The sequence below is a fragment of the Neisseria sp. HMSC068C04 genome, from assembly GCF_001810105.1.
Taxonomy (GTDB): Bacteria; Pseudomonadota; Gammaproteobacteria; order Burkholderiales; family Neisseriaceae; genus Neisseria; species Neisseria flavescens_B.
The window spans coordinates 41,372-99,042 of record NZ_KV799936.1; the positions used below are offsets into that span (position 1 = coordinate 41,372).

Here is a 57,671-nt window from a genome sequence, read left to right on the forward strand (position 1 = left end):
AAAACAGGGTTTAAATGTTTTTCAGACGGCCTTTTGAGTGTTGATGCGTTTATTTGGCAGGGACGGCGGGCAGGGAACCGTTCAAGAGATAATGAATGGTTTCTTGAACCGTACGGATGGCATTGCCAAACGGCAACGGGTCTTTACCGCGGAAAAACAGGCCTTTATCGACTTCACCGCGGAATGCGGCTGAAAGTTGGATGTCGATACAGAATTGACCGGCTTTGGCTAAACCGTCACGCAAACCGCAGCTGGTCAGGCAGTTCAGTCCTTGGGTGCAGCGGCGCGGATCGTTTTTGGCATTGGCTTGCAATTTGGCCTCGCGTTTGATGTAGTTGTCGAGGAATTTGGTGCGCACGCCGCGAGCAGGCAAGCCGGCAACAGACATGAATTCAACCACTTTTTCGGTTTCCGCACCGGCCAGCGTTTTCTTGAAGTTGATGTGGGCATCGCCTTCTTCGGTCACGGCAAACGCGGTACCGATTTGAACGGCGGACGCGCCCCAGTTTTTCAAGGCTGTTTTGACTTTTTCAAAGTTTGCCATGCCGCCGGCGAGTACCAACGGGATTTTTTCGCTTTCCAAGCCCAAGTTTTTGAATACTTCAAACGTTTCTTCAATAACGCGTTTGAACTCGAATTTGGCATCGTTCACGCCGTCAACGGTTGCAGCGCCCAAGTGGCCGGCTGCGTGGGCTGGGTGTTCGATAACGATGGCATCGGGCAAGATGCCTTTTTTCATCCAACGTTTCAAAACGATGTTGATACCGCGTGATTCGGACAAAATAGGGAAAAGGGCGACATCTTTGTGGTAGCCCTCTGCCATTTCCGGCAGATCCAAAGGCAAACCTGCACCCATCACAATCGCGTCTGCACCAGATTCGCAGGCCTGACGAACGTAGGCGGCATGGTCTTTGACGGCTTTCATGACGTTGACGGCAATCATGCCTTTGCCTTCTGAATCGGCTTTGGCTTTTTTGATTTCACGGTCAAGCGCGATGCAGTTGAGGCGGGTGTATTTTTCTTCGCTGGAATCGATTTTTGATTCGGCCAGCAAATCTTCGTGCAAGTGGCGCAAATCGACGCTGGCGATGGTACCTACGCCGTTTTCGCGTGCAACCGCGCTGGAGAGTTTTGATGCGGAAACGCCTACACCCATACCGCCTTGTACGACGGGAATCAGTGATTTGCCACGGATAATCAATGGGTCAAAGTTGTTTTGCATGAATGCTCCTTCATAGATTCTGGATGGCGCCGTCTGAAATCCTATGAAATGGATTGGATAACGGACTGATGTGTATATAAATAAGTGTGTTTTTCGCCACCGTTTTTCAGACGGCATGAGGCGTGTTTTTAAAATTTTAGGAATTATACTCTAAGTTAGTGTAAAAATTAGAGTATTAATACAGTTTTTTTGAAGGAAAAATTGAAAAGTCTTGTTAATAAAGGAATAAATTTTATGATGGATTGAATTGAGGAGGAGAAATTGCAAACAAAATCTACAAAGAAAAAGGCCGTCTGAAATTTCAGACGGCCTTAAGTATGGGAATCAGACAGATGTCGGATTACATTTGTTTTTTAGCGGCGTCAATGGCGCGTTGGTCAGGGTTGATCAAGATTTCAACGCGGCGGTTTTGTGCGCGGCCTTCAACAGTAGCGTTGGAGGCGATGGGTTGACGGGAGCCGTAACCGAAAGTGCTCAAACGGGTGCTGCTTACGCCACGGGATTGCAGGAAGGTGGCAACGGATTCGGCGCGGTTGCGAGACAATGGCTCGTTGATGGCGTCGTTACCGGTGTTGTCGGTGTGGCCGTTGATGGTCAAAGTCGTGTCAGGATATTGAACCAAAGTTTGCGCAGCGGCAGACAAGACACTTTGAGCATGGCCGCTCAGGGCAGCGCTGCCGGTAGCGAAGGTTACGTTTTCAGGCATAACCAGTTTGATTTGGTTGCCTTGACGTTCAACTTCGATGTTGGTGTTGGCCAGGCTTTGACGCAGTTTTTTCTCTTGGTAGTCCATGTAACCGCCGATACCGGCACCTACTGCACCACAAGCCAATGCGGAGTTGCGCGCGCCTTTACCGCCGTGGGTCAGCGCACCAACGATGCCGCAAACAGCTGCACCGCCCAAGCCGTACATAGCGGTTTTGCTGGCGGATTGTTGACCGGTAGCAGGATCGGTCACACAGCCGGTAAGTGCCAAAGGAATGGCAGTAGCAATAACGGTCAGGGGTTTCAAGAATTTCATGTCGTATCCTCTTTTTAGATGACGGCTCAGGCCGTCTGAAAAAAATGAATAAAAACCGCGTGGGTCATTACGAATTAATGATACCGAATATCCGAAACGCAAAAGAATGGGTTTAACCCGATATTACGCAAATATTTGTCAGTTAACATAATACTGAAACATTTCTGCATTTTTCTGACCGTTTGGCCGTTTTGTAGTCAGATGAAAAGTAAGTTTCTTTACGATTTCTTCCGTTTTTCCTTTTTACGGCGATACCAGCTGACAAATGCCCATTTCAATCTGACTTTGACATCGTATCCCACCGAGCCTGCGCCTAGTATGAACAAAACGGCGGAAACGGGCAGGGCGAAATGATGGCCGACCAAATGATAACCCCATACGCCAACGATGCCGCCCAGTAAAAACGACAGCATCAAGCCGCTTAAAAGCCACATTTTCGGTTTGTTGACGCGGACGTGCGGCAGGCGCGGATGATGTTGCTTGGAATAATAAAGTGCGCGTGAAATTTCAATGCCCAAATCGGTTGCCGTGCCGGTCATGTGGGTAGAGCGGATGGCGGAGCCGGACAAAAGCGTAATGACGGTATTGTGCATGCCCATGATAAAGCACAATAAAAACAATGCTAAAGACGGCATGATGAAATCCGATCCGCCAAAATCCCATTCCATCGCGGCAATGCCGAATAAGCCGAAGATCAACAGATAAACCGCTTCCAGCCACATGGAAAAACCAAAGCTGCCACGGAAACGCATTTGCTGTGTCCACAAAATCACCCAGCCCGAATGCGCGGCTCCGGCAACAAAACACAACACGCTGATTGTGGCAATAATGGCCACACTCCACTCTTGAAGATACAAAACATCTGCCAACAGCGACATTGAGCCGGTAACGTGGGAGGTATAACGTGAGAATGCGAAGTAACCGCCGGCATTAATCGCACCGGCAAGAAAGGCCATGATGTAGCCCAGCCGTCTGAAACGGGCATCGGAAATATTGTGTTCGTGCAGGTACGGACGGTCCGCCTGCCAAAACGGCGGCGTGTGTTGCCTATGGTGGCGCTGTCGGTAAGAGTGGGGCCGTTTGTCGTCGTTCATTGATTTGAGGATAGGGGCGAGTGTTTATACTGGGTGTATTTTATATGCAACTGCCTGTTGCCAAGAACAAATAATATAAAGTGTCCCCAAGTTGCCACACTTGCCCATTGCAAGATGAAGGCGTACATTAATAGCCATACATGAGTATAAGGAAACATCCGATGAATCCTCTCCGTCTGACCTTATTGTTTGGCGCCGTTGCATTGCTGGCCGCCTGCGCCACCACGCCCGAGCAAAAAGCCGCACGCGCCCAAGCGCAGAAACGCTATGAGCAGGATCTTCAAGTACATCTTGCCGGCCAATGCGATCAGGAAACTGCCGCGCTGATCCGCCGCAAATTTGACGAAGAAGGCAAACCCGGTGCTGTAACTGCGGAGCAAAAAGCCTTCCGACTCAAATATATCGACAAAGTTTCCGATCCGATGTTCCAAGCCTGCTACAAAATGGCATGGCAAAACTATATTTCCCAAGAACAGCTGCGCGAAGCCCGCTACTATCGCTATTACGATGATTGGGGCTATCCGTTTGGCCGTTATCCTTGGTGGTGGTAAGGTATTAACAAACTTTAGGGCCGTCTGAAAGCATATATTTATTGGTTTCAGACGGCCTAAGGTTTATTGAAACGGCAATAACGTTTACAATAGCCGCCTATTCAAACACAATACCCACCACCCATGAACATCTGGCTTGGACAGCGACACGCGCCCAAATTTCCGCAAGGAGCCGCTGTAACCATCGGCAACTTCGACGGCGTACACCTCGGGCACAAACACATTCTACAAAAACTCAAACGAGAGGCAGACCAGCGCGGTCTGCCTGTTGTCGTTGTTGTTTTTGAGCCTCAGCCCAAAGAATTTTTTGCGCGCAAAGCCGGGAAAAAGCTGCCTTACCGCATCAGCCCGCTGCGTACCAAATTGCGTCTTTTGCGTGAAACCGGCTGTGTGGATGCCGTTTGGGTCTTGCGTTTTAACCAAGCTTTCTCCGATATGAGCGCACAAGCGTTTATCGACCGGCTTTTGCGCCAAACGCTCAATACGCGGTATCTGCTGATTGGCGACGATTTCCGTTTCGGTGCCGGCCGTGAAGGTTGTTTTGAACTCTTGGCACAACAGCCTGATATGCAAACCGAGCGCACGCCGTCCGTTATTGTTGAAGACATCCGCACCAGTAGTACTGCCGTCCGCCAAGCCCTTTCAGACGGCAAGTTGGAATATGCCAAAAAACTGTTGGGCCATGATTACGTGTTAAGTGGCAAGGTCAAACACGGGCAAAAACTCGGCCGCACCATCAACGCGCCTACCGCCAATGTCCAGCTTCCTCCGTATCATTATGCGCTAAGCGGCGTATTTGTCGTTGAGGCAGACGGCACATTCGGCACGTGCCGAGGCGTTGCCAGCTTTGGTTTTAACCCCACTGTCAGCAACAACCGCTCGCAAAAGCTGGAAGTCCATCTGTTCGATTTCAACGGCGATTTGTACGGCCAACGCATCTTCGTCCGCTTTCTGCACAAACTGCGTGACGAGAAAAAATTTGAGAGTATCGAAGCATTGAAAACCCAAATTTTGCAAGATATAGAAGATGCGAAGGTTTGGGAAGCATAGAAACGCTTCTAGAAGCTTATAAAATCAAGACAATTGGGCTACAATAAGTCCTTTGAATTTTTTCAGACGGCCTGTTCTTTTCAAAATGAGTAATCAGGCCGTCTGAAACCGAAATACCGCAACAATAGAGATCAAAAAATGACCGATTACAGTAAAACCGTAAACCTGCTCGAGAGCCCGTTTCCAATGCGCGGCAATCTTGCCAAGCGTGAGCCTGCATGGCTGAAAAGCTGGTACGAGCAAAAACGCTACCAAAAACTGCGCGAAATCGCCAAAGGCCGTCCGAAATTCATTCTGCATGACGGTCCTCCGTATGCCAACGGCGACATCCACATCGGTCATGCCGTCAATAAAATTCTCAAAGACATCATTATCCGCAGCAAAACCCAAGCCGGTTTTGACGCGCCTTATGTACCGGGTTGGGACTGCCACGGTTTGCCTATCGAAGTGATGGTAGAAAAGCTGCACGGCAAAGACATGCCTAAAGCCCGTTTCCGCGAATTGTGCCGAGAATATGCCGCCGAACAGATTGCCCGCCAGAAAAAAGACTTTATCCGTTTGGGCGTGTTGGGCGACTGGGACAATCCTTATCTGACCATGGATTTCAAAACCGAAGCCGATACCGTGCGTATGCTCGGCGAAATCTACAAATCCGGCTATCTCTACCGCGGCGCGAAACCGGTTCAATTCTGCTTGGACTGTGGCTCTTCATTGGCCGAAGCCGAAGTGGAATACAAAGACAAAGTATCGCCTGCGATTGACGTTGCCTATCCATTTAAAGACAATGCCGCGCTTGCCGCCGCATTCGGTTTGGCAAGTATCGAAGGCAAAGCGTTTGCCGTTATCTGGACAACTACGCCTTGGACTTTGCCTGCGAGCCAAGCCGTTTCAGCTGGCGCAGACGTGGTGTATCAACTGATTGATACGCCTAAAGGCAAATTGGTGTTGGCCAAAGATTTGGCAGAAGACGCGCTCAAACGTTACGGTTTTTCAGACGGCATTGCTATTCTTGCTGAAACCACCGGTGACAAGCTGGAAAACCTGCACATGAATCATCCGTTCCTCGAACGCGATATTCCCATGCTCAACGGCGACCACGTTACCACCGATGCCGGTACCGGCTTGGTGCATACTGCGCCTGCGCACGGTCTGGAAGACTACTCCGTCTGCAACAAATACGGCATCGAGCTTTACAACCCTGTCAACGCCGAAGGCAAATACATCAGCGAAACGCCGCGCGTCGCAGGCATGAGCGTTTGGGAAGCGAATCCCGTTATCCTGCAATGGCTGGAAGAAACCGGTAATCTTTTGGCAAGCAGCAAAATCGAACATAGCTACGCACACTGCTGGCGTCATAAAACGCCGTTGATTTACCGTGCGACCGGCCAATGGTTTGTCGGTATGGATAAAGCCGGAAAAGACGGTAAAACCCTGCGCGATAAAGCCATCAAAGCCGTTGATGACACCGAATTCTTCCCATCATGGGGTCGTGCGCGTTTGGAAGCCATGATTGAAGGCCGTCCTGACTGGGTGGTTTCACGCCAACGCTATTGGGGTACGCCGATGACTTTCTTTGTTCACAAAGAAACCGGTGAGTTGCATCTGAACTCTGCCGAGTTGTTGGAAAAAGTTGCCCAAAAAATCGAAGGAAAAGGCATCGAAGCATGGTTCTCTCTTGATAAGAGCGAACTCTTGAGCGCGGAAGATTGCGAAAATTACGACAAACTTTCCGACACGATGGACGTGTGGTTCGACTCAGGCTCGACACATTATTCCGTTTTGAAACAACGCGAAGAATTGGAGTGGCCGGCTGACTTGTACCTCGAAGGCAGCGACCAACATCGCGGCTGGTTCCAATCCTCCATGTTGACCGGCTGCGCCTCATCAATGGGACGCGCGCCATACAAACAGCTGCTGACCCACGGTTTCGTGGTTGACCAAAACGGCCGCAAAATGTCGAAATCCATCGGCAACGTTGTTGCACCGCAAGAAGTTTACAATGAATTCGGCGCAGACATCCTGCGTCTGTGGGCGGCATCCACCGATTACAGCGGCGAATTGGCGATTTCCAAAGAAATCCTCAAGCGCGTAACCGAAAGCTACCGCCGCATCCGCAACACCTTGAGCTTCCTGTTTGCCAACCTCAGCGACTTCAATCCTATTGAAGATGCCGTGCAACAGGCAGACATGGTGGAAATCGACCGCTACGCCGTGGTATTGGCACGTCAGCTGCAAGAGCGTCTGGCAGGTGATTACTATCCGCGCTATGCTTTCCATTTTGCCGTAAAAGACATTGTTTCTTTCTGCTCGGAAGACTTGGGTGCGTTCTACCTCGATATCCTGAAAGACCGCCTCTACACCACCAAAGCAGACAGTCATGCACGCCGCAGCGCGCAAACTGCCCTGTATCACATCACACGCAGTTTGGTTCTGCTGATTGCTCCGATTTTGTGCTTCACCGGCGAGGAAGCATGGGACATTATCGGTGGCGGCGAAGAAGACAGCGTCCTTTTCCATACATGGCATGAGTTCCCATCTATCAATGAAAAAGCCGAAGCCGAATTGGTGAAAAAATGGACGGCAATCCGCGAAGCACGCGAAGCAGTAACTGCCGCCATCGAACCTCTGCGTACGGATAAAACCGTCGGTTCTTCATTGCAAGCCGAAGCCGAAATTACGGCTCCGGAAGAAATTGCCGATTATCTGAACACTTTGGGCGAAGAATTGCGTTTTGCTTTGCTGGTGTCTAAAGCAGAAGTGAAAGTAGGTGATGAACTTGCTGTAACCGCTAAAGCCAGCGATGGTGAAAAATGCGAACGCTGCTGGCACTACACCCACGATGTGGGCGCAGTTGCAGGCCATGAAACCATCTGTAAACGTTGTGCCGACAACGTTGACGGTAAAGGCGAAGACAGACATTACGTTTAATTGTTTGGTCTAAGATAAAGGCCGTCTGAAAACTTTGAAAATAGGTTTTCAGACGGCTTTTGTTTATTGAATCTGTTTCGTATAGCGAATAGATTTTGAAGGGTAATTGGGATTTGTAGTTTTGATCAATAGAGATAGTCAGTATGGGCATAGTGGATTTGACGTATATTGAAAAAATATTCTCGTAGAAAGCACTTTTCAAAGGGCCTTACTTATCCGTGGAGTATGGACGTATTTTGAACCTTCAAATAGCCTCATATTTGCATTTTATCCTTAAACGAACTTTCGTTTTATCCAATATAAAAGGCCGTCTGAAACAAGTTTTCAGACGGCCTTCAGCTATTCTATTGCTAAGTAGAAATTAGCGTGCAGAGCAAGAAGTTTCTACTTTGTTGCCGTATGGGTCAGTGAAGCCGAAGAATGCTTCGCTGCCTTTTTGATGCCATTCAGCACCTTTGCCGAACAGACCTTGGTTGGCAACATAGCGTTCGCCTGAACCTGCAACGGCAGAAGACAGAGTGGCAACTTTGTCGTCAAGGCGTAATTCAACTTGATCGGTGCTCAGGTTGCGGATTTGTACAGACAGGCCGTTTTCGCAGCTGAATGATTGAACACGGGCATCATGATCGTGTGCACGGCCGTGGTCATGATTGTGTTCATGACGTTGACCATGGTCATGGCGATGGGCTTCAGGTGCGGCGCAGGCAGCGAGGCTCATGGCGGCGGCAATTGCAAGCAGGGCTTTTACTTTCATTTTTGACTCCTATGGTCAGTGTTGAAGGAAGAATGTAAAGGCATGTTATAAATATCTTTATGGCTTCACAATAGGGATAACCATTATTTACTTTTTCTTCCTGTTTCCGGGAGTATGGCAGGATTCTTTGTAGTTTTGATATGAATGATTAATGCCGTTTGAAAAAAAGCCGCACTTGCGCTAGAGGTAAACGAAAGTGCGGAAAATTCAGAGAGTTACATTGAAAGAAGGATAGGACAGCTTAACGCTGGCGTGCTTTAAAACGTGGATTGCTCTTGCAAATGACGTACACTTTGCCTTTTCGGCGGACAATTTGGCAGTCGCGGTGTCGTTTTTTTGCAGTTTTCAGAGATGAGAGGACTTGCATCATTTATCCTTTCTGAAGGAAGACATCATGGATTGGTAACGTTGGTTGAACTTACTGGCGCGGCCTTCGATATTGACATTGCGTTGTTTGCCTGTGTACACCGGGTGGGACGCGGAAGAAGTATCAAGCGAAAAGAGGGGATACTCTACTCCGTCCTTCCAAACCATGGTTTTTCCGTGGGTATTGGCGCATGAACGGATGAGCCATCCTTGGTCTGCGCCGCTGTCGTAAAACAGGACGGTGCGATAGTTGTCTGGGTGGATATCGGGTTTCATTTCTTTCTCCAGTGAATGTTATGGTATAACATTATACTCCTAGAAAAAGAGCAGGCAAGTGTTTTTTGTTTTTCTTTATCACGGGATTGCGGCATTTTGATAAAATATGCAGTTTCAGACGGCCTTTTTTATGAGGTCGTCTGAAACATTTTGTTTTCTGATGATAGGAATATGATGTATCTGCATAAGGGTTTCAGATTGGGCGGTGCGGTAAGCAAGGTGATGCCGATTGTCCATGTATTGTCCAAGCTGGGGCTATTGTTTTCACTGCTGTTGGCCGTGCCGGCACTGATGTCGTATTTTTATCACGACAGCGCGTTTCTCGTGTTTGCCTATACGGCTTTGACGGTATTGCTGGTGTCATGCGTTACTTGGGTGCTGACTTTGCGTTTCAACCGTGAATTGCGGCCGCGTGACGGATTTACCCTGGTATTGATGCTGTGGCTGGCCTTTGCCATCGTGGCGGCGATGCCGATTTATTTCTATATGCCGTCCATGAGTTTTACCGATGCGTTTTTTGAAGCGATGTCGGGGCTGACGACAACGGGGGCAACAGTGATTTCCGGCTTGGATACGCTGGATCCGTCGGTAAATTTTTGGCGGCACATGCTCAACTGGCTTGGCGGTATGGGTATTATCGTGCTGGCTGTAGCGATTTTGCCGATGTTGGGCGTGGGGGGGACGCAGCTTTTCAAAGCGGAAATTCCGGGTATGGATAAGGAAAGCAAGATGGCTCCCCGTATTTCCCAAGTGGCTAAACGGCTGTGGTTTGCTTATGCGCTGACAACTGCTGCCGCCTTTGTATCCTTACATATTGCCGGTATGGGCTGGTTTGATGCCTTGTGCCATGCGATGTCGGCAGTGGCCTTGGGTGGTTTTTCGACACATGATGACAGCGTTGCCTATTTTGATTCTGTGGCAGTTGAATGGACGTTGATGTTTTTTACCGTCTGGGGCGGTATCAATTTTGCCAGCCACTTTACTGCGCTGGGCAACCGCTCTTTGCAGGTGTATTGGAAAGATGAAGAATGCCGTTCCATGTTGCTGGTTTTGTCGGGCAGTATTTTGATTTCGGCATTGTATTTATGGCAGCAGGACGTTTATCAAAGCCTTGGCGAAGCTTTGCGCTTTGTCAGCTTCAACTTTGTATCCATCGGATTGGCCAGCGGTTTCTCCAATGCAGACTTTGCCCAATGGCCGCTGATTGTGTCATTGTGGATGTTTTTCCTGTCGAACGTATTGGCAAGTTCAGGCTCTATGGGTGGCGGTATTAAAAACGTGCGGGCGTTGGTGTTGTTCAAATTCAGCTTGCGCGAAATGCTGATTTTGCTGCACCCACGTGCGGTTCGTACGGTAAAGGTCAACAACCGCTCCATTCCGGATCGCATGGCGCTGACCGTCATGTCGTTCATCTTTATTTACTTTATGACGGTCATTGTATTCAGCTTTTTACTGATGGCGGCAGGTTTGGATTTTTTATCCGCCTTTACGGCAGTCATTGCCTGTATTACCAATGCAGGGCCGGGTTTAGGGGCAGTTGGTCCGTCGCATAATTACGCCGCGCTGAGCGATGTACAGAAGTGGCTGTGTACGGCGGTGATGTTGTTGGGACGTTTGGAGATTTTTACCGTTTTGATTTTGCTTACTCCGGCATATTGGAAGAAATAAGTATGAGAAAAAGGCCGTCTGAAATTTCAGACGGCCTTTTTATAATGGCAGGGCTTAAGCATATTGCTTGAGCATTTCTTTGAATTGTTCGCCAGTTTCAGGGTGTTTCAAACCGTAAGCCACGGTTGCTTCAAGGTAACCCAATTTGCTACCGCAATCGTAGCGTTTGCCATCAAATGCATGAGCCAACACAAACTCATGGTCGAGCAGGCGGGCGATACCGTCTGTCAGTTGAATTTCGTTACCGGCGCCGCGAGGCAGGTTGGTCAACAAGTCAAAAATACGCGGAGTCAGGATGTAGCGGCCGACAACTGCAAGGTTGGAAGGCGCCTCTTCCGGTTTGGGTTTTTCAACAATATTGACTACACGTTGATAGTTTTTTAGTTTTTCAACTTCAACGATACCGTAAGAGCCTGTTTGGGAAGGATCAACGGTTTCAACGCCTAAAACGCTGTTACCGCTTTGGTTGTACACATCAACCATCTGTTTCAATGCACCTTTAGGCGCATCAATCAAATCGTCTGCCAAAATAACGGCAAAAGGTTCATTACCCACTGCAGCCTGAGCGCACAATACGGCATGACCTAAACCCAATGCTTCAGTTTGACGGATGTACATACAGGTAATATTGGAAGGCAGGATATCGCGAACGTGCGCCAACAATTTGTCTTTTTGACGCAATTCCAATTCGGTTTCCAACTCGTATGCTTTGTCGAAGTGGTCTTCGATACTGCGTTTGTTACGGCCGGTGATAAACACCATTTCAGTACAGCCGGCTTCAACCGCTTCTTCAACTGCATATTGAATCAGAGGTTTGTCCACGATAGGCAGCATTTCTTTGGGGCTGGCTTTGGTCGCAGGCAAGAAACGGGTGCCCATACCGGCAACGGGGAAGACGCATTTTTTAATGGGTTTCATATTATTATCCTATTTTAACTGTGGGTTTATACCCAAAAAAGTGTAAAGATGTAGTCGTATGTAGCGATGATACCACATGATAAAGTATCAGACGGTCTGAAAAGGAGGATTGGCCATAGATACTGTCTTATCCCAGCAACATCAGCAATTCTTCTTCAGTTAATACAGCCACGCCCAAAGTTTGGGCTTTTTCCAATTTACTGCCTGCGGCTTCTCCGGCGACAACGTAGTCGGTTTTTTTAGATACGCTGCCGGAAACTTTGCCGCCAGCAGCCTCAATCATGGTTTGGGCTTGGTCGCGTTTGAGCGTGGGTAAAGTCCCTGTCAATACAAAGGTTTTACCTGCTACGGCTTCATTAATGCCGTCTGAAATAGTTTCATTTTGAAGCTCAGGCAGCTTTTGATCAAAGAAAGTTTTCATATTTTCAAGCAGGGCTGCGTTTTGCGGTTCACTGCGCCATGTTTGCCAATCGGCAGGCAACGCTTTGTCGCTTTGCAAGCCTTCTATGCTTTGTCCGGCAAGCTCCCACAAGGCCAGTGCTTTGGTTTCGCTGATTTTAAAATCGGGCAGGCGGGCAATCCAGCGTTGCGGCTCGGCATGGCGCAGAGGAGGGATAGTGACAGCTTGGCTTTGCGGGGCAACACCTACAGCCAGCAGCTCGTCTATCATCGCCTGTTGCGCTTCTTGGGCAAAAAAGTGAGCGATGGAGCGGGCAACCACCGTGCCGATATCGGGCAGGCAGGCGAGGATGGGTTCGGGTGCATGGCGGACGTTTTCCAGTGTGCCGAATGCCTGTGCCAGCGTTTTGGCGGTGCGTTCGCCGACGTGACGGATGCCGAGGGCAAAAAGGAAGCGGGCAAGTTCGGGCGTTTTGCTGGCTTCTATGCCTGCAAGGATGTTTTCCGCCCATTTGGTCGGCTGTTTTTTAATGTTTTTGGCAAGCAGGGCATTACCGGTCTCGCTTTCAAAGTCTTCAACCTCACTGTTTGATGGTTCTTCCTCATTGGCCGATGCTTTATCCGCCGTTTCTTTCATTTTCTGTAAGGTTGGAATATCGAGACGGTAGAGGTCGGCGAAATGACGAACCAAATCTTGCGCTACCAGCTGCTCGATTTGTTTTTGTCCAAGTCCGTCGATGTCCATGGCTTTGCGAGAGGCGAAGTGGATTAAACCTTGCGCGCGTTGTGCTTGGCAAAGCATACCGCCGCTACACCGGGCAACTGCTTCGCCTTCTTCGCGTTCGATTTCGCTGCGGCAGATAGGGCAATGGGTAGGCAGGCGGTAAGGTTTGTGAAGCGGCTCGACTTGCGTTTTAGAAGGTGTTTCGGCAAACAAATCGTCTTGCAGGCCGTCTGAAACGGAAATATTGGTCTCCTGCATTGGGCGGCGTTCAAAAATGACGCGCACCACCTCGGGAATCACGTCTCCGGCGCGGCGCACGACAACTGTATCGCCAACGCGCACGTCTTTGCGCGATACTTCGTCCTGATTGTGCAGGGTAGCGTTGGTAACGGTAACGCCGCCGACGAATACAGGTTGCAGGCGTGCGACGGGGGTTACTGCGCCGGTGCGCCCGATTTGTACATCAATGGCTTCGACAATGGTCAATGCTTCTTCGGCAGGAAATTTGTGGGCAATGGCCCAACGTGGTGCGCGTGAGATGAAGCCCAGTTTTTCTTGTTGTGCCAGACTGTTGACCTTGACCACCATGCCGTCGATTTCGTAGGGCAGAGTAGGGCGTTTTTGCTGCATTTGCTCGTAAAACGCCAATACTTCTTCGATATTTTGGAAACAGCCGAAATTACCATCAGGCAGGCTGAAGCCAAGCTCTTTACAGTAGCCCAGCTCTTGCAGGTGTTCTTCTGCGATAAAACCGCCTTGTTGTCGGGCAATGGAATAGGGGAAGAAATGCAGTTTGCGCTGTGCCGTAATGCGCGAATCGAGTTGGCGCAGACTACCGGCGGCGGCATTGCGCGGATTGGCGAAAGGTTTTTGTCCATTTTCAGCCTGTCGTTCGTTTAAGGCGGCAAAATCGGCTTTGAGCATCAGTACTTCGCCGCGTATTTCGATAAGCTCGGGAATATTTTCTCCATGCAGGCGCAGGGGGATGTTGGATACGGTTTTGACGTTTTGGGTAACGTCTTCGCCTGTTGTACCATCGCCACGGGTTGCCGCTTGAGTCAATACGCCGTCGCGGTACAGCAGGCTGATGGCCAGACCGTCAAATTTAGGCTCGATAACGTATTCCAGTTTTTCTCCGTTTAATCCGCCACGAACGCGTTCATCAAAAGCGTACATTTCGGCATGGTCAAACACGCCGTTTTCGTCTTGTGGCGAAAAGGCGTTGGTCAGTGACAACATAGGCACTTCATGACGCACTTCATCAAAGCCTGCCAAAGGCTCGCCGCCGACGCGCTGGGTTGGGCTGTCGGGCAGTTTCAACTCAGGGTGATTCAACTCCAATGCCTCGAGTTCGCGGAACAATTTGTCGTATTCGGCATCGGGTACGCTGGGCGCGTCTAGGGTGTAGTATTCGTAGGCGTAGCGGTTGAGGAGGTCGGTCAGGTATTTGATACGTTGTGCGGTCGGATTCATGAGCAATCGAAATAGAGTTTTCAGACGGCCTGATGATAGAGAGGCCGTCTGAAAATCGATGAATATTGAAGATGAAGGGATTTTACCTGAAAAAAAGCGGATATGCCGTCATTGCATATCCGCTTTTTGATTGGGGAAGTTTAAGAGAACAGGCGCAGGGCTTGTTTGCTGCCGGGTTTGATGCCGACTTTAAGCATTTCTTCCTGACGGGCCAAAACGTAGTTACGTACGTCTTTGAGCCATTGGGTGGAAACTTCTTCCATTTGGTCGTTAACCAAATCTAAGCTGAGTTGGCCGGAAAGTTTGACAGCCAAGTCCATAAATTTGTCGAAAGTTTTTTCACCGGCAGGAACATGCGGAATATCCAACAGCATGCTGAAACCGCGGTAGGCTTGGTTGTCCAACAGAGGATTGGTAAACGGTTTGTTGTCCAAAGTATGGATGGAGAACAATTGAGGGTTGTTGTTGTCACCGAAGTGGAACGCACCGTCTTCTCCCAGTTTGAAGCCTGTATCTTCCACGGCGGCACGCAACTCTACGCCGCTGATATTGGAGTGGGAAACCAAGTGAATGGCGATGGTTTGGTCAACACGCGCACAGAATTGGTCGAGGGCTTGCGCGACTTCGGTGAACGCGTCTAAGTCGGTATGCAAAACTTTGCCGTCCATCAGCTGGGCAAAAGCATCAACCTGTTGGTCGAAGTGTTGCAGCTCTTCACGCGCGGCCAAACCATTGCGGCTGACAGCCTGAAGGCCCATGACGAAGCCTTGGTAGTAAACGCCCGGAATCGGCTCGGCAATGCGGAAATGGTCGTCCATGGTACAACCGATGATTTGGAAGCGGTGAGTGCCGGAAAGGCGCGGCAGGGCGTGCAATTCTTGGGCTTGTTTCAGGGAGACGTAGGCCATGTAGTCGAAGCGCGGGTCAAACCAAGGCAACTCGACTTGGGACAATTCGTCCAAGCTGATCAATGGTACTTGTGCCACAGGTTCGGCTGCGGTTTCAACCGGAGCAGAAGCGGCTTCGGCAGGGCTGACGGTAATTTCATTGTTCAAACCGATAACGGTGTGTTGAACTTTTTCTTCTGCGGAAAAGTCGTCTTCCACAGTCAACTCGACATCGGTTTTATGTTGGGCAGGGTGGGCCAGTTTGGCTTTTGCCGCGTAGATTTCATCTTGCTCTTGCAGGTTGCGCAATGCCTCTTCGTTTTTTTTGTTTTTCTTGATAAACAAACCTTGGCCGCCGGTTTCTTTGCTGTCGCGGACGTGTTTGGTTTTGCTGGTCAAAAGTGCATCTTTATCGGAATGGCCGAATTGTTCGCGCACTTGTTTGCGGTATTGGTTTTCCTGGTACATGTTGTAACCGATGACCGCCAAAAGGGCGGCGAGGGCTAAGACGATGAAAATCATGGAGTAATCACTTTTTAAAAAGGCAGCATTCCGTCTTTTTCAGGGTGCGGAATCTTGCTGCATGGGAAGTTCGTTGGAGCCGGACTTTATGCGTCCGAATGAATAGCTGAATTATAACGAAAATAAACGGTTGTGACAGCATTATGTCTGCCAATCATTTCAGGCCGTCTGAAAGTTATCCGCGCCGGATGGGGAAACCTGCTTTTTGAAGGCGTGGCCAATCGAAGAAATGTCCGGGATCGGTTTTCCTGTCCGGCGCGATGTCCTGATGACCGGTAACGGCTTGAATCGGGTAATGTTCGGAAATGGCGGTCAGCAAGGCTTGCAGGCTGGTGTATTGTGCTTCGGTAAAAGGCTCGAAATCGCAGCCTTCCAATTCGATACCGATGGAAAAGACATTGCATTTTTCTCTGCCTTGAAACGACGATATTCCGGCATGATAGGCCATGTCGTCGCAGGAAACGAATTGGACGGTTTCGCCTTTACGGCTGATGAAAAAATGGCTGGAGACGCGCAAGGTGTGGATGATGCTGAAAAAAGGATGCTCGTCAGGGTTGATTTGGTTGGTAAACAACTTTTCCACTGCACCTGTGTTGTAATCAAAAGGAGGGAGGGAAATATTGTGGAGGACAACCAATGAGATGTCTGTATCCGGTTCGCGCGGGCTGAAATTGGGCGAATGAGTTTGGCGTGCATTCAGCCAACGGCCGTTTTGCCAAATGTTTTTTGAAGGGGAATTCATGATTTCAGACGGCCTTTCGGGATAGGAAAATATACGTTGGGGAAGGTGGCAGGCGTGGTGGACTTGTTTTCGGTTATACTGTCGCCCGACACGTTCACAAACCAAGAATCCTACCATGCTGAAAAAATTGTTGAAATGGCTGGCCGTATTTTTGACGGCATTTGCCGCCGTGGTTGCCGCATTGTTGTTTGTTCCGAAAGACAACGGCAAACCATACCGTATTACCGTTACCAAAAACCAAGGAATCTCTTCCGTCAGCCGCAAACTGGCTCAGGATGGCATCGTTTATAACCGTTATGTGCTGGTAGCCGCCGCATATGTGATGGGCGTACACAACCAACTCAATGCCGGCTCTTACCGCCTGTCTTCTAAAGTATCGGCTTGGGATATTTTAAAACGCATTAAAAAAGGCCGCCCTGATTCGGTCAGCGTGCAAATTTTGGAAGGCGCGCGTTTTGCCCAAATGCGCCGTATTATCGACAATACTGCCGACATTGCCCACGACACGCGCGGTTGGAGCGATGAAAAACTGATGGCCGAAGTGGCGCCCGATGCCTTGAGCAGCAATCCTGAAGGACAGTTTTTCCCGGATAGTTACGAAATTGATGCCGGTGGCAGCGATCTTCAAATTTACAAAATCGCCTACCGTAAAATGCGGGAAAACCTGCAAGAAGCATGGGACGACCGTCAAAGCGGCCTGCCTTATAAAAATCCGTACGAAATGCTGATTATGGCGAGTCTGATTGAAAAAGAAACTGCGCACGAAGACGACCGTGCCCATGTGGCCGCCGTATTCGTCAACCGCCTTAATATCGGCATGCGCCTGCAAACCGACCCGACCGTCATCTATGGCATGGGCGATGCGTATAAAGGCAGAATCCGCAAAGCCGACCTGCAACGCGATACGCCTTACAATACCTATACGCGCAGCGGTTTGACACCGACGCCGATTGCGCTTCCCGGCAAGGCCGCGCTTGAAGCGGCGGGTCATCCGTCTGATGAAAAATATCTGTATTTCGTCTCAAAAATGGATGGTACGGGCTTGAGCGAATTCAGCCACAACCTTTCTGAACACAACGCTGCCGTGCGCAAATATATTTTGAAGAAATAAACCGAATAGGCCGTCTGAAACATTTATAATCCCTGTTTCAGACGGCCTTTAAATTGACGATATTCATATGAAACCCAGATTTATTACCCTTGACGGCATAGACGGCGCAGGCAAGTCCACCAACCTCGCTGTAATGAAAGCATGGTTTGAGAAACACCAACTGTCCGTATTGTTTACGCGCGAACCGGGAGGCACTCCGGCCGGAGAAGCATTGCGTGAAATCCTGCTCAACCCAGCCACCCAAGTCAGTCTGCGTACCGAAACCCTGCTGATGTTTGCAGCCAGACAGCAACACTTGGAAACGGTCATTCTGCCTGCCCTGAAAAACGGCACGCATGTCGTTTCCGACCGCTTTACCGATGCAACGTTTGCCTATCAAGGCGGCGGACGAGGCGTTCCCTTGCAAGATATTGCCACGCTTGAGCATTGGGTGCAGGGAGATTTCCGTCCAGATTTAACCTTGCTGTTGGATGTGCCTTTGGAAGTGTCAATGGCACGCATCAACCAAACGCGTGAGAAAGACCGCTTTGAACAAGAAGAAGCCGAGTTTTTCAATCGGGTGCGCGAAGTGTATCTGCAACGTGCTAACAAACAGCCGGAACGCTATGCCGTTATTGACAGCAGCCAAAGTCTGGACGCGGTAAAAAATCAGATTGAAACCGCGCTAGACAGTCATTTTGGATTGAATGTTTAAGTTTAAATAAAATGCCGTCTGAAAGAAGAGTAATGTGGTGAAGAAATATTATTACAGAAGTTTTTAGGCATAAAACCAAATAAAACGAAATATCAAAACAAATGTAATAAATATCGGTATGCGCCACCAAAAGAACATGATAAAATTACGGCCTCTTACAAAGCCGGTCTGTTAACAACCCGACTTTAGAAAATTTAAACGTCTGAAGCAGCCTGTTTCAGACTTGTTCGCTGTAAAATCTCTCTCGCAAACAGGATCGATAAATGGAAAATTCATTAAAAGAAGCCGCCCTGCAGTTCCACGAATTCCCCGTGCCGGGCAAAATCTCCGTTACCCCAACCAAATCTCTTGCCACTTCTAAAGACTTGGCGTTGGCGTACTCTCCGGGCGTAGCCGCTCCTTGTATGGAAATCCATGCCGATCCTCAAACTGCCTACAAATACACTGCCAAAGGCAATTTGGTTGCCGTGATTTCCAACGGTACAGCAGTGTTGGGTTTGGGCAACATCGGCGCATTGGCCGGTAAACCTGTAATGGAAGGCAAAGGCGTATTGTTCAAAAAATTCGCCGGCGTTGACGTATTCGATATCGAAATCGATGAAAAAGACCCGCAAAAATTGGTAGACATCATCGCTTCTTTGGAACCGACTTTCGGCGGCATCAACCTCGAAGACATCAAAGCGCCTGAGTGCTTCTACATCGAACGCGAATTGCGCAAACGTTGCAAAATCCCTGTATTCCACGACGACCAACACGGTACCGCCATCATTACCGCTGCCGCAGTATTGAACGCTTTGCGTTATACCGGCCGCAAAATTGAAGAAGCAACTTTGGTGTGCTCTGGTGCAGGTGCCGCAGCGATTGCCTGCTTGAACCAATTGCTGGATTTGGGTCTGAAACGTGAAAACGTAACCGTCTGCGACTCTAAAGGCGTGATTTATAAAACCCGCGAAGACAAAGACCGTATGGACGAGTCCAAACAGTTCTACGCCATCGAAGACAAGGGCCAACGCGTATTGGCCGATGCCGTTAAAGGTAAAGACATCTTCTTGGGTCTGTCCGGTGCAAACCTGCTGACTCCTGAAATGCTGAATACCATGAACGAAAAACCAATCGTATTCGCTATGGCAAACCCAAATCCGGAAATTCTGCCTCCATTGGCAAAAGAAACCCGTCCGGATGTGGTAATCGGTACCGGCCGCTCAGACTTCCCGAACCAAGTAAATAACGTATTGTGCTTCCCATTCATCTTCCGTGGCGCATTGGATGTCGGCGCGACCACCATCAACGAAGAAATGAAACGCGCTTGCGTATACGCTTTGGCTGACTTGGCAATGGAAGAAGTAACTGAAGAAGTGGTTGCCGCTTACGGTAAGAAATTTGAATTCGGCGCGGAATACCTGATTCCTACTCCATTCGACTCCCGCCTGTTGCCTCGCGTTGCTTCTGCTACCGCTAAAGCAGCTATGGAAAGCGGCGTGGCTACCCGTCCAATCGCTGACTTGGATGCGTACGCTGCTAAATTGGCTGCATGGGAACTGTAATTCAGTAAATAGTGCTTGATTGAAAAGGCCGTCTGAAAGTTGTATTTCAGACGGCCCTTTTGTTTATTGGGTATTTTAGAAATGGCTTAATGCAGTAATTGTAATAAAGAATACGATAATCTGCTGGTTCAAAATCGACGTGGGAATATGGATTGTTTTCTAAGATAGGTTTCTTATTTTTGAAGTATTTTGGCTTTGCATGGTTTGTACGGGATTGAATACAACATTTTGCCAGCTTTTTTAAACAATATCGGGCCGTCTGAAAACGGATTTCAGACGGCCTGAGTTAATGAAACGGTTTATTTTTGCCAATAGGTTTTGACGTTGACGAATTCGTACAGCCCGAATTCTGATAGTTCGCGTCCATAACCTGAAGCTTTGACGCCACCAAAAGGTAGGCGCAGATCGCTGCTGGTGTGGCGGTTGATAAAGACAGAGCCTGCTTGGATTTTTTCGGCGTATTGCCATGCGCTTGCCGTGTCCGCTGTGTAGATACAGGCACCGAGGCCGAAAGGTGTGTCGTTGGCAAGTGCGACGGCATGATCCGGATTGTCGGCGCGTAAAATCATGGCAACCGGGCCGAAGACTTCTTCGTGCCAAACGCGGCAGTTTGGGTTGACTTGATCCAATACCGTGGCAGGGTAAAACCAGCTTTCTCCCTCAGGGATATAGCCGCCGCTCAAGCATTGCGCGCCATGTGCAACCGCATCTCGAACCTGTTCATGTACGGTTTGACGTAAATCTTGGCGGTGAAGCGGGGCAAGGGTGGTGTTCGGGTCTTTGGGATTGCCGGTTTGCAGTTTGGCGCACTCGGCAAGGAAGCGCGGGATAAACTGTTCGGCAATATCCTGGGTAACAATGATGCGTTTGGCGGCATTGCAGGATTGTCCGGCATCGCGAAAGCGCGAATAGCAGGCATCGATGGCTGCGCGTTGCAGATCGGCGTCGGGCAGAATGATAAACGGATTGCTGCCGCCCAGTTCAAGGACGGTTTTTTTCAGATGTTTGCCTGCATGGGCGGCCAGCAGGCGGCCGGTATGGGTCGAACCGGTAAATGCCATGGCATCGGTATCTTCAATGGCTTTAAGCGTGTCTTCATGGCTCAACCATGCGCCGATAAGCGGCAAACCTTTTGGGACAAGGCCGAATAGGGTTTCGCTGACGCGGGCGACACTGGGCGCAGGTTTGACTGTGCAGGCATTGCCGGCACAGAGGGCAGGGATGGCAAATCGTAAAATCTGCCAAACAGGATAGTTCCACGGCATGACCGCTAAAACAACGCCCAAAGGCTCGAAGCGGACCTGGCTGAGGCTGGCTTGGGTGGCGATGGTTTTATGGGCAAGCAGTTCGGGGGCAAGACGGACGTAGTAGCGGATAAGCTCGATGGATTTGCTGATTTCGGCACGGCATTCGTGCAGGCAGCGTCCGACTTCTTCGCAAACCATTTCCGCAAGGCGTTCTTGGTTTTGGGTGAGGCTGTCGGCAAATTGCTGTAAGAGGGCGGTGCGCTCGGTAATGCTTGATTGGGCAAAGGTTTGCTGAAGGGTTTGGAGGCAGTTTAATTCGTCGGTGAACTCGGCATAGCTTTGAGCCGGTCTGCGGTAAATGGTTTCTCCGGTGAAGACATGGGTGCTGTGAAACATGATTGGCTCCTTTGTTTTTATGTTTTTATGAGGCCGTCTGAAAATGTTTCAGACGGCCCTTTTATTGTGATGATTGTACTTCAAGCGACCAGTTGGGGGAAAATGGATTTTAAGCCGGCAACAATAATCTCTACGGAAATGGCGGCAAGCATCATGCCCATGATGCGGTTGAGGATGGTCAGGCCGGTAGTGCCCAAGCGTTTGCTGATGCGTCCGGCCACGACCAAAATGAAATAGCAAATCAAGCTGACCAAAAAGCCGGAGATGATAATCAGGGCAATATCGCTGTAATTTTTGGCGGCAGAGGAATAAATGATGACGGTGGAGATACCGCCGGGGCCGATGGTAATCGGAATGGCAATGGGTACGACGGCAATGGCTTTTTCATTGCGGTGGACTTGTTGCGCACTTTGATGCTCTTCTGAATGGGGATCAATTTTGGGTTTTGCAGGATTGTCGTTGCCGTTCATTAATGAGATGGCAATCAGCAAAACCAGAATACCGCCGCCGACTTGGAAAGAACCGACGCTGATACCGAGTACTTTCAATAAGATACCGCCACTCAGTGCAAAGACGACAATCACGATGAAAACAGCCAATGCGGCAGTACGCGCGATTCTGCGCTTTTCTTTGGTGCTGTGGTTTTGTGTCAGATCAAGATAAATTGAGAGCGCGCTGAAAGGATTAATCAGCACGAGGAATGCCACAAGCAGCTTGCCGATTTCTACACCCAGTTCCATATTATTCCTTGCTTTCAGTTAGGTCATCGTTATCCGCATTACGGCGGCGGAGATTTTTGTGTTCATTGGCAATACCCATCAACAGGGCGAGCACCACCATGATGGAAAGTGTAGCTGTGCCGCCGTAGCTGACCAAGGGGAGGGGGACGCCGACGACGGGCAAAATACCGCTGACCATGCCCATGTTTACAAAAGCATAGCAGAAAAAGGTCATGGTCAATGCGCCTGCCAAAGTACGGCTGTAAAGGGATTGTGCTTGCGCAGCAATCCACAATCCGCGTGCCAGAATGATAAGGTAAACCAGCAGTAAAAGGATATTGCCAATCAGGCCGAATTCTTCGCCGAATACTGCGAAAATAAAGTCAGTCGTTGATTCGGGAATATAGTCCAAATGGGTTTGCGTACCGTTAAGCCAGCCTTTACCCCATACGCCGCCCGAGCCGATGGCAATCATGGATTGGATGATGTGGTAGCCTGCGCCTAACGGGTCTTTGGTTGGGTCGAGCAGAGTGAGGACGCGGGTTTTCTGGTAGTCGTGCATGCCGTAATTCCACAAGAGCGGCAAAGCGGCCACAAAGGCAATAATAGCAGTAAAAATAGCCTTCCAAGGCAATCCGGCAAAGAAGATGACAAAAATACCCGAAGCCATAATCAGCGCGGCTGTACCGAGGTCGGGCTGCTTCAAAATCAGGGCGACAGGAACAAGAATCAGCACGAGGGCGACAATATAATGTATCCATTTCAGACGGCCTTCATAGCGTTGGAAATACCACGCGACAGTCATGGGAATACCGATTTTCATGATTTCGGAAGGTTGGATACGGGTAAAGCCGAGACTCAGCCAACGGGTTGAGCCGTTGACGGTAACGCCGGCGACTTCGACACCAATCAATAGTAATACGCCGACAATGTAAATAGGCAGGGCGACTTTGGCAGCTGTTTGCGGCTTGAATACGGCGATAATCCATAAAAGGGCAAAGCCCAAAACGGTATGAATGGTTTTGTTTTCCAATTGGCCGAACTCTTGCCTGTCTGCAGAATAGAGCAGGAACAGGCTCATGATGTAGATGGCGAGCATGGCAAAAAACAGCCAAGGGTCAATCGGGGCTGTAATGGTGGATTTGAAATTTTTCCACGCTGATGTGTTATTCATGATGAACCTCCGGCTGTGAGGCAGGGCTTGTCGGAGTCAGTCCGTAGGCAGATTGGAAAATGCTGGTAATAGGCTGATGCTTGTTCGTTGTTTCAGTTTTGGCCGAATCTGACTCAATGCCGTCTGAAAACTGTTGCGGCTTGACGTGAAGCATATAAAAATCAGTCATTTCACGAGCCAATGGCGCGGCATACGCACCCCAACCGCCGTTTTCCAAAATAACAGCAATGGCAATTTCAGGTTTTTCCAATGGCGCAAACGAGATAAACCATGCGTGGTCGCGGTGTTGTTCGCGCAGGGCTGCGGCGTTGTAACGGCCGCCCTGTTTGATTTGTACGACCTGGGCCGTACCGGTTTTACCGCCCATCGTATAAGTAAGTCCGCCACCGATACGGTGTGCCGTACCGCCCGGTTTCAATACCTTTTCCATTGCGCGTTTGACGTATTCGAAGTTGTCGGTTTTGAACGGAATTTGACGCTCGGGATTGGGGTTGATTCGGGTAATTTTGCGTGCGCCAAAATCTAATACTTCTTTGACCAAATGCGGCTGATAAACGACACCGTTATTGGCCAGAGATGCTGTCGCATGAGCCATTTGCAAAGGTGTGTAGGCGTTGTAGCCTTGTCCGATACTGACAGAAACCATTTCACCTGCGCGCCATTCTTTGGCGGTCGGGTCGGAAGATTTGGCAAAACGTTTGGCTTTCCATTCGCGGCTAGGCAAAACGCCTGTATATTCGCTGGGCAGGTCAATGCCGGTTTTTTGGCCGAAACCGAATTGCGCCAGATACGGAGAGGCTTTATCGATACCCATTTCGTAACCCAAGCGGTAGAAGAAGGTATCTGAGGATACTTGGATGGCTTTGCTCAAGTTGGCCGAGCCGTGGCCGCTGCGGACTGAGTCGCGGAAAATATGGCGGCTGCCGGGTATGCTCCATGCGCCGGGAGCGGGGATAATGGTGTTTTGAGTGATTTTGCCGCTTTCCAATAAGGCCATGCCCATAAAGGGTTTGAATGTAGAACCAGGCGGATAAAGGCCTTGGGTAACGCGGTTGATCAAAGGCTTTTTCCAGTCGTCATTCAGCATTTTCCAAGTATCGCTGTCGATGCCGTCAATAAAGAGGTTGGGATCGAAAGAAGGCTTGGAAACAAAAGCCAAGACAGTACCGTCTTGCGGATTGATGGCCACCAATGCGCCACGGCGGTCGCCCAAAATGCGGTCGGCTTCCTGTTGCATACGGATATCCATGCCCAGGCGCAAGGTTTGCCCCATTTTGGACGGGACATTTTTCAATACGCGGACGATGTTGCCGTAAGCGTCTTTTTCGACTTCCTGATAGCCTGGAATGCCATGAAGCTGGTGTTCGTAATATTTTTCCAAGCCGGATTTGCCGATATGCGTACTGCCACGGTAGAGGGCGGTCAGACCTTCTTCTTCCAGCATTTCTTTGTCTTTGTCGCTAATACGGCCGATATAGCCTAAGAAATGGGAAGTCAGTTTGCCGTAAGGATATTCGCGGAATGTGCGTGAATTGACCTCTACGCCTTTGAATTCGCGCAGATGTACGGACAAACGGGCGGCCTCTTCATCGGTCAGCTTGAGCTTGAGCGGGATATTTTCAAATTTTCGATAGCTTTCGCGGTATTTTTTGAAGCGTTTTAAATCTGTCGGCGTAATATCAACATATTTTTCCAATGCTTCAATGACATCTTCCATCTTGCCTTCAATGCGGCTGGGAATAACTTCGAGCGAAAAGACTGGATAGTTTTTGGCCAAAGGAACGCCGTTGATATCGACGATTTCGCCGCGTACGGGTGGTGTTGGAATCAGGGTGATGCGGTTGCTCGATGCCTGACCGGAAAACTCGTTGTGTTGAGTCACTTGCAGGTAGAAGAACCGCGCCAGCAGGATGGAAAAGAAGATGACGATCAGGATAAAAGCAACGAGCAGGCGCAATAGGGCGTCGGCTTGTGCAGCCTGAGCGGAAGGTTTTTGGGTATGTTGACCACCGGAAAGACGGCGTGGAAGAATCGGTTTCATCTTTTCAGTGGGAGCGGTAAATACGGGTCACAATCAGCATCAGCTGGCTGAGTATCGGCCAAAGCAATGCGCCGACAAACGGGGCAACAAAGCCTTGCAAAGTGATGACCTGATGATTGAGGAACAAACGGGCAACAGTTAAGACGGCCTGATTGAGAAGCAGTGCAGCCAATACAGCGGCTAATTGCATAATGTGGCCGTAAAGCATGATTTGGCGGCGGCGGTTTAAGATGAAATAAGTCATCACGACGTAGGACAGGGCGTGTAACCCTAAAGTCGCGGCGGTTGCGGCATCGACAATCAGACCGATGGCAAAAGCCAGTCCCATGCCTGCGCGTTGCGGTTGGTGCAATGTCCAATACAGCAGCATCAGTGCCGTCATTTCAGGCAGCCAAAAGAATCCGTCAAAGGAAAACGGCATAAAGTCCAGTATCATCATCACAATGAGACTGGCCGCCATGATGTGCAGCGGTACTGTACGGTAAGAATCGTCAAAATCGTTCATGAAATCAGCGTGGGGAAGAAGGGGCGGAAGAAAGTACCAAGACAAAACGGCTGCTGCGTAAAGCGGCCAAAGGCGTCAGTTGCGTATCGTAATAAGGCGTTCCCGATGCGCGGACAACCTTGCTGACGGTTGCAACGGGAATCCCCGCAGGATAAGTACCGTCCAAACCGGAAGTCAGCAGAATATCGCCGGGTTTCAAGTCGGAGCCGGTTGGAAAATAGCGCAAATCCAAACCGTTGCCATTGCCGTATGCTAAGTTGCGTTCGCCGGTGCGGCTGACGGCTATGGGGACAATGCTTTGTCCGCCCGAAATCAGCCCAATTTCCGCACTTTGTGTGTGAACTTGTGTCAACAGGCCAATCAAACCGCTTTGATCGATGACCGCATCACCAACTTTCAAGCCATCTTGACTGCCCTTGCCGATAATCAGTCTTTCGGAAAGCGGATCTTTACCATTGGAAATGACTTCCGCACCGATAACGTTGTGAATGCCTTTTTGTTGCAAACCGTACAGTTTTTTTAATTCGCGCAATTCATCGGTATTGACTTTATCCCGCTGTAAATCGATTTTCAGACGGCCATTTTCTTCCAGAAGCTGGCGGTTTTGTTCCAAGAGCTCGGATTTGGACTGGGAGAGGTCGGTAAAATATTGATAAAGTTGAACAGGTTGATTCGCCAGCCATTGAACAGGGTAGAGCATGGGCATGACTGCCGCACGTACAGGCTGCATTAATGAAAAGCGGTAATCGGCCACCATCAGACCGGCAGCCAGAGTGATATAAACGACAAAACGAGGCAACAGCTTAGGGCCTTTTGCCTCGTCAAAGCGTAAAGAAGAGCGTTCCATAACCATCTACCTTATGGGTTTTCCGTAAACACGGTATCCCATTTGCCGATATAGTCCAAAGCCTTACCGGCACCATAGGCAACGCAGTTCAGAGGCTGGTCGGCAATACCGACGGGTAGGCCGGTTGCATCGGCCAAGACGGTATCGATACCGTGCAGAAGGGCGCCGCCGCCGGTCAGCATAATACCGCGGTCGGCGATGTCGCCGGCCAATTCGGGCGGAGTCTGTTCCAAAGCCAGACGGACGGCTCGGATGATTTGATTTACTGTTTCACTCAATGCTTCACGGATTTCATCTGAAGTAACCGCCAAGGATTTAGGCGTACCTTCGGCCAGATCGCGGCCTTTAATACGCATGGCTGTTTCGGTTTCAAAGCCCGAAGCAGAGCCGATTTGTTTCTTCAATTCTTCTGCCGTAGCTTCGCCAATCAAGACACCGCGATGGCGGCGTAGGTAATGAATGATGCTTTTATCGAATTCATCGCCGGCTGCGCGGACAGAAGCAGAATAGGCCATACCGCCCAGTGAAAGAATACCGATTTCGGTCGTACCGCCGCCAATGTCGACAATCATCGAGCCTGCCGCATCTTCAATCGGCAAGCCTGCGCCCAAAGCGGCGGCCATCGGTTCTTCAATCAAATGCACGCTTGCCGCGCCGGCAGCAAACGCAGAATCCAAAATTGCTTTACGTTCCACTTGGGTAGAGCCGCCCGGAACACAGATAACCACACGAGGCGGAACCAAAGACCGTCCTTCGGTGGCTTTTTTAATCAACATACCCAGCATGCGCTCGGTAATCACAAAATCAGCAATCACACCGTCCCTCATCGGGCGGACGATTTCAATATTGCGCGGCGCACGTCCCTGCATTTTTTTGGCTTCCGTGCCCACCGCCATAATTTTACTTTTATTGCCTGCGCCGGATTGAATCGCAACCACAGACGGCTCATCCAAAACAATCCCTTTGCCGCGTACAAAAATCAGCGTGTTGGCCGTGCCCAAGTCGATGGCAATATCATTGGAGAGGAAACGAGATAAAAGACGAAACATAGGATACCTGAAATTCCGGCCCAGCACGGATGTGTTAAGCAGTATTTAAAATAAGAAAAACAGGTACATGGTTTTAGACGGATAAATGCACCCTTAAAAGGCCGTCTGAATCAAAACACCATGCCAACCTGTTTGGTTTTCGGTTATAATTCTTCGCTTCATAGAAGACGAAATGCAATGATACCCCAAATTGCTATCAGACAAGGATTTTTTATGGCTTTAAGCTTAAATGATGTGGAAAAAATCGCAAAACTCTCGCGCCTCACTTTAACGGATGAAGAAAAAAACAAAACGCTTGCCGAGTTGAACGACATTTTCGCCATGGTTGAAAACATGCAAAGCGTCGATACCGACGGCATCGAACCCATGGCGCATCCGCACGAAGCCGCTTTGCGCCTGCGCGAAGATAAAGTGACTGAAACCGATCACGCCGCAGAATATCAGGCTGTTGCTCCTGAAGTGCGCAACCGCCTGTATATCGTTCCTCAAGTGATTGAAGAATAAGGTTTCAGACGGCCTTTGCTCATCTGCAAACTCCTATTGCAAGGCCGTCTGAAAGGATATTCTGTTCAGACGGCCCGATTTATTGATTTAAACGGATGTTTTCAATATCTGTTTTGAAAGCAAAAACTGTTTTATAGAAAGTACGGCACAATGACCGCTTACACGCTCAAACAAGCCAGCAGCCTGCTGCAATCCAAACAAATTTCCGCAGTCGAATTGGCGACCGAATATTTGGCCGCTATTGCTGCGAAAAACCCTGCCATCAACGGCTACGTTACCATCGATCAAGATAAGACCCTTGCTGAAGCCAAGGCAGCCGATGCGCGTATCGCGGCCGGCAATGCAACGGCTTTGACCGGTGTGCCAGTTGCTTACAAAGATATTTTCTGCCAAACAGGTTGGCGCAGTGCATGCAGCTCCAAAATGTTGGATAACTTTGTGTCTCCTTATACTGCCACTGTGGTGCAAAACCTGTTGGATGCCGGCATGGTTACTCTTGGCCGTACCAATATGGACGAATTTGCCATGGGTTCGACCAATGAGACTTCGTTCTACGGCGCAACCAAAAACCCATGGAATCTTGAACATGTTCCCGGCGGTTCGTCAGGCGGTTCGGCTGCCGTGATTGCAGCTCGTTTGGCACCGGCTGCATTGGGTTCGGATACCGGCGGTTCTATCCGTCAGCCTGCATCGCATTGCGGCATTACCGGCATCAAACCGACTTACGGTACGGTTTCACGCTTTGGCATGGTTGCTTATGCTTCCAGCTTTGACCAAGCCGGTCCTATGGCGCAAACGGCCGAAGACTGTGCGATTTTGTTGAACGCCATGGCCAGCTTTGACGAGCGCGATTCCACCAGTTTGGAGCGCGACAAAGAAGACTACACCCGTGATTTGGACAAGCCGCTTAAAGGTTTGAAAATTGGTTTGCCTAAAGAATATTTCGGCGAAGGCGCGGATGCCGATGTTCAGACGGCCTTGCAAAGCGTTATTGATTTGCTTAAAGCTCAAGGCGCGGAGACTGTTGAAGTTTCCCTGCCGCAGACATCATTGTCGATTCCTGCTTATTATGTTCTCGCCTCCGCGGAAGCAAGTACCAACTTGTCCCGTTTCGACGGCGTACGTTATGGCCATCGTGCAGCGCAATTCGGCGATTTGGAAGAAATGTACAGCAACACCCGTGCCGAAGGTTTCGGCAGCGAGGTTAAGCGCCGTATTATGATCGGTACTTATGTATTGAGCCATGGTTACTACGATGCGTACTACTTGAAAGCGCAAAAACTGCGCCGTCTGGTTGCCAATGATTTTCAGACGGCCTTTGGTCAATGTGATTTCATTTTGGCGCCAACTGCGCCGACTGCCGCGCCTAAACTCGGCAGCGACATTCACGACCCTGTGCAAATGTACTTGTCCGATATTTACACCATCGCCGTGAACCTTGCCGGTTTGCCTGCACTGACTCTGCCTGCCGGTTTCAGCGCAAACGGCCTGCCGATTGGTGTCCAATTTATCGGCAACTATTTCTCCGAAGCCAAAATTCTGGGCGCTGCACATCAGGTTCAACTGAACAGCGATTGGCACACTAAAGCGCCGGAATAATGTTTTAGGGCCTTGATGATTCAAGGCCGTCTGAAAATAAACCGTATAAAAGCGCCTGAATGTATTGAGGTGCTGCATATTGTAGATATTTAAAAACATGACAGCTACCGACTTCATTCAAATCATTGGGACAGCCGCGTTTGCCATTTCCGGCTATTTGGTCGGCTACAACAAGCGATTGGATGTACTCGGTGTTGTCATTACTGCGTTACTGACGGCTGTCGGCGGCGGCATGATACGAGATGGTTTGGTCGGCCGGATTCCGCAAGTGTTTTTGCAAACCGATGCGTTGATTGTTGTGTTTGCCACGCTTGCCATTGCATGGTTGATAAGGGTGCAACGTTATCGCAGCACCTATTTGGCCGCTGCTTTTATTATTGCCGATGCCATCGGTTTGGCAGCGTTCAGCATTACCGGTGCACAAATCGGTATGGCCTTGCAGCTCAATCTGTTCGGCGTTATTTCTTTGGCTTTTGTGACTGCCGTCGGCGGCGGTATTGCGCGCGATATTTTGGTCAATGATGTGCCGATGATTTTGCGCACCGACCTTTACGGCAGCGTGGCCATTTTGATTGGCGGGCTGATTTATCTGTTCGGGCATTTGGGCTGGATTAATATTTTTACGTTAAACCTGCTCTTTGCCGGCGGGTTGTTGTTCCGTCTGACTGCATACCGTTTCCATTGGCAACTGCCCGGTTTCCAACGCCGCAGGAAATAAACTTATCTTACAGACGGCCTGTTATGGTTTTTATTCAGGCCGTCTGAAAAACGAATCACTCATTTAACCGATTAACTTTTTTTCGACAGAAAGACCCTTATGACTTGGGAAACCGTAATCGGACTGGAAATCCACGTCCAACTCAACACCCAATCCAAAATCTTCAGCGGCGCATCCACTGCATTCGGTGCCGAGCCTAATGCCCACGCCAGCGTGGTTGAGTGTGCGTTGCCGGGCGTATTGCCGGTAATGAACCGCGAAGTCGTCGAAAAAGCCATTAAACTCGGTTTGGCTTTGGATGCGAAAATCAATCAGAAAAACGTGTTCGACCGTAAAAACTATTTTTATCCTGATTTGCCAAAAGGCTATCAAATCAGCCAGTTGGATTTGCCGATTGTGGAACATGGCAAACTGGAAATCGTAGTGGGCGATGAGGTTAAAACCATCAATGTTACCCGTGCGCACATGGAAGAAGATGCGGGTAAATCCGTGCACGAAGGCTTGAACGGTGCTACCGGTATCGACTTGAACCGTGCCGGTACGCCTTTGTTGGAAGTTGTCTCCGAGCCTGAATTGCGTTCCGCAGCCGAAGCCGTGGCATACGCTAAAGCGTTGCACGGTTTGGTAACTTGGTTGGATATTTGCGACGGCAATATGGCGGAAGGCTCGTTCCGCGTTGATGCCAACGTTTCTGTACGTCCAAAAGGTCAGGCAGAGTTCGGTACACGCCGTGAAATCAAAAACCTCAACTCTTTCCGCTTTTTGGAACAAGCCATCAATTATGAAGTGGAAGCGCAAATCGAAATTTTGGAAGACGGCGGTAAAGTACAGCAGGCAACCATGCTGTTTGACCCTGAAAAAGGCGAAACCCGTGTAATGCGTTTGAAAGAAGATGCGCACGATTACCGCTATTTCCCGGATCCGGATTTGTTGCCGGTCATTATTTCAGACGGCCAACTGCAAAAAGCCAAAGATGAAATGCCTGAATTGCCGCATGAAATGGCGGCGCGTTTTGTTGCCGATTACGGCGTGTCTGACTATGATGCACGTCTGTTGACTGCCAGCCGCGCTCAAGCCGCCTATTTTGAAGAAGCGGCCAAAGCCTGTGGCCAAGGTAAATTGACTGCAAACTGGATGAACGGTGAGCTTGCCGCCACCTTGAATAAAGAAGGTTTGGAGTTGGCTGAAAGCCCGATTACAGCTCCACGTCTTGCTGAGTTGGTTGCTAAAGTTGCAGATGGAACATTAAGCAGCAAACTGGCGAAAAAAGCTTTTGAAGCAATGTGGGCAGAGCCTGAAGCAGGTATTGCTGAGATCATTGAGAAACATGGTTTGCAACAAATTACTGACACTGGTGCAATTGAAGCGATGGTAGATGAAGTGTTGGCAAACAATGCGAAAGCCATTGAGCAATTTCGTTCCGGTAATGAGAAAGCCCTGAATGCGATTGTCGGCCAAGTGATGAAAGCAAGTAAAGGCAAGGCCAATCCGGCTCAAGTTCAAGAGCTGATTAAAGCCAAATTAGCTTGATAGATAGGGCAGGCCGTCTGAAAACAGGGTTTAAATGTTTTTCAGACGGCCTTTATTTTTAATTCTAAAATTATTCTAAATACCATGACACATACTATTACCTTATCAGATCAAATCACATTTACGGCAAACGAGGATGAAACCGTTCTTGCTGCCGCGACACGTCAGAATTTAAATTTGCCTCATTCTTGTAAAAGTGGCGCTTGCGGACAATGTAAGGCCGAGTTGATGAGTGGCGAATTTGAAATGGGCGATCATATTGATAAAGCCATCAGCGCAGAAGAAAAAGCGCAGGGTAAAGTGCTATTGTGCTGCACTACTGCGAAGAGCAACCTGAAAATCAATGTACCGGGGTTTAATCCGAATGCCTTGCCGGTGCGCACTTTGCCTGTACGCATCGAAACGATTGAAATCAAACATGATGTTGCTTTGTTAAGATTAGCTTTACCTAAAGCGCCGTCATTTGCATTTTATGCCGGACAATATATTGATTTGCTTCTTCCCGGTAATATCAGCCGCAGCTATTCAATCGCCAATTCTCCTGACCAGGAAGGTGTTTTGGAGCTGCATATCCGCAAACGTGAAAATGGCGTATGTTCGGAAATGATTTTTGGTGCAGAGCCTAAAATCAAAGAAAAAGGCATTGTCCGCGTTAAAGGCCCATTGGGTACATTTACGTTGCAAAAGGATAGTGATAAACCGATTGTTTTGTTGGCAACGGGTACAGGCTATGCACCTATCCGCAGTATTTTGCTTGATTTGATTCATCAGAATAGCGAACGTCAGGTTCATTTTTACTGGGGAGCACGTCGGCAGGAGGATTTGTACGCATTGGAAGAAGCAGAAGCATTAATAGGCCGTCTGAAAAATGCGAAATTCTCGCCTGTTCTTTCTAAGCCTGATTCCGATTGGAAAGGGGAGAATGGATACGTGCAAAACGTTGCCGCACAAAATTATTCTGATTTAAGCCAATATGAAGTTTATGCTTGCGGGTCACCAGCTATGATCGAGAGTGCGCAAAGTTTGCTGACTCAAAAATGCGCTTTACCGGAAGATGCCTTTTTCTGTGATGCTTTTTCACCGGCATAATCATGCTGTGAAATAGAAGATAGATTTGAATTCAAGTAGTAAGCATTGAGTTTGAAGAGAAATCAAACTTTGAAAGAGTGTGCATTATGTACACTCTTCTGATTTTTTGAGTTGGCATTTTTAAATACGCCGTGCGTTGCGTGTCCATAAAATCTTGGTATGGATTGGGTTGTCTAGGGTAGCCTTAAATGTAAACCACTATGAAGTCAAACTAATCAAAACCATATTTTTCAATATTTTAGAGACTTTATCAAGTTTTGAGTCAATTCACGCTTTTATTTGTAGCACAATAATTATCATCTAATTTTTTCCCTATACAATTTTTCCTGTAAACGGCGCAGGCTGTTTTAACTCAACTTTATCAGGGACCATGACCATGAGAAACATCAAACTAACCTTAGCCATATTTTTCGGAGGCATATTCGCTTTATGGCTGCTTGCAACATCATTCCCAGACCAATGGGGCGTATATCCCATACGCAACCTAATGCTGCAACTCACAGGCGCCATCAGCATACTGGCGATGAGTGCCTGTCTGATACTCGCCGTGCGCCCCAAAATATTGGAAACCCCGCTCGGCGGACTGGACAAAATGTACCGCCTGCACAAATGGCTCGGCATCATCGCCCTTTCAGGCAGCATCCTGCACTGGACTACCAAGCAATTCCCCAAATGGCTGGTAAAGCTCGGACTGTTTGACGGCAAAAAACCGCCGCGCCCGCCGATGCAGGAAATATTGACGTTAAAAGATTGGCTGGCTACCCAACGCCACTTTGCCGAAGAAGTTGGTGAAATCGCTTTTTATGTCGCCATCGTTCTACTTGTCGCCGCCCTCATCAAACGCATACCCTACCGCTGGTTTGCCAAACTCCATATCCTGGTCGTACCCGTTTATCTCGCGCTCGTGTGGCACACGATCGTACTGGTAAACTTTTCCTACTGGTCGCAACCGCTGGGCTGGCTGATCATCGCCGCCTTTAGGTGCAGGCATCGCCTGTTCGCTGATTGCCCTGTTCAAGCGCATCGGTAATCCGCAAAACGCTACCGTCTCCGCCCTGAATCAAAACGGTAAACTGCTCTCTCTGACTCTGAATGCCCCGAAATGGCAAGGACACTGTGCAGGACAATTCCTCTTTTTACGCACACACGGAGAAAGCCACCCCTTCACCATCGCTTCAGACTGGCAGCCTGATAACCAAGAGCTCACGCTCGTTATCAAAGATTTGGGCGATTACACACACCGCCTGCCACAACGCCTGAACATTGGCGACACCGTTCAAATCGATGGTGCATACGGACGTTTTGACTTTTCTGATAAGCAAGCGCAAATTTGGGTCAGCAACGGCATTGGTTTTACCCCATTTCTTGCACGCCTTAATGAACTGGCGAAACAGCCAATTACCCAGTCGATAGACTGGTTCCATGCTGATAGAAATCTGTCTGCCGATACGCTTGCCCATTGGCAAAATTTAGCGCAACAAGCCAACGTGAATTTCCACTATATCCCTTCGGAAACCCAAAGGCTCACCGCCGAACATATCGGACAGACTGTCCGCGACAGCGCCAACCGCAGCCTGTGGCTATGTGGAAGCAGCAGCTTCACGCGCAGCATTTCAGACAACCTGAAAACAAGGTCGCAACATTTGGAATTCTTTGAATTCCGCTAAACATCCATAGATGTAGGATAGCTTGAGAGCGTAGTCTTAACCTAGTGCAAATAAAAACAAGTCCAAGCCTTCAAAATGAAGCTGCGGACTGTTTTTTTGTTTTTCAGACGACCTTTAGCACTTAAAGAGGTTTCAGTCTGATAATGCAGCCTTAATAGTATGAAAAGAAAAGTAGTCCGCAGCTTCATTTTGAAGGTGTAGGCTATTTTTTAATTTTCTGGTTATCCTTACAGTAGAGTCCTTACAAAATTCCTTAAATGTTTAGATAGGACTTTAAGGGGAGGTGTAAAAAGCTATGGCCGTCTGAAATATTTCAGACGGCCATATATTCACAAGGATAGAACAGGGGAGTATTAGCTACCGATCAGTTTCAAACGTTGACCAGGAGTCACAGTACGGGTATTACGGTTCCAACGGCGGATATCATTGACATCAACATTGAAACGGTTGGCGATGGTGTTTAAAGTATCGCCTTTGCGTACAGTGTAGGAAACGTTTTGAATCGGGTTGCTGCGGACTTTTGCCGGAGCAGCTGTAACACGAAGGATTTGGCCTTTTTTGATATTGTTACCTTTGATGTTGTTGGCAATAATCAAATCAGCTACGCTCAGGTTATAACGTTTGGAGATGTTAAATAACGTATCGCCATCTTCTACACGGTGTGTACCTGCTGCAAGTGCTGCAGTTTGTGTGTCTTGTTGACCGCTTACACGGGCAAGACGTGCATTGATGCGGCTTTGCTGTTTAACGATATTGGCTGCGATACGTTCTGTACGAGCGCTTTCAGCAGTCACAACAGTTTGAACTTGTTTGGTTTCAGGAGTCGCTTCAGCAACAGTTGCTGCCGGTTCATCTGTAGGTCGGCTTTGTACTAAGGTCATCAGGTCATCATGCTCTTCTTGAACCGGCGCGGCAGCAACAGATTCAACTGCAGGAGTAGGGGCTACATCGTTTGTAGCAACAGTCGGTGCAGTCAAGTCTGCAGGGATAGCTGCTTTTGGTGCTTCTGCAACATTTGTAGCAGCAGGCTCAGCAGTAGTATGGATCATGGCTACAACAGGGGCAGCTACTTCTGCACTTGCAACTTGAGACTGCGCCTTGGTTTCTGTTGCCGCTATGGAAGTAACGTTATCAGCTTTGCTACGTGCAATAAAGTCAACCGGTTTGCTGGACTGTGGAATAACAGGTGCAACAATATTGGTCACGGTAGTTTGAGCGACTTTAACCGGTTCTGCTACGTTGGAAGCAATAATCGGAGACATGGCCGGCATATTGGATTGGTAAGTATCCGGCGTATTATCTTTGTCGATAAAGTTAATGATATCTTGACTTTGGGTAGCTGAGTTTTTAGCTACCAAAATGCTGCGGCCTTCAGAAATGGCGCTACCGCTCAGGCCGTTGAGGCGTTTGAGTTCGGCTACGCTCATGCCGGTATCGTTGGCAATGGCATTAAGCTTTTTGTTACCCAAGGAAGTATAAATATCCCAAGACATCAGGGTATCTGGATTGGCATTGCGGTAGTTCTTTTCAAATGCAGAAACCGCAGAAACTGGCAACAACAGACGACGGTTGTTTTTAGGGATGAATACCGGGGCATTGAAACCTGGGTTGAGTGCTAGCAGTTCGCTTTCGCTGATGTTTGCAAAGCGAGCGATTGTGCTGTTATCAATAGGTTTGTCGATGCTGATGGATTTGAAATACGGCTGATTGCTGATTTCGCTGATATTCATGCCGAAAGTTTGCGGATTGGCAACGATATTGCGGACGGCCAAAAGTTTGGGAACGTAATTGCGTGTTTCGTTCGGCATACGCAGGTTTTCGTATGTCGGCTCCAAACCTTGAGCACGGGCACGGTTTACGGCGCGGCCGACGTTACCTTCGCCCCAGTTGTAAGCGGCAAGGGCCAAAGACCAATCGCCGAACATGCCGTGCAGGTATTGCAGGTAGTTTAATGCGGCATCGGTAGCGGCATAAACGTCGTGGCGGCCGTCATATAAAGGCGTTTTTTCCAAGCCGAAGTGGCGGCCGGTAGCCGGCATAAATTGCCACAGGCCGGATGCGCCGACATGAGATTTGGCTTTGGTTACGAATGCGCTTTCAATGAAAGGCAGTAAAGCGATTTCAGCAGGCATATTGCGTTTTTTAACTTCATTGGCAATATGGTACATATAAGGTTTGCTGCGGGAGATGGTGCGGTCGAAATATGCACTGTTTGCTGCAAATTTGTTTTCATGGCGGCGAACCAGTTCTGTGTTGACTTCGTTGATGCGGAAGTCTTTACGCAATGATGCCCACAAGCTGCCAGAGCCGAAAGTTTGTGCTTTGGCTTGGTCGAGCAGGGAGGAGTTGAGGCGCATCATGGCCATGCCGACTTGGTTGGGCGTAGCGTTTTGCGCGTAGGCTGTGGCGGAAACTGCCGACAGGCTTGAAACGGTCAGAGCGATGGTTTTTAGTTTTGCCATAGTAAATAGAGTTATCAAATATATAATAAAATTTCGTCTTTTCGATGGTATCGTTTCAGCATTCAAACGTCAAGTCGGGCAGGGAATTTGCTTGTATGATGTGGTCGTGGTGTTAAAATTCTGTCACACAAGTCGGGATGCATAGGGGAGTCTTTAATGGAAGTTTTTTTTATACAAACGCCAATGGGACAATATCTTGCTCAAAAAGAGGCGGATTTTTTCAGACGGCATTTGCAATATTTGAATGGTCAAGTGGCAGTTCAATTAGGCGGTATATGGCAGAGGCCGTCTGAAAATATGATTGTGGTGCCGTGCGATGTGCGGATGGATGCTGAAATGTTGGCATTTGAAACTCATTCTGTGGATGTGTTATTGATGCCCCATCTTTTGGAAATTTCATCTGCCGATTTGGTATTGAAAGAGGCGTTTAGGGTATTAAACCCTGAAGGAAGGTTGATTTTGACGGGGTTTAACCCTAGATCTTTGTGGGGATTTAGCTCGTGGTTTGATGGCAAAAGACTGCCTATGAAATCTCAATGCTTGGCTCTGGCTGAGTTGAAACGAAAAATTGCCGCTATTGGTTTTGAAATGGAATATGGGCAGTTTATGGATTATCTGCCTGCGGTAAATTCGCCATCTGCTTTGAAGTTCTGGCGGTTTATGGAAAAGGCCGGGGATAGGTGGTGGCCGCAGTGTGCGGCGGTTTATGGTGTGGTTTTAACGAAACATTTGATTGGTGTCCGTCCTTTGCCTGAATTGGAATCTGCATTCGATGGCAATACGGTTGCTTTAAGTACGGCACGTTTGGCCAAATAGTTTTCAGACGGCCTATATATAATGATGAATTTGGAGAATAATGATGCCTGAATTACCTGAGGTGGAAACGACTTTACGCGGAATCGCGCCGCATATTGATGGCAAAAAGATAGAAAAAGTCATTATTCGCCAGTTTAAATTGAGATGGCCTATTCATCCGAACTTGGCGCAAATTTTGGCCGGGCGCAAGGTTTTGACATGCAACCGTCGTGCGAAGTATTTGATTATTACTTTTGAAACGGGTATTTTACTTATTCATTTAGGCATGTCCGGCAGTTTGCGGATTTTTACCGTCGATGATGAGCGTATCGCCACGCCGGATAAACATGATCATTTAGATTTTGTATTTAATGACGGCACAGTATTGCGTTATCACGATCCGCGTAAATTTGGTGCGGTATTGTGGTATGAGGGTATTGCAGAGCATCATCCTCTGTTGGAAAAGTTGGGGCCGGAGCCGCTCTCGGATGATTTTGATGTAAATTACCTGTATCAGAAATTAAAAAACCAAAAGCGTGCGGTCAAATTAGCGCTGATGGATAATGCGGTGGTGGTTGGCGTCGGCAATATTTATGCGAATGAAAGCCTGTTTAAGGCAGGTATTTCACCATTGCGTCCGGCGAATAAGCTGACCAAGAAAGAATGCACATTATTGGTGGAGACTGTTAAAGCAGTTCTGCAAAGGGCGATTGAAACGGGCGGCAGTACGCTACGAGACTTCGTTAATAGCGATGGGAAAAACGGCTACTTTCAGCAGGAATATACGGTTTACGGCCGCCACAATGAGCCTTGTGTCCAATGTGGCGGGTTGATTTTTAAAGAAACTTTGGGGCAGCGTGGAACATTTTATTGTCCAAATTGCCAGAAATAGTTTCAGACGGCCTTAAATGTCAGAGGCCGTCTGAAAATAATGAACACAATACAGAAGAAATTTTATGTCTAAACAAAAAGCTCCTTTTTTTAAACGACTGGGCAGACTTTGCCGTTTGGCAGCTTGGTTATTCAGAACCGGTCGGGATTTGCGTGCCATCGATGGCAACAACGCAGAGGAACGCAATCACGCTGTGGTTGTTTTGGGAAAAGGTGCATTGGATGCTTTGGATATCGAATTGGAAATCGGCGTACCGCCTCAAGGAAATGTGAGCGGTACTTTGGTCGTGGCCAACCATGTGTCTTGGTTGGATATTTTTGCTATGAGCGCCGTTTATCCGAGCAGTTTTATTGCAAAAAAGGAAATCAGCGGTTGGCCGGTTTTGGGGAAAATGGGTAAAAATGCCGGCACGGTGTTTATTAACCGCAATTCCCGCCGTGATGTCGAGCCGATTAATCAGGCGATTTGTGCGGCATTGAAAGCAGGGCAGAATGTCAGCTTCTTCCCCGAGGCGCGGACTTCTTCCGGCTTGGGTATTTTGCCGTTTAAAGCAGCCCTGTTTCAATCGGCTATTGATGCGAAAGCGCCGATTCAGGCGGTAACCTTACGCTATTATGATGATGAAGGACAACGGACGGATCTGCCATCCTATGCGGAGGTAAACCTATTTCAGTCTTTATGGCGCATTGTTTCTATGAAGAAAATCCGTATCCGTTTGGATTTCTTGCCTCAGTACAAACCGACAGACATGCCGGATAAAGACCGCTATGCTTTGAAGGATATTGCGGAAACAGCCATCGGTGAAATTGTGGCTTCGGATTCTCCCGTTCAGCCTTTACCTAAAAAATAATTTCAGTCAGGTACTTGTTTTATTTCAGACAGCCTTCATTTAGAAGAATAGCTGTTTTCGGTTTAATTGAATTGATAGTTTGATGTAATTAATATTATTTGAACTATAAATTATACAAATCGATAGGCCTGCATTAAAATGCAAGCATTGATTCATTTCTCAAACCCGAATTTTTAAGGAGCTTAAAAATGGCTTTGCAAGATCGTACCGGTCAAAAAGTACCTTCCGTAGTATTCCGCACTCGCGTTGGTGACACTTGGAAAGATGTTTCTACTGATGATTTGTTCAAAGGCAAAAAAGTAGTCGTGTTCTCTCTGCCTGGCGCATTTACTCCAACTTGCTCTTCTTCTCATCTGCCACGCTACAACGAATTGTTTGGCGCGTTCAAAGAAAACGGTATTGACGCAATCTACTGCGTATCTGTAAACGATACTTTCGTCATGAACGCTTGGGCTGCTGAAGAAGAAGCTAACAACATCTACATGATTCCTGATGGCAACGGTGAATTCACTGAAGGCATGGGCATGTTGGTTGGCAAAGAAGACTTGGGCTTCGGCAAACGCTCTTGGCGTTACTCCATGCTGGTTAACGACGGCGTGATTGAAAAAATGTTTATCGAACCTGAAGAACCAGGCGATCCTTTCAAAGTGTCTGATGCTGACACTATGTTGAAATATATCGCTCCTGAGTGGAAAGCTCAAGAGTCTGTTGCCATCTTCACCAAACCTGGCTGCCCATTCTGTGCTAAAGCTAAAAAAGCTCTGCAAGACAAAGGCTTGTCTTACGAAGAAATCGTATTGGGCAAAGATGCAACTGTTACTTCCGTACGCGCTATTACCGGCAAGATGACTGCTCCTCAAGTATTCATCGGCGGCAAATACATCGGCGGCAGCGAAGACTTGGAAGCTTACTTGGCTAAAAACTAATTGCCTGTATGCTTGAGACGGCTTGAAAAGGCCGTCTGAAAGACCCAAATATAGAGTTATTCAGACGACGTTTACAAATCGGCGTTCTGAATAACTCTATATTTACAAGTAGAATTTGAGATTATTGTTTTAAATCGATATTTAGATATTGGCTATTGATTTTTAAATTTTGATAGTTTATGAAGTTTAGGTCGTCTGAAAAATGGATAACCTGATGGCAATATCGGTTTGGATATAGACAGTAAGGATAAAATATGAAAAAGATTCAAGCAGATGTGGTAGTACTGGGTGGCGGTACAGCCGGTATGGGCGCATTTCGCAATGCCCGACTTCATACAGACAATGTTTACCTGATTGAAAACAATGTATTCGGAACAACTTGTGCGCGTGTCGGCTGTATGCCGTCCAAATTGCTGATTGCAGCTGCGGAAGCGCGCCATCATGCTCTGCATACCGATCCGTTTGGCGTGCATTTGGATAAAGACAGCGTAACGGTAAACGGCGAAGAAGTCATGCACCGCGTGAAGTCCGAACGCGACCGTTTTGTCGGTTTTGTAGTCAGCGATGTAGAAGAGTGGCCTGCCGACAAGCGCATTATGGGTACGGCAAAATTTGTTGACGAACACACCGTCCAAATTGATGACCATACTCAAATCACTGCAAAAAGTTTTGTGATTGCCACCGGTTCGCGTCCTGTGATTTTCCCTCAGTGGGAAGTTTTGGGTGATCGCTTGATTGTGAACGATGATGTTTTCTCTTGGGATACCCTGCCTAAGAGTGTGGCCGTATTCGGACCTGGCGTAATCGGTTTAGAGTTGGGTCAGGCTTTGCACCGTTTAGGCGTGAAAGTTGAAATTTTTGGCGTGGCCGGTGCGATTGGTGGTATTTCTGACCCTGTTGTCGCTGAAGAAGCCAAAACCGTTTTTGGTGAAGAGTTGACTTTGCATTTGGATGCCAAAACCGAAGTCAAATTGGACGCAGAAGGCAATGTTGAAGTTCATTGGGAACAAGATGGCGAAAAAGGTGTGTTCCATGCCGAATATGCTTTGGCTGCCGCCGGTCGCCGTCCGAATGTGGACAATATCGGTTTGGAAAACCTGAATATCGAAAAAGATGAGCGTGGCGTGCCTGTTGCTGATCCGCTGACCATGCAAACCAGCATTCCGCATATCTTTATCGCAGGCGATGCATCCAATCAATTGCCTCTGCTGCATGAAGCTTCCGACCAAGGCAAAATTGCCGGTCATAATGCCGCTATTTTCCCGAATATTGAGGGCGGTTTGCGCCGTAGCGTCATCGGCGTGGTATTCACCAGTCCGCAAATTGCCACTATCGGCTTGAAATATGCGCAAGTTACGGCAAAATATCAGCCTGATGAGTTTGTAATCGGCGAAGTTTCCTTCCGAAACCAAGGCCGCAGCCGCGTTATGTTGGTCAACAAAGGCCATATGCGTTTGTATGCTGAGAAAGCAACCGGCCGTTTCATTGGTGCGGAAGTTGTCGGTCCTGCTGCCGAACATTTGGCACACTTGATGGCTTGGGCGCATCAAATGAAGATGACGATTCCGCAAATGCTGGATATGCCGTTCTACCATCCGGTTATCGAGGAAGGTCTGCGCACTGCATTGCGTGATGCCGATGCAAAATTGAAACAGGCTTGATTATTTGATGGAATAAAGGCCGTCTGAAACTTGTAGTGAGGTTTCAGACGGCCTTTTTTATGCTTTGAAGCTGTTAAATCAATTCTAAATCCGGACCGGCATTTTGCGCACGACGGCTTCGTAATTGAATGTCTAAGCGCAAATCATGGGCGGAGTCGGCATTTTTAATGGCGTCTTGATAGCTGATATCGCCGTTTTCATACAAATCATACAAAGCTTGGTCAAAAGTGATCATGCCCATGCCGGTTGATTTTTTCATCATTTCTTTGATGTTGTGGACTTCACCTTTTTGAATCAAGTCGGCAATAATCGGCGAATTGAGTAAAACTTCGACTGCCGCAACGCGACCCCTGCCACTTTCACGGGGAATCAGTCGTTGTGAAATAAAGGCTTGCAGGTTGAGCGATAAGTCGGTTAGCAACTGGGTACGGCGCTCTTCGGGGAAGAAGTTGATGATGCGGTCGAGTGCTTGGTTGGTACTGTTGGCGTGCAGTGTCGCCATACATAAATGGCCGGTTTCCGCGAAGGAAATAGCGTAGTCCATGGTCTCGCGGTCTCGGATTTCACCAATCAGGATAACATCCGGCGCTTGGCGCAGGGTGTTTTTCAGCGCAATCGGCCAATTTTCTGTATCTACACCGATTTCACGTTGGGTGATGATGCAGTTTTTGTGTTGGTGGATAAACTCAATCGGGTCTTCGATGGTAATAATGTGGTCGAAGCTGTTTTCGTTTCGATAGTCGATAAGGGAGGCGAGGGAAGTGGACTTGCCCGAACCTGTACCACCGACAAAAATAATCAGGCCGCGTTTTCTGAGGGCAATGTCTTTCAGAATAGGGGGCAGATTGAGCGTTTCAAATTTTGGAATATTGCTGGTAATGGAGCGGAACACCAATGCAGTCGCACCGCGTTGAACCATTGCATTGACACGGAAGCGACTGGTATCGGGCAGGCTGATGGCGAAGTTACATTCGTTGGTGGAAGAAAATTCTTCGATTTGTTTGGAAGACATAATCGAAAAAGCGATTTCCATACATTTTTCAGCACTTAGCGGCTCATCGCTCAGTCGCGTGATTTTGCCGTCCACTTTCATGGCCGGAGGGAAATTGGTGGTAATGAAAAGGTCGGAGCCTTTGTATTTGTTCATATGGCGTAGCCAAGCGAACAATTCTTCTTTTGCGCCCGGAGTATTTTCGTCAAACATAAGAATTTAGATAGTTAATGTTAAGTTATTTTATTGAGAATAATTATAACAGAAGCAATCATTATTTGCTGTTTGCCCGCTAGAGTGGCTATCTGTTTTAAATTGAGTGTCGTTCTAGGAATATAGCAGATTTTTCAGTATCCCTGTGATTTTAAATTCTGCTGTTATAATGTTGCCCGATTAGTGAATGGAAAGGTAACGAGATGTCAGTACAAACAATTGCCGTGGTCGGCGCAATGGAACAGGAAATCGAGCTTTTGCGTGAAAGCATGGCCAATGTCAAGCATGTATCCTTCGGTAAATTCTCGGCGTATGAAGGCGAATTGGCCGGAAAACGCATGATATTGGTTTTGAGCGGTATCGGTAAGGTTAATGCAGCGGTTTCGACTTCTTGGGTCATTCATCAGTTTGCACCGGATTGTGTCATCAATACCGGTAGTGCAGGCGGTTTGGGTCAGTGCCTGAAGGTCGGCGATGTGGTCATCGGCGAAACTGTGGCGCATCATGATGTCGATGTAACGGCTTTTGGTTATGTTTGGGGACAGCTGCCGCAACTTCCTGCTGTGTTTGCATCGGATGAAAACCTGATTCGCCAAGCAGAAAAGGCGGCGCAAGTGTTTGAAGGTGCGGCCGTAACGCAAGGCCTGATTGTCAGTGGCGACCGTTTTGTGCACAGCAGTGAAGGTGTCGCGGAAATCCGCAGCCATTTCCCTGAAGTAAAAGCAGTGGAAATGGAAGCTGCGGCAATTGCGCAGACTTGTCACCAGTTGGAAGTGCCGTTTGTGATTATTCGCGCCGTATCCGATTCGGCAGATGAGAAAGCGGATATCAGCTTTGAAGAGTTTTTGAAAACGGCGGCCGTCAGCTCGGCGAAGATGGTTATCGAGATTGTCAAATCGCTATAAAATCATGCAGAAACGTTGAATTTCCGTTAGAATACGGAACGATTCAACCTTATTCTAAGGCCGTCTGAAAACCGAATCCCTGTTTTTTCAGACGGCCTTTCCGACTTTAATTGCATTTATCTTAATAACAATATGAAAAACATACGGAATTTCTCCATTATTGCCCACATCGACCACGGTAAATCGACGCTTGCCGACCGTTTTATCCAATACTGCGGCGGTTTGGATTTGCGCGAAATGAGTACGCAGGTGCTCGACTCCATGGACATCGAAAAAGAGCGCGGCATTACCATTAAAGCGCAAACCGCCGCGCTCAACTATAAAGCACGAGACGGGCAGGTGTATCAGCTCAATCTGATTGATACTCCGGGACACGTCGACTTCTCTTACGAAGTTTCCCGTTCGCTGTCGGCTTGCGAAGGCGCGCTTTTGGTGGTTGACGCGTCTCAAGGCGTAGAAGCGCAAACCGTGGCGAACTGCTATACCGCGATTGATTTGGGCGTGGAAGTCGTGCCTGTTTTGAACAAAATTGACTTGCCTGCCGCAGAACCCGAACGCGTGGAGCAGGAAATTGAAGACATTATCGGCATTGATGCCGTCGGTGCGGTTCAATGTTCTGCCAAAAGCGGCATTGGTGTGGAAGATGTTTTGGAAGAAATCGTTGCCAAAATTCCCGCGCCGACCGGCGATGAAAACGCGCCGTTGCAAGCGGTTATTGTCGATTCGTGGTTTGACAACTACGTCGGCGTGGTCATGCTGATTCGTGTGAAAAACGGTACCGTCAAGCTGAAAGACAAAGTACGCTTTATGAGCACCAAGGCGGAAACTCAGGTTGAGCAGCTGGGCGTATTCACACCAAAATCAGTTCAAAAACAAGAACTGAAAGCCGGCGAAGTGGGCTTTTTGATTACCGGCGTGAAAGAATTGGGTCAGGCGAAAGTCGGCGATACGGTTACTTTGGTTGCCAACCCTGCCTCTGAGCCGCTGCCCGGCTTCCAAGAAGTACAAAGCCAAGTATTTGCAGGCCTCTATCCTGTGGAAAGCCACGATTATGAAGCTTTGCGTGACGCGTTGGAAAAATTGCAGCTGAACGATGCTTCGTTGAAATTTGAGCCTGAAGTTTCCCAAGCATTAGGTTTCGGCTTCCGTTGCGGCTTCTTGGGCCTGTTGCACTTGGAAATCGTGCAGGAGCGTTTGGAGCGCGAGTTCGACATGGACTTGATTACCACTGCGCCAACGGTGGTTTATGAAGTCGTGTTGAAAAACGGCGAGAAAATCGAAGTTGAAAATCCGTCCAAACTGCCTGAAATCAGCACCATCGAAACCATTCTTGAGCCGATTATTACTGCGACCATCCTCGTGCCGCAGGAATATGTCGGTAACGTTATGACTTTGTGTAATCAAAAGCGCGGCGTCCAGGTCAATATGCAATACATGGGCCGCCAAGTCATGCTGACTTATGATTTGCCGATGAACGAAGTCGTGATGGACTTCTTCGACAAACTTAAATCGACTTCGCGCGGTTATGCTTCGTTGGACTACCATTTCAAAGAGTTCCAACCGTCTGATTTGATTAAGCTCGACATTATGGTTAACGGCGAAAAAGTCGATGCCCTGAGCCTGATTGTCCACCGTCAAAGCGCCGTTCACCGCGGTCGCGAGCTGGCAGCAAAAATGCGCGAACTGATTCCGCGCCAGATGTTTGATATTGCCGTACAGGCCGCTATCGGCAGCCAGATTATCGCCCGCGAAAACGTTAAAGCCCTGCGTAAAAACGTTTTAGCGAAATGTTACGGCGGCGATATTACGCGTAAGAAAAAACTTCTCGAAAAACAAAAAGCAGGTAAGCGCCGCATGAAACAAGTGGGCAATGTGGAAATCCCGCAAAGCGCGTTCTTGGCGATTCTGCAAGTGAGTGATAAATAATGAGTATAAATCTGACTTTAGGCGCAATCGTTGTACTGCTGGCCGGCTTGGTCCTCAACTTTAAAAGCAGTAAAGAGCGTCAGGAAAACGGCGAATGGAGCTCCGGCCTGCAATGGAGTTATCTCTTGTGCATGGTCGGCGTATTCGGCATTTTGTCCGAGTATATGAGCTTTACCGCCGTATTGCTGGTGTTTGTCGTGTTCACTGGTATTGTTTGGGCAATCCATAAAGGCCGTCTGAAAAAAAGCGAGACCGGCGAAGACAATGCGCATTTTACCGACTATATGGGCGGCTTTTTCCCCATCATCTTGGTTATCTTTGTGTTGCGCAGCTTTATTGCCGAGCCGTTCCAAATTCCGTCCAGCTCCATGCGTCCTGGCTTGGTCAAAGGCGATTTTATCTTGGTGAACAAATTTTCTTACGGTATCCGCCTGCCGATTTTGAATAAGGTCATTATCCCTGTTGGCAACATTGCCCGAGGCGATGTCGTGGTGTTCAATTACCCACTTCAGCCTGAGATGAATTACATCAAGCGCATCGTCGGTATTCCGGGCGACGTTGTGGAATACCGTGATAAGGTTTTGACTGTTAACGGAGAAATTATTTCCGAAAAACCAAATGGCAATTATCAATACGCAGATGATACCGATCCGTCTATGATTCATACGCTTGAGCGTTTTCATACTGCCTTGAACGGCAAAAACTTTGATGTGGTCAAAGAGGCCGGTCAGCCTTCCGTATCTATTGCTGTATTGAACAAATACATCTCCGAAGTGATGCCTGAAAACAATTACTCGCTTGAAACAAGCGGTTTGGAAAATTGCGAATACGCAGAAGACGGTAATGGCTTTATCTGTAAAGTTCCTGAAGGCCGTTATTTTGCGATGGGCGACAACCGTGACAACAGCGCCGATTCCCGTTATTGGGGATTTGTCGATGACAAACTGATCGTCGGTAAAGCCTTCTTCGTTTGGATGAACTTTGGCGAACTCAGCCGTATTGGTACCAGCATCCAATAAGCAATAAACAGATTAAAAGGCCGTCTGAAGTTTTTCGGACGGCCTTTTTTGTATCTATTTTTTGTCTTTTAACGAACCTAAATAAATCGCCAATAAAGTCAAAGTGGCGCCGCTCCATTGGACGGTATTAATCGGTTTATCCAGCCAGAAATAATCGATCAACATGGCGGCGACTGGTTCGGAGAGCAGTAGGAGGCCGGTCAGTGACAAGGATAAAAGCGGGATGGCGTAAGCAATCAATGCCCAAGCGAAGCATTGCATGACGATGCCGTAGATGGAGACTAGAATTACATCGTTTAAAGTTTTGGGGTATAGATGGGCGGCATCGAATAGCAGCGATGGGATGACCAGCGCCATTGCGCCGCCGAAGCTTAAAATCATCATCAGCGAAAACAAACCGACTTTTTCCTGCTCATGGGTTTTGCGTACGAAGACCATAGACAGGGCCAGCATGGCACCGGATACTACGCCGCTGACAAATCCCCATGCGGCATTGTTGTTATGGCTGAACTCTGGACTGCCGATTAAGGCGACGCCTATGGTGGCCAATATCAAACTTAAAATTTGCAGGGCACTTAAACGTTCGGAATAAAAGAAGAAGCCGATGGCGGCTAAAAAGAAAATCTGCAGGCTGTTGAGCAAGGTGGAAATGCCGGGGCCTACGGCGTGAATGCTTTCGTGCCAAAGGGCGAGGTCGAATGCGAGAAAAACGCCGGATAAGATTGCGTAGCCAACTGTTTTTCTTTTCGTGGGCATTTTTTGTCTGAAAAAACGCCCGAGCAGGAAGAATATAGGGGCGGCGATCAGCAAGCGCCAAAATGCGATGGCGTAAGAGCCGACATCGACAAATTTGACGATTAAACTGCCCAAGCCGAAGACGACGCAGCCGACGACCAGCAGGGGCGCTGCATAATTTCCCGAACGTGTGTCCATCGGCTTCTCCAAGAATCAAATGAAGGCGATTATTCCATAAAATATAGCTGGGGCGCTAATGATAAATAGTCGTAAGCCAAGATAAAGGGTTTATGATGTAAGGCCGTCTGAAAACTTTTTCAGACGGCCTTTTGATGATTTTCTGGCTTAATTTCGTATTGTTGTAGTATAAAATCGTTTTACGCCGTGTTTTCAGACGGCCCGATCAGTTTTAGTTTTGAGAAAAGGATATTGGAAATGGCAAACCCTATTCGTGCGTTTTTGGATTATGTGCCGTCGGTTGATGAGTCTTGTTTTGTAGATGAGACTTCGGTAGTGATTGGCGAAGTGTCGCTGGCGGAAGATGTATCGATATGGCCTTATGCCGTATTGCGCGGCGATGTGAACAGTATTTCTATCGGCAAACGCAGTAATGTGCAGGACGGCAGCGTTTTGCATGTGTCGCATAAGAATGCGGCGAAGCCTGACGGTTCGCCTTTGATTATCGGCGATGATGTGACGATTGGGCATAAGGTCATGCTGCATGGCTGTCGAATTGGGAATCGTGTGTTGGTGGGCATGGGCTCGATTATTTTGGATGATACGGTTGTCGAAGATGATGTGATGATAGGCGCGGGCAGTTTGGTGCCGCCGCGCAAACGTTTGGAAAGCGGTTTTTTATACGTCGGCTCGCCTGTGAAACAAGTGCGTCCGCTGACTGATGAGGAAAAGGAATTTTTGACGTATTCGTCCGCGCATTATGTCCGCCTGTCCGGCCAGCATAAAATTTCAAAATAAGGAAAATCAATACAATGAACGCAATTTATCTGGCTTCGGGCAGTCCGCGCCGTCGTGAGATTTTGGAGAATTTAGGTTTTACGGTACGCCGCCTTCCTGCGGATATTGATGAAACCCCTAAAGAAGGCGAAGCTGCAGTAGAGTATGTGCGCCGTATGGCCTGCGAGAAAAATCAGGCAGCGGTGACGCAATGGTTTGCTACTCATGATCAAGAGCCTGAGTTTGCTGTATTGACGGCGGATACGACGGTGGCAGATGGTGCGGTTATTTTGGGTAAACCGGAATCCGAGGCAGATGCGGTCGATATGCTGGAACGCTTGTCTGGACGGACGCATCAAGTGCTGACGGCTGTATGCGTTTACTGGCAAGGCGTGCGCCATGATGTGGTGCAGGCGAGTGAAGTGCGCTTTAAAACGTTGGCGGCTGAGGAGATTGCAGCCTATGTTGCCAGCGGCGAGCCGATGGATAAAGCCGGTGCGTATGGGATTCAGGGCTTGGGCGGCGTATTTGTCGAGCATTTGCAGGGCAGTTTTACGGGCGTGATGGGTTTGCCGGTTTATGAGACCGCGCAACTACTGAAATCTTTGGGTTTGGAAGCGCCGCCGTTTGCTTTAAATTAGGCAAATGCCGTCTGAAAGCGTGCCGACAAAAACGCCTGTTTCAGTTACAATACTGCCTTAAACAGCTTGTTTGAAGAAAGATATGAAAGAACATAAGGCCCGGAAACGCTTCGGGCAGAATTTTTTGCAGGATACGCGGATTATTAGCGATATTGTCAACGCGGTCAGACCGCAGCCTGACGATATCGTGATCGAAATCGGCCCTGGCTTGGCTGCCATTACCGAGCCTTTGGCGAAGAAACTCAATCGCCTGCATGTTTGCGAAATCGACCGAGACATCGTACGTCGTCTGAAAACCTTGCCGTTTGCAGATAAATTGGTGATACACGAAGGCGACGTATTACAGTTTGATTTCAACAGCATTGAAGGCAAGAAAAAAATTGTCGGCAACCTGCCGTACAATATTTCTACGCCGCTTTTGTTTCGATTGAGCGAAGTGGCAGACGATGTGATCGATATGCACTTTATGCTGCAAAAAGAAGTGGTTGAACGCATGGTGGCTCAGCCGAAAACCAATGACTATGGCCGTCTGGGCGTAATGCTGCAATATTTCTTCGATATGGAAATGTTGATTGAGGTGCCGCCCGAGTCCTTTGATCCTGCTCCGAAAGTGGATTCGGCCGTGGTGCGCATGATTCCGGTGAAACACCGCATTGGTAAAGCAGAAGATTTTGAACATTTTGCCAAACTGGTAAAACTGGCTTTCCATCAACGCCGCAAAACCATACGCAATAATTTGAAGGAACTTGCCGGCGATGATGATTTGCAGGCAGTCGGCATCAATCCGCAGGACAGGGCAGAACACATTGCCGCTGAGAAATATGTGGAATTGAGCAATTATCTGGTTCAAAAGGCCGTCTGAAAGGTTGGGAACTTAATGTTGAAAAAATATGTCTGGTGTGGGCTGGCTGTACTTATTACCGGTACGGCATTTGCATTAGGCACCGGCGGAGAAGAAAACCTGCGGCGCAAAGCAAAAGCCGGCGATGCTGAAGCGCAATATCTGCTGGCCATGCAGTTGGAAATGACAACAGACCCTGTAAACCTCAAAGAAAGCGAGTTTTACTATTGGCTGAAAAAAGCCGCAGAAAACGGCGAAGGAGCGGCACAAGACTTACTTGATGATATTGAAGCCGAATATGATAAAACAGCTTTAGAAGACGAACTTGCGCCTAACGGTTCACAAAAATTGATGAATGAAGTGTTCAAACTGGAAAATCAGAAGCAGAAAAATTATCCGCTGATCAAAGAAAAATTATTTAAAGCGGCAGCTTTGAGCAACTACGCAGCTTTAGCAGATACCGCATGGCTGTTTGGAAATCGGGACAATGCGCAGAAATACGGCGTTCCCTTCAATCCCCTGAAAGCCTGCATCCTGTCGGTATATACCAACAACCGTTATGGCGACTTGAACAAAGATGCATTGGATATATTGTGTCGCGGCATTTATACCAAGGACAACAGTGAGAAAATCGAGCATTACGCCAAACAGATTAAAAACAGGCCGTCCAAAATCTGGTCAATTTTAGAGAATGTCAAATAAACATGATTAAATTCAAAAATGTACACAAACATTTTAAAGATTTGCACGTTATCAACGGCGTGAATTTGGAAGTCAAACAAGGCGAAGTGGTCGTTGTATGCGGCCCTTCGGGCAGTGGCAAATCTACGCTGATTCGTACGGTAAACCAACTCGAGCGCATTGAAAGCGGCGAGATTTGGGTGGACGGCATCAATGTTGCCGATCCGAAAACCGATTTGAACAAAGTGCGCGAAGAAGTAGGTTTTGTGTTCCAAGGATTCAATCTGTATCCGCATTTGACTGTCTTGGAAAATATCATTCTTTCTCCGATGAAAGTGAAAAATCAAAGTCGTGAAGAGGCGGAAAAGAAAGCGATGGAGCTTTTGGAACGCGTCGGTTTGGCGCATAAAAAAGACGCGCTGCCCGGTCAGCTTTCCGGCGGTCAGCAGCAACGTGTGGCGATTGCACGCGGTTTGGCGATGGAGCCGCGCGTCATGTTGTTTGACGAGCCGACTTCCGCGCTTGACCCTGAAATGGTCGGCGAGGTATTGAAAGTAATGAAAGACTTGGCGGAAAGCGGCATGACCATGATGTGTGTGACCCATGAAATGGGTTTTGCGCGCGAAGTTGCCGACCGTGTGATTTTTGTCGATAAAGGCCAGATTCTGGAAGATGAAACGCCGGAAGAATTTTTTACCAATCCGAAACACGAGCGTGCCAAACAATTCCTGCAACAGGTGATGACACATTAAACTCGGGCCGTCTGAAATTTCAGACGGCATGATCGGTTCGAATGATTTTGAAAGTTGAAAATAATGTATTTTGTTGACCGTACTGCTGTCGTGCTGAAGCCGACCGCCCGTTTTTTGGAATGGCTGAAATCCGCCGATGAAAATATGCCCGATCTGACCGTCGAGCAACTGCGCACCAACTGCTCCGTATTCCTTGTGCCACAATTTGACGAACCCGAATCCGTCATTTCTTATTTTGACGAACGCTACCAGCAGATTTTTGAAGCCGAATTGGCAGGCTGGGACATCGATAAAAGCAAATGGCCGCAAGACATGAGTTTGAAAGCTTTTTGGGAATTTTTCGATACCGAAATCCACGATATGGTTTTAGATATGGAAGAGGCGGAATTGAACATTACGCCTGTTTTCGACAATATGATGTAAAGCCGTGCGAAGTTTTCAGACGGCCTTAAAGCCCTCGCGTTCTTTGAAAATTCTGATTGTCTTCTTACACCTTTCGACGTTGGCCTTATGCCTTGTCGAGTTTTACGGCTGGATGATGTGGCTGGGTTTGGCGGCATTGGCCGGTAGTTTTACCTATGCTTGGCGCAGCGTTAATTTTCAGACTCGAAATGCGGTCAGAAAAATCATCATCGACCGCCAATACCGTGCGACGGTTTACTTGAATGACGAGGAAGAGGGAAGAAGCGCTGTTTTGCAAGACGGCAGTATGTTGACAGTTTATGCTTTGTTTCTGCAATGGAATGTTGATGGAAAAATGGTTAAACACTGCATCTTGCCCGACATGACCGACCGCGATGCCTACCGCCGTCTGAAAGTGTGGGCGCGCTGGTGCCGGGAAAAAGAAGACAAAGCAGAACTTGCGGCAGATATGGATTAAACGGCTGTTTCAGACGGTCTTTTGAAGCGATAAATACAATGAAAACATTACAAGACTGGCTTTCTCATTTGGAGACTGCCCATAGTTCCGGCCTTATCGATATGGGCTTGGAACGCGTGGGAGAAGTGAAAAAACGCATGAATTTGGTGCCGCAATGTCCTGTCGTCGTGGTGGCGGGTACCAATGGCAAAGGTTCCGTATGTGCCTATTTGTCGCATATTTATAAAGAAGCCGGTTTTAAAGTCGGTACGCTGACCAGTCCTCATCTTCTGCGTTACAACGAACGAATCGCCATCAACACTCAGCCGGTTTCAGATCAATTGATTGTTTCCTCATTTGAGCGTATCGAAGCGGCGCGCGGTGAAATTTCGCTGACGTATTTTGAGTTTAATGCTTTGGCTGCCGTCGATATTTTCATGCATGAACATGTGGATGTAATGATTTTGGAAGTCGGTTTGGGCGGGCGATTGGATGCTGTGAATGTATTCGATGGCGACTGCTCGGTCGTTACCAGCGTGGATTTGGATCATCAGGCATTTTTGGGTGATACTGTCGAACAGGTCGGTTTTGAAAAAGCCGGAGTGTTCCGTAGCGGTAAACCAGCCGTGTGCGGTCAGAATCCTGCGCCTGAATCATTGGTTAAACACGCAGAAGAAATTGGTGCAAAACTGTTGATGGTTCAGCGAGATTTTGATTTTGCGTCAATGGAAAGCGTACAGTGGAATTACCGCTTCCATCCGCAATCTTCAGACGGCCAAAGCCGTAACCGCAATTCCTTGCCGTTTCCTGCTTTGCGCGGTGCCTATCAGTTGTCCAATGCCGCGTGTGCATTGACGGTGTTGGAATGTTTGAACGAACAATTACCGGTTGATATCGGCGCGATTAAACGCGGTTTGCTGTTGGTTGAGAATCCTGGACGTTTCCAAGTTTTGCCCGGCCGTCCGCTGGTGGTTTTGGATGTCGGCCACAATCCGCACGCAGCCCGTGCTTTGCGCCGCAGCCTGATTAACCTTGCCTTTGCCCAAAAACGTACCGCCGTATTCAGTATGTTGTCCGATAAAGATATTGATGGCGTGCTGGAAATCGTTAAAGACCAGTTTGACGAATGGAATATCGCGCCTTTAGATGTACCGCGCGGCATGACGGTAGAGGCTTTGAAGGCCAAATTGGCTGAACATGGCATCGACAATGTAAATGTTTTTGAAACTGTCGCTGCTGCCTACCGCGCTGCTTTGGCTAAAGCGACCGAAAATGATAGAATCGTTGTTTTCGGCTCATTCCATACTGTTGCCGATGTAATGGCTGTTTTGAAAGAACACTAACGAGGAAATTATCATGTCCGACAATAAACAAAAAGAAACTCCAAACGGATACGATTTAGACGGTTACGAACGACTCAAACGTCGCAACCGCCGTCGCTTGGTCTTGGCCTCCGGCTTGGTGGTGGCATCGGGTATGCTGTTCGGTCTGGCGCTGACTTCCGGCGACGATAAAAATTCACCGTTTAAAGAAGCGCCTGTCGGTCAGAGCCAAGTCAAAACGGCTGACGAGCCGAGCAAGGCCGTTGTTTTAGAGCCGAATAAAGAAGATGTCGCTGCTGCTGAGGAGGCTGCCCGCCATGCGGATGCCGAAGCATCAAATAAACCGCAAAATGCAGGCGACGAAGAAGACAATGCGCCGGTTGAAGTATTGAAGCCAAGTCGTGAATCTGCTCCCGAAGATGTTGGCGAGCCGTTGGTTTTGATCAACGATACTTTGGATGACGGCAATATTAAAGGCTTGGAAGAGTCTGAACGTATTCAACGCGCCGAGGCTGCCAAACGTGAAGCTGCGGAGCGCCGAGCCGAAGAGCGCCGCCAACGTCAGGCAGAACAACGTGCTGCTGCAGCCCGTAAAACACAAGCCCAACAGGAAGCTGCTGAGAAAGAAAGCGCATTGGCAGCTAAAAAACGCGCACTTCAAGCGCGTGCTGAAAAAGCAGAACGTGAAGCCGCTGCCGAACGCAATAAATTGGCACAATTGGAAAAAGCAGAGAAAGCCATTGCCGAACGTAAATCTGCCAAAAACAGCAAAGACAGCGTAAAAGACAAGGCCGAGCCTGCTAAGAAAGCAGAGGCCAAAGTTGAAAAACCAAAAAATGAAAAGGCTAAACCGGAAACGGCCAAAGCAGAAAAAGCCGATAAGGTAAAAACTGCCGAGAAGCCGTCTGAAAAAGCCAAACCTAAAGCTGAAAAAGAAAAAGCAGAAGCCAAACCTGCTAAAAAAGCCGCCATTCAGGCTGGTTATGCTGAAAAAGAACGCGCACAAAGCCTGCAACGTAAAATGAAAGCCGCAGGTATCGATTCGACCATTACTGAAGTGATGACCGATAAAGGTAAGGTGTATCGCGTGAAATCAGCCAATTATAAAAATGCACGCGATGCAGAGCGCGATTTGAACAAATTGCGTGTACATGGCATTGCCGGTCAGGTGACCAGTGAGTAATTTGCCTGTTGCCGATTTGTTGGCGGCCGCCGTCATCGTCATCTGCATCATTATCTCGTTGACACGGGGTATTATTGCCGAAGCAGGGGCGATGGTGGCGTGGGTGGTATCGTTTATTGCAGCCAGAACGCTCGCCATGCCATTTGCCGATGTAGTCTTTAAATCGGTTGAACCGCATTCCTTGGCGGTTGCGATGGGTTTTGCCGCTGTGTTTTTTCTGGCATGGCTGTTGCAGAAACTGGCACGATCGCTGTTGAGTAGTTTGATGTCTGCCGTTGGTCTGGGAAGCATTAACCGTTTGCTTGGTGGCATATTCGGTGCAGTGAAGGGTGTGATTTTGGTGACACTGGCAGTGATGGTTTTTTCACACACTGATTTGCCGAAAACGGAAGAGTGGCAAAGTTCGCACACAATTCCGTATTTTGAATCACTTGCCGATGCTGCAATGCCTTATTTGCCTGGAAAAGATACCGCAATGCCGCATCTTTCGGGTAAAGCAGCTGAAGTTGAAGAATTGGATGATTGAGTTTGACGGATTCAGACGGCCTATGGGTCGTCTGAATCCGTTTTTATTTGCGTAAATTTAGCATCATATTGTTAACAATTCGAGCAAACTCATCTAAATTATTTTATAATGACGGCTTACCCATTTAATCTTCAAACTCGGAGAAGCACGATATGTGTGGTGTATTAGGTTTGGTTAGTCATGAGCCGGTCAATCAGATGTTGTATGATGGTTTGCAGATGTTGCAACACCGTGGTCAGGACGCAGCAGGTATTGTTACTGCCGAAGGCAATATATTTCATATGCACAAGGGCAAAGGCATGGTGCGCGAAGTGTTCCGTACCCGCAATATGCGCGACTTGATCGGTAATGCCGGCATCGCGCACGTCCGCTATCCGACTGCAGGCAATGCGGGCAGCAGTGCAGAAGCCCAGCCGTTTTATGTCAGCTCCCCATTCGGCATTGTTTTAGCACACAATGGTAATCTGACCAATACCGAAGAGCTGTATGAAAACGTATGCAACAAACACCTGCGCCACGTTAATACCAGCTCCGATTCTGAAGTTCTACTCAATGTATTCGCGCACGAATTACGCCGCGAAGTCTCTAAAAATACAGCCCCTTATCAACTTACCATCGACAATATTTTCAACGCCGTTTCCGAAGTACACCGCATAGTGCGCGGCGCATACGGTGTCGTAGCCATGATTGCCGGATATGGCATGGTTGCCTTCCGCGATCCTCACGGTATCCGTCCGTTGGTATTGGGTTCGCAAACCGATGAATCCGGTAAAAAATCGTATGCCGTTGCCTCTGAATCAGTTGCTTTCAATGCGCTTGCCTATGATTTGGAACGCGATATCCAGCCGGGTGAGGCCGTGTTTGTCAGCTTTGACGGTTCAATCGTGTCGTGTCAATGCAGCGATAAAGTCAAACTCAGCCCTTGTCTCTTTGAATACGTCTATTTCGCGCGTCCCGACTCCGTCATCGACGGCGTATCCATCTATCAGGCGCGTCTGGATATGGGCGTTTCTTTGGCGGAAAAAATCAAACGCGAGTTGCCTGTTGACGATATCGATGTCGTGATGCCGATTCCTGATACCAGCCGACCCAGCGCGATGGAGCTTGCCGTCCATCTCGAAAAACCATATCGCGAAGGTCTGATTAAAAACCGCTATATCGGCCGCACCTTCATCATGCCCGGACAAGCAACGCGTAAAAAATCTGTACGCCAAAAACTCAGCCCAATGGAAACCGAGTTTAACGGCAAGAGCGTTTTGTTAGTGGATGATTCCATCGTGCGCGGTACGACCAGCCGTGAAATCGTTGAAATGGTACGAGCGGCAGGCGCACGCAAAGTCTATATTGCTTCTGCAGCTCCCGAAGTGCGCTATCCGAATGTTTACGGTATCGATATGCCGACCCGTGACGAACTGATTGCAAACGGTCGCAGCGCAGCAGAAATCTCGGCCGAGATTGGCGCGGACGGCATCGTCTTCCAAAACTTAGAAGACTTGGAAGCAGTAGTC

53 protein-coding genes (1 of these 53 cut by a window edge) are annotated in these 57,671 nt (G+C 48.4%); 33 read left to right on the forward strand and 20 right to left on the reverse strand.

The window, feature by feature from the left end; all coding sequences use genetic code 11:
- Window positions 1–49: 49 nt before the first annotated feature.
- The 3 genes from HMPREF2700_RS05230 to HMPREF2700_RS05240 all read right to left on the reverse strand — a co-directional run bounded on the left by HMPREF2700_RS05230 (window position 50) and on the right by HMPREF2700_RS05240 (window position 3,337).
- Complete coding sequence (locus HMPREF2700_RS05230; protein WP_070590780.1) at window positions 50–1,222, reverse strand: NAD(P)H-dependent flavin oxidoreductase; 1,173 nt, start codon at window positions 1,220–1,222, stop codon at window positions 50–52.
- Window positions 1,223–1,562: 340 nt separating this feature from the next.
- Window positions 1,563–2,243 (reverse strand): YiaD family glycine zipper/OmpA-like lipoprotein, encoded by a 681-nt coding sequence (locus HMPREF2700_RS05235; protein ID WP_070590781.1) that lies wholly within the window; start codon window positions 2,241–2,243, stop codon window positions 1,563–1,565.
- Window positions 2,244–2,461: 218 nt separating this feature from the next.
- Window positions 2,462–3,337, reverse strand: a complete 876-nt coding sequence (locus tag HMPREF2700_RS05240; protein WP_070590782.1) for a YoaK family protein — start codon at window positions 3,335–3,337, stop codon at window positions 2,462–2,464.
- Between the two features lie 161 nt (window positions 3,338–3,498).
- Here HMPREF2700_RS05240 and HMPREF2700_RS05245 point away from each other — a divergent pair, with 161 nt between their 5' ends.
- The 3 genes from HMPREF2700_RS05245 (at window position 3,499) to ileS (ending at window position 7,866) form a co-directional block, all read left to right on the forward strand.
- Window positions 3,499–3,888, forward strand: a complete 390-nt coding sequence (locus tag HMPREF2700_RS05245; protein ID WP_070590784.1) for a YajG family lipoprotein — start codon at window positions 3,499–3,501, stop codon at window positions 3,886–3,888.
- Between the two features lie 123 nt (window positions 3,889–4,011).
- Window positions 4,012–4,938, forward strand: a complete 927-nt coding sequence (gene ribF / locus HMPREF2700_RS05250) for a bifunctional riboflavin kinase/FAD synthetase (protein WP_070590785.1) — start codon at window positions 4,012–4,014, stop codon at window positions 4,936–4,938.
- A gap of 138 nt (window positions 4,939–5,076) precedes the next feature.
- Complete coding sequence (gene ileS / locus HMPREF2700_RS05255; RefSeq protein WP_070590786.1) at window positions 5,077–7,866, forward strand: isoleucine--tRNA ligase; 2,790 nt, start codon at window positions 5,077–5,079, stop codon at window positions 7,864–7,866.
- Window positions 7,867–8,227: 361 nt separating this feature from the next.
- Here the strand turns inward: ileS and HMPREF2700_RS05260 are convergent, their stop codons facing one another.
- From HMPREF2700_RS05260 to HMPREF2700_RS05270, 3 genes are all read right to left on the reverse strand, one after another.
- Window positions 8,228–8,620, reverse strand: coding sequence for an MliC family protein (locus HMPREF2700_RS05260; RefSeq protein ID WP_070590788.1), 393 nt, complete (start codon window positions 8,618–8,620; stop codon window positions 8,228–8,230).
- A gap of 241 nt (window positions 8,621–8,861) precedes the next feature.
- The gene (gene ykgO, locus HMPREF2700_RS05265; RefSeq protein ID WP_003685279.1) at window positions 8,862–8,987 is read right to left on the reverse strand and encodes a type B 50S ribosomal protein L36; all 126 of its coding nucleotides are present in this window, start codon (window positions 8,985–8,987) and stop codon (window positions 8,862–8,864) included.
- Window positions 8,987–9,262, reverse strand: a complete 276-nt coding sequence (locus HMPREF2700_RS05270) for a type B 50S ribosomal protein L31 (RefSeq protein WP_049328620.1) — start codon at window positions 9,260–9,262, stop codon at window positions 8,987–8,989. Before HMPREF2700_RS05270 ends, ykgO begins: the two co-directional genes overlap by 1 nt.
- Before the next feature lie 171 nt (window positions 9,263–9,433).
- Between HMPREF2700_RS05270 and HMPREF2700_RS05275 the strand changes: the two genes are divergently transcribed.
- The gene (locus HMPREF2700_RS05275; RefSeq protein ID WP_070590790.1) at window positions 9,434–10,930 is read left to right on the forward strand and encodes a TrkH family potassium uptake protein; all 1,497 of its coding nucleotides are present in this window, start codon (window positions 9,434–9,436) and stop codon (window positions 10,928–10,930) included.
- Window positions 10,931–10,984: 54 nt separating this feature from the next.
- On the opposite strand, the gene galU is transcribed toward HMPREF2700_RS05275, so the two are convergent.
- The 4 genes from galU to ampD form a co-directional block, all read right to left on the reverse strand.
- On the reverse strand, window positions 10,985–11,848 hold the full coding sequence (gene galU, locus HMPREF2700_RS05280; RefSeq protein WP_070590792.1) for a UTP--glucose-1-phosphate uridylyltransferase GalU: 864 nt from the start codon (window positions 11,846–11,848) through the stop codon (window positions 10,985–10,987).
- A 127-nt stretch (window positions 11,849–11,975) separates the two neighbouring features.
- Complete coding sequence (gene ligA, locus HMPREF2700_RS05285) at window positions 11,976–14,444, reverse strand: NAD-dependent DNA ligase LigA (protein WP_070590793.1); 2,469 nt, start codon at window positions 14,442–14,444, stop codon at window positions 11,976–11,978.
- A 140-nt stretch (window positions 14,445–14,584) separates the two neighbouring features.
- Window positions 14,585–15,853: a cell division protein ZipA C-terminal FtsZ-binding domain-containing protein gene (locus HMPREF2700_RS05290; protein ID WP_070590794.1), complete on the reverse strand. Its 1,269-nt coding sequence runs from the start codon at window positions 15,851–15,853 to the stop codon at window positions 14,585–14,587.
- Window positions 15,854–16,028: 175 nt separating this feature from the next.
- On the reverse strand, window positions 16,029–16,595 hold the full coding sequence (gene ampD, locus HMPREF2700_RS05295) for a 1,6-anhydro-N-acetylmuramyl-L-alanine amidase AmpD (RefSeq protein WP_070590796.1): 567 nt from the start codon (window positions 16,593–16,595) through the stop codon (window positions 16,029–16,031).
- Between the two features lie 115 nt (window positions 16,596–16,710).
- Between ampD and mltG the strand changes: the two genes are divergently transcribed.
- The 3 genes from mltG to HMPREF2700_RS05310 all read left to right on the forward strand — a co-directional run bounded on the left by mltG (window position 16,711) and on the right by HMPREF2700_RS05310 (window position 19,944).
- Entirely contained in the window at window positions 16,711–17,706 is a 996-nt protein-coding gene (gene mltG / locus HMPREF2700_RS05300; protein WP_070590798.1) for an endolytic transglycosylase MltG, read from the forward strand.
- 67 nt (window positions 17,707–17,773) lie between these two features.
- Window positions 17,774–18,400, forward strand: coding sequence for a dTMP kinase (gene tmk, locus HMPREF2700_RS05305; RefSeq protein WP_070590800.1), 627 nt, complete (start codon window positions 17,774–17,776; stop codon window positions 18,398–18,400).
- Between the two features lie 263 nt (window positions 18,401–18,663).
- Window positions 18,664–19,944: a malic enzyme-like NAD(P)-binding protein gene (locus tag HMPREF2700_RS05310; RefSeq protein ID WP_083303954.1), complete on the forward strand. Its 1,281-nt coding sequence runs from the start codon at window positions 18,664–18,666 to the stop codon at window positions 19,942–19,944.
- 299 nt (window positions 19,945–20,243) lie between these two features.
- On the opposite strand, the gene HMPREF2700_RS05315 is transcribed toward HMPREF2700_RS05310, so the two are convergent.
- From HMPREF2700_RS05315 to HMPREF2700_RS05345, 7 genes are all read right to left on the reverse strand, one after another.
- Entirely contained in the window at window positions 20,244–21,587 is a 1,344-nt protein-coding gene (locus HMPREF2700_RS05315) for an aldehyde dehydrogenase family protein (protein WP_070590802.1), read from the reverse strand.
- An 80-nt stretch (window positions 21,588–21,667) separates the two neighbouring features.
- Entirely contained in the window at window positions 21,668–22,327 is a 660-nt protein-coding gene (locus HMPREF2700_RS05320; protein WP_070590804.1) for a MarC family protein, read from the reverse strand.
- Between the two features lies 1 nt (window position 22,328).
- Window positions 22,329–23,480 carry a rod shape-determining protein RodA gene (rodA, locus tag HMPREF2700_RS05325; RefSeq protein WP_070590805.1) on the reverse strand — a complete coding sequence of 384 codons (1,152 nt, stop codon included), beginning with the start codon at window positions 23,478–23,480 and terminating at the stop codon, window positions 22,329–22,331.
- On the reverse strand, window positions 23,473–25,521 hold the full coding sequence (mrdA, locus tag HMPREF2700_RS05330; RefSeq protein WP_070590807.1) for a penicillin-binding protein 2: 2,049 nt from the start codon (window positions 25,519–25,521) through the stop codon (window positions 23,473–23,475). The genes rodA and mrdA overlap by 8 nt, the downstream gene beginning before the upstream one ends.
- Before the next feature lie 4 nt (window positions 25,522–25,525).
- Window positions 25,526–26,026, reverse strand: a complete 501-nt coding sequence (gene mreD, locus HMPREF2700_RS05335) for a rod shape-determining protein MreD (RefSeq protein ID WP_070590809.1) — start codon at window positions 26,024–26,026, stop codon at window positions 25,526–25,528.
- Window positions 26,027–26,030: 4 nt separating this feature from the next.
- Window positions 26,031–26,873 (reverse strand): rod shape-determining protein MreC, encoded by an 843-nt coding sequence (gene mreC / locus HMPREF2700_RS05340; RefSeq protein WP_070590811.1) that lies wholly within the window; start codon window positions 26,871–26,873, stop codon window positions 26,031–26,033.
- Between the two features lie 11 nt (window positions 26,874–26,884).
- Window positions 26,885–27,922 (reverse strand): rod shape-determining protein, encoded by a 1,038-nt coding sequence (locus HMPREF2700_RS05345; RefSeq protein WP_070590813.1) that lies wholly within the window; start codon window positions 27,920–27,922, stop codon window positions 26,885–26,887.
- Between the two features lie 213 nt (window positions 27,923–28,135).
- Here HMPREF2700_RS05345 and gatC point away from each other — a divergent pair, with 213 nt between their 5' ends.
- The 7 genes from gatC to HMPREF2700_RS12005 all read left to right on the forward strand — a co-directional run bounded on the left by gatC (window position 28,136) and on the right by HMPREF2700_RS12005 (window position 35,029).
- Window positions 28,136–28,426, forward strand: a complete 291-nt coding sequence (gatC, locus tag HMPREF2700_RS05350; RefSeq protein ID WP_063075405.1) for an Asp-tRNA(Asn)/Glu-tRNA(Gln) amidotransferase subunit GatC — start codon at window positions 28,136–28,138, stop codon at window positions 28,424–28,426.
- A 150-nt stretch (window positions 28,427–28,576) separates the two neighbouring features.
- On the forward strand, window positions 28,577–30,025 hold the full coding sequence (gatA, locus tag HMPREF2700_RS05355; protein WP_004520128.1) for an Asp-tRNA(Asn)/Glu-tRNA(Gln) amidotransferase subunit GatA: 1,449 nt from the start codon (window positions 28,577–28,579) through the stop codon (window positions 30,023–30,025).
- Window positions 30,026–30,122: 97 nt separating this feature from the next.
- Window positions 30,123–30,743 (forward strand): trimeric intracellular cation channel family protein, encoded by a 621-nt coding sequence (locus tag HMPREF2700_RS05360; protein WP_049331484.1) that lies wholly within the window; start codon window positions 30,123–30,125, stop codon window positions 30,741–30,743.
- Between the two features lie 99 nt (window positions 30,744–30,842).
- Entirely contained in the window at window positions 30,843–32,273 is a 1,431-nt protein-coding gene (gatB, locus tag HMPREF2700_RS05365; protein ID WP_070590814.1) for an Asp-tRNA(Asn)/Glu-tRNA(Gln) amidotransferase subunit GatB, read from the forward strand.
- Window positions 32,274–32,357: 84 nt separating this feature from the next.
- Window positions 32,358–33,362, forward strand: coding sequence for an FAD-binding oxidoreductase (locus HMPREF2700_RS05370; protein WP_070590816.1), 1,005 nt, complete (start codon window positions 32,358–32,360; stop codon window positions 33,360–33,362).
- A gap of 376 nt (window positions 33,363–33,738) precedes the next feature.
- On the forward strand, window positions 33,739–34,392 hold the full coding sequence (locus HMPREF2700_RS12000; RefSeq protein WP_283129674.1) for a ferric reductase-like transmembrane domain-containing protein: 654 nt from the start codon (window positions 33,739–33,741) through the stop codon (window positions 34,390–34,392).
- A 58-nt stretch (window positions 34,393–34,450) separates the two neighbouring features.
- Window positions 34,451–35,029 (forward strand): ferredoxin reductase domain-containing protein, encoded by a 579-nt coding sequence (locus tag HMPREF2700_RS12005; RefSeq protein ID WP_283129676.1) that lies wholly within the window; start codon window positions 34,451–34,453, stop codon window positions 35,027–35,029.
- A gap of 353 nt (window positions 35,030–35,382) precedes the next feature.
- Here the strand turns inward: HMPREF2700_RS12005 and HMPREF2700_RS05380 are convergent, their stop codons facing one another.
- On the reverse strand, window positions 35,383–37,491 hold the full coding sequence (locus HMPREF2700_RS05380; RefSeq protein ID WP_070590817.1) for a LysM peptidoglycan-binding domain-containing protein: 2,109 nt from the start codon (window positions 37,489–37,491) through the stop codon (window positions 35,383–35,385).
- Between the two features lie 156 nt (window positions 37,492–37,647).
- On the opposite strand from HMPREF2700_RS05380, the gene HMPREF2700_RS05385 reads away from it, so the two are divergent.
- The 5 genes from HMPREF2700_RS05385 to HMPREF2700_RS05405 all read left to right on the forward strand — a co-directional run bounded on the left by HMPREF2700_RS05385 (window position 37,648) and on the right by HMPREF2700_RS05405 (window position 42,615).
- Window positions 37,648–38,307: a class I SAM-dependent methyltransferase gene (locus HMPREF2700_RS05385; protein ID WP_070590818.1), complete on the forward strand. Its 660-nt coding sequence runs from the start codon at window positions 37,648–37,650 to the stop codon at window positions 38,305–38,307.
- Window positions 38,308–38,350: 43 nt separating this feature from the next.
- Window positions 38,351–39,178, forward strand: coding sequence for a DNA-formamidopyrimidine glycosylase (gene mutM / locus HMPREF2700_RS05390; RefSeq protein ID WP_070590855.1), 828 nt, complete (start codon window positions 38,351–38,353; stop codon window positions 39,176–39,178).
- A gap of 64 nt (window positions 39,179–39,242) precedes the next feature.
- Window positions 39,243–40,028: a 1-acylglycerol-3-phosphate O-acyltransferase gene (locus HMPREF2700_RS05395; protein ID WP_070590820.1), complete on the forward strand. Its 786-nt coding sequence runs from the start codon at window positions 39,243–39,245 to the stop codon at window positions 40,026–40,028.
- Window positions 40,029–40,216: 188 nt separating this feature from the next.
- Entirely contained in the window at window positions 40,217–40,954 is a 738-nt protein-coding gene (locus HMPREF2700_RS05400) for a redoxin family protein (RefSeq protein WP_070590821.1), read from the forward strand.
- Between the two features lie 254 nt (window positions 40,955–41,208).
- Window positions 41,209–42,615 carry a dihydrolipoyl dehydrogenase gene (locus HMPREF2700_RS05405; RefSeq protein WP_070590823.1) on the forward strand — a complete coding sequence of 469 codons (1,407 nt, stop codon included), beginning with the start codon at window positions 41,209–41,211 and terminating at the stop codon, window positions 42,613–42,615.
- 73 nt (window positions 42,616–42,688) lie between these two features.
- Here the strand turns inward: HMPREF2700_RS05405 and HMPREF2700_RS05410 are convergent, their stop codons facing one another.
- On the reverse strand, window positions 42,689–43,819 hold the full coding sequence (locus tag HMPREF2700_RS05410) for a PilT/PilU family type 4a pilus ATPase (protein WP_070590824.1): 1,131 nt from the start codon (window positions 43,817–43,819) through the stop codon (window positions 42,689–42,691).
- A 203-nt stretch (window positions 43,820–44,022) separates the two neighbouring features.
- On the opposite strand from HMPREF2700_RS05410, the gene HMPREF2700_RS05415 reads away from it, so the two are divergent.
- From HMPREF2700_RS05415 to lepB, 3 genes are all read left to right on the forward strand, one after another.
- The gene (locus HMPREF2700_RS05415; RefSeq protein ID WP_070590826.1) at window positions 44,023–44,724 is read left to right on the forward strand and encodes a 5'-methylthioadenosine/adenosylhomocysteine nucleosidase; all 702 of its coding nucleotides are present in this window, start codon (window positions 44,023–44,025) and stop codon (window positions 44,722–44,724) included.
- Window positions 44,725–44,856: 132 nt separating this feature from the next.
- Complete coding sequence (gene lepA, locus HMPREF2700_RS05420) at window positions 44,857–46,650, forward strand: translation elongation factor 4 (protein ID WP_070590829.1); 1,794 nt, start codon at window positions 44,857–44,859, stop codon at window positions 46,648–46,650.
- Window positions 46,650–47,669, forward strand: coding sequence for a signal peptidase I (lepB, locus tag HMPREF2700_RS05425; RefSeq protein WP_070590831.1), 1,020 nt, complete (start codon window positions 46,650–46,652; stop codon window positions 47,667–47,669). The genes lepA and lepB overlap by 1 nt, the downstream gene beginning before the upstream one ends.
- Before the next feature lie 54 nt (window positions 47,670–47,723).
- Here lepB and HMPREF2700_RS05430 read toward each other — a convergent pair whose 3' ends face one another.
- On the reverse strand, window positions 47,724–48,602 hold the full coding sequence (locus tag HMPREF2700_RS05430) for a DMT family transporter (protein WP_070590832.1): 879 nt from the start codon (window positions 48,600–48,602) through the stop codon (window positions 47,724–47,726).
- Between the two features lie 237 nt (window positions 48,603–48,839).
- Between HMPREF2700_RS05430 and HMPREF2700_RS05435 the strand changes: the two genes are divergently transcribed.
- The 11 genes from HMPREF2700_RS05435 to purF form a co-directional block, all read left to right on the forward strand.
- Window positions 48,840–49,379 (forward strand): gamma carbonic anhydrase family protein, encoded by a 540-nt coding sequence (locus HMPREF2700_RS05435; RefSeq protein WP_049350611.1) that lies wholly within the window; start codon window positions 48,840–48,842, stop codon window positions 49,377–49,379.
- Window positions 49,380–49,393: 14 nt separating this feature from the next.
- Entirely contained in the window at window positions 49,394–49,999 is a 606-nt protein-coding gene (locus tag HMPREF2700_RS05440) for a Maf family protein (RefSeq protein WP_070590834.1), read from the forward strand.
- An 82-nt stretch (window positions 50,000–50,081) separates the two neighbouring features.
- Entirely contained in the window at window positions 50,082–50,861 is a 780-nt protein-coding gene (gene rsmA, locus HMPREF2700_RS05445) for a 16S rRNA (adenine(1518)-N(6)/adenine(1519)-N(6))-dimethyltransferase RsmA (RefSeq protein WP_036490462.1), read from the forward strand.
- Window positions 50,862–50,876: 15 nt separating this feature from the next.
- On the forward strand, window positions 50,877–51,542 hold the full coding sequence (locus tag HMPREF2700_RS05450; RefSeq protein WP_070590837.1) for an SEL1-like repeat protein: 666 nt from the start codon (window positions 50,877–50,879) through the stop codon (window positions 51,540–51,542).
- A 2-nt stretch (window positions 51,543–51,544) separates the two neighbouring features.
- Window positions 51,545–52,273, forward strand: a complete 729-nt coding sequence (locus tag HMPREF2700_RS05455) for an amino acid ABC transporter ATP-binding protein (RefSeq protein WP_003747231.1) — start codon at window positions 51,545–51,547, stop codon at window positions 52,271–52,273.
- A 63-nt stretch (window positions 52,274–52,336) separates the two neighbouring features.
- The gene (locus HMPREF2700_RS05460) at window positions 52,337–52,696 is read left to right on the forward strand and encodes a hypothetical protein (protein ID WP_003747228.1); all 360 of its coding nucleotides are present in this window, start codon (window positions 52,337–52,339) and stop codon (window positions 52,694–52,696) included.
- A 4-nt stretch (window positions 52,697–52,700) separates the two neighbouring features.
- Complete coding sequence (locus HMPREF2700_RS05465; protein WP_070590839.1) at window positions 52,701–53,153, forward strand: protein YgfX; 453 nt, start codon at window positions 52,701–52,703, stop codon at window positions 53,151–53,153.
- Between the two features lie 38 nt (window positions 53,154–53,191).
- Window positions 53,192–54,475, forward strand: coding sequence for a bifunctional tetrahydrofolate synthase/dihydrofolate synthase (folC, locus tag HMPREF2700_RS05470; RefSeq protein WP_070590840.1), 1,284 nt, complete (start codon window positions 53,192–53,194; stop codon window positions 54,473–54,475).
- Window positions 54,476–54,488: 13 nt separating this feature from the next.
- Window positions 54,489–55,637 (forward strand): cell division protein FtsN, encoded by a 1,149-nt coding sequence (gene ftsN / locus HMPREF2700_RS05475; RefSeq protein ID WP_070590841.1) that lies wholly within the window; start codon window positions 54,489–54,491, stop codon window positions 55,635–55,637.
- On the forward strand, window positions 55,630–56,163 hold the full coding sequence (locus HMPREF2700_RS05480) for a CvpA family protein (protein WP_070590843.1): 534 nt from the start codon (window positions 55,630–55,632) through the stop codon (window positions 56,161–56,163). Before ftsN ends, HMPREF2700_RS05480 begins: the two co-directional genes overlap by 8 nt.
- Window positions 56,164–56,315: 152 nt before the next feature.
- Window positions 56,316–57,671: the 5' portion of an amidophosphoribosyltransferase gene (purF, locus tag HMPREF2700_RS05485; RefSeq protein ID WP_070590845.1), read on the forward strand. Its footprint extends 195 nt past the window's final position; the window shows 1,356 of its 1,551 coding nt (coding positions 1–1,356); its start codon is at window positions 56,316–56,318; its stop codon lies beyond the right edge, outside the window.

Coding starts and splice junctions, on each gene's coding strand:
- HMPREF2700_RS05230 (WP_070590780.1), bottom strand. CDS start 1,222: ATGCAAAACAACTTTGACCCATTGATTATCCGTGGCAAATCACTGATT.
- HMPREF2700_RS05235 (WP_070590781.1), bottom strand. CDS start 2,243: ATGAAATTCTTGAAACCCCTGACCGTTATTGCTACTGCCATTCCTTTG.
- HMPREF2700_RS05240 (WP_070590782.1), bottom strand. CDS start 3,337: ATGAACGACGACAAACGGCCCCACTCTTACCGACAGCGCCACCATAGG.
- HMPREF2700_RS05245 (WP_070590784.1), top strand. CDS start 3,499: ATGAATCCTCTCCGTCTGACCTTATTGTTTGGCGCCGTTGCATTGCTG.
- ribF (WP_070590785.1), top strand. CDS start 4,012: ATGAACATCTGGCTTGGACAGCGACACGCGCCCAAATTTCCGCAAGGA.
- ileS (WP_070590786.1), top strand. CDS start 5,077: ATGACCGATTACAGTAAAACCGTAAACCTGCTCGAGAGCCCGTTTCCA.
- HMPREF2700_RS05260 (WP_070590788.1), bottom strand. CDS start 8,620: ATGAAAGTAAAAGCCCTGCTTGCAATTGCCGCCGCCATGAGCCTCGCT.
- ykgO (WP_003685279.1), bottom strand. CDS start 8,987: ATGCAAGTCCTCTCATCTCTGAAAACTGCAAAAAAACGACACCGCGAC.
- HMPREF2700_RS05270 (WP_049328620.1), bottom strand. CDS start 9,262: ATGAAACCCGATATCCACCCAGACAACTATCGCACCGTCCTGTTTTAC.
- HMPREF2700_RS05275 (WP_070590790.1), top strand. CDS start 9,434: ATGATGTATCTGCATAAGGGTTTCAGATTGGGCGGTGCGGTAAGCAAG.
- galU (WP_070590792.1), bottom strand. CDS start 11,848: ATGAAACCCATTAAAAAATGCGTCTTCCCCGTTGCCGGTATGGGCACC.
- ligA (WP_070590793.1), bottom strand. CDS start 14,444: ATGAATCCGACCGCACAACGTATCAAATACCTGACCGACCTCCTCAAC.
- HMPREF2700_RS05290 (WP_070590794.1), bottom strand. CDS start 15,853: ATGATTTTCATCGTCTTAGCCCTCGCCGCCCTTTTGGCGGTCATCGGT.
- ampD (WP_070590796.1), bottom strand. CDS start 16,595: ATGAATTCCCCTTCAAAAAACATTTGGCAAAACGGCCGTTGGCTGAAT.
- mltG (WP_070590798.1), top strand. CDS start 16,711: ATGCTGAAAAAATTGTTGAAATGGCTGGCCGTATTTTTGACGGCATTT.
- tmk (WP_070590800.1), top strand. CDS start 17,774: ATGAAACCCAGATTTATTACCCTTGACGGCATAGACGGCGCAGGCAAG.
- HMPREF2700_RS05310 (WP_083303954.1), top strand. CDS start 18,664: ATGGAAAATTCATTAAAAGAAGCCGCCCTGCAGTTCCACGAATTCCCC.
- HMPREF2700_RS05315 (WP_070590802.1), bottom strand. CDS start 21,587: ATGTTTCACAGCACCCATGTCTTCACCGGAGAAACCATTTACCGCAGA.
- HMPREF2700_RS05320 (WP_070590804.1), bottom strand. CDS start 22,327: ATGGAACTGGGTGTAGAAATCGGCAAGCTGCTTGTGGCATTCCTCGTG.
- rodA (WP_070590805.1), bottom strand. CDS start 23,480: ATGAATAACACATCAGCGTGGAAAAATTTCAAATCCACCATTACAGCC.
- mrdA (WP_070590807.1), bottom strand. CDS start 25,521: ATGAAACCGATTCTTCCACGCCGTCTTTCCGGTGGTCAACATACCCAA.
- mreD (WP_070590809.1), bottom strand. CDS start 26,026: ATGAACGATTTTGACGATTCTTACCGTACAGTACCGCTGCACATCATG.
- mreC (WP_070590811.1), bottom strand. CDS start 26,873: ATGGAACGCTCTTCTTTACGCTTTGACGAGGCAAAAGGCCCTAAGCTG.
- HMPREF2700_RS05345 (WP_070590813.1), bottom strand. CDS start 27,922: ATGTTTCGTCTTTTATCTCGTTTCCTCTCCAATGATATTGCCATCGAC.
- gatC (WP_063075405.1), top strand. CDS start 28,136: ATGGCTTTAAGCTTAAATGATGTGGAAAAAATCGCAAAACTCTCGCGC.
- gatA (WP_004520128.1), top strand. CDS start 28,577: ATGACCGCTTACACGCTCAAACAAGCCAGCAGCCTGCTGCAATCCAAA.
- HMPREF2700_RS05360 (WP_049331484.1), top strand. CDS start 30,123: ATGACAGCTACCGACTTCATTCAAATCATTGGGACAGCCGCGTTTGCC.
- gatB (WP_070590814.1), top strand. CDS start 30,843: ATGACTTGGGAAACCGTAATCGGACTGGAAATCCACGTCCAACTCAAC.
- HMPREF2700_RS05370 (WP_070590816.1), top strand. CDS start 32,358: ATGACACATACTATTACCTTATCAGATCAAATCACATTTACGGCAAAC.
- HMPREF2700_RS12000 (WP_283129674.1), top strand. CDS start 33,739: ATGAGAAACATCAAACTAACCTTAGCCATATTTTTCGGAGGCATATTC.
- HMPREF2700_RS05380 (WP_070590817.1), bottom strand. CDS start 37,491: ATGGCAAAACTAAAAACCATCGCTCTGACCGTTTCAAGCCTGTCGGCA.
- HMPREF2700_RS05385 (WP_070590818.1), top strand. CDS start 37,648: ATGGAAGTTTTTTTTATACAAACGCCAATGGGACAATATCTTGCTCAA.
- mutM (WP_070590855.1), top strand. CDS start 38,351: ATGCCTGAATTACCTGAGGTGGAAACGACTTTACGCGGAATCGCGCCG.
- HMPREF2700_RS05395 (WP_070590820.1), top strand. CDS start 39,243: ATGTCTAAACAAAAAGCTCCTTTTTTTAAACGACTGGGCAGACTTTGC.
- HMPREF2700_RS05400 (WP_070590821.1), top strand. CDS start 40,217: ATGGCTTTGCAAGATCGTACCGGTCAAAAAGTACCTTCCGTAGTATTC.
- HMPREF2700_RS05405 (WP_070590823.1), top strand. CDS start 41,209: ATGAAAAAGATTCAAGCAGATGTGGTAGTACTGGGTGGCGGTACAGCC.
- HMPREF2700_RS05410 (WP_070590824.1), bottom strand. CDS start 43,819: ATGTTTGACGAAAATACTCCGGGCGCAAAAGAAGAATTGTTCGCTTGG.
- HMPREF2700_RS05415 (WP_070590826.1), top strand. CDS start 44,023: ATGTCAGTACAAACAATTGCCGTGGTCGGCGCAATGGAACAGGAAATC.
- lepA (WP_070590829.1), top strand. CDS start 44,857: ATGAAAAACATACGGAATTTCTCCATTATTGCCCACATCGACCACGGT.
- lepB (WP_070590831.1), top strand. CDS start 46,650: ATGAGTATAAATCTGACTTTAGGCGCAATCGTTGTACTGCTGGCCGGC.
- HMPREF2700_RS05430 (WP_070590832.1), bottom strand. CDS start 48,602: ATGGACACACGTTCGGGAAATTATGCAGCGCCCCTGCTGGTCGTCGGC.
- HMPREF2700_RS05435 (WP_049350611.1), top strand. CDS start 48,840: ATGGCAAACCCTATTCGTGCGTTTTTGGATTATGTGCCGTCGGTTGAT.
- HMPREF2700_RS05440 (WP_070590834.1), top strand. CDS start 49,394: ATGAACGCAATTTATCTGGCTTCGGGCAGTCCGCGCCGTCGTGAGATT.
- rsmA (WP_036490462.1), top strand. CDS start 50,082: ATGAAAGAACATAAGGCCCGGAAACGCTTCGGGCAGAATTTTTTGCAG.
- HMPREF2700_RS05450 (WP_070590837.1), top strand. CDS start 50,877: ATGTTGAAAAAATATGTCTGGTGTGGGCTGGCTGTACTTATTACCGGT.
- HMPREF2700_RS05455 (WP_003747231.1), top strand. CDS start 51,545: ATGATTAAATTCAAAAATGTACACAAACATTTTAAAGATTTGCACGTT.
- HMPREF2700_RS05460 (WP_003747228.1), top strand. CDS start 52,337: ATGTATTTTGTTGACCGTACTGCTGTCGTGCTGAAGCCGACCGCCCGT.
- folC (WP_070590840.1), top strand. CDS start 53,192: ATGAAAACATTACAAGACTGGCTTTCTCATTTGGAGACTGCCCATAGT.
- ftsN (WP_070590841.1), top strand. CDS start 54,489: ATGTCCGACAATAAACAAAAAGAAACTCCAAACGGATACGATTTAGAC.